This is a genomic window from Mucilaginibacter jinjuensis (assembly GCF_028596025.1).
Taxonomy (GTDB): domain Bacteria; phylum Bacteroidota; class Bacteroidia; order Sphingobacteriales; family Sphingobacteriaceae; genus Mucilaginibacter; species Mucilaginibacter jinjuensis.
The window spans coordinates 6,051,993-6,109,663 of record NZ_CP117167.1 but is presented as its reverse complement, the minus strand read 5'-3'; the positions used below and the strand labels follow the sequence as shown (position 1 = coordinate 6,109,663).

At 42.3% G+C, this 57,671-nt stretch carries 55 protein-coding genes and 1 tRNA gene (2 of these 56 cut by a window edge); 33 read left to right on the top strand and 23 right to left on the bottom strand.

Annotated elements, in window-relative coordinates:
• Window positions 1–1,719, bottom strand: partial view of a biosynthetic peptidoglycan transglycosylase gene (locus PQO05_RS26480; protein WP_273630533.1) — the 5' portion only. Its footprint begins 474 nt before the window's first position; 1,719 of the gene's 2,193 nt are visible here — the first part of the coding sequence; the start codon lies at window positions 1,717–1,719; the stop codon falls past the left edge of the window.
• A 127-nt stretch (window positions 1,720–1,846) separates the two neighbouring features.
• Between PQO05_RS26480 and PQO05_RS26475 the strand changes: the two genes are divergently transcribed.
• The 3 genes from PQO05_RS26475 (at window position 1,847) to PQO05_RS26465 (ending at window position 4,019) form a co-directional block, all read left to right on the top strand.
• Window positions 1,847–2,923, top strand: a complete 1,077-nt coding sequence (locus PQO05_RS26475; protein ID WP_420490385.1) for an Mrp/NBP35 family ATP-binding protein — start codon at window positions 1,847–1,849, stop codon at window positions 2,921–2,923.
• A gap of 30 nt (window positions 2,924–2,953) precedes the next feature.
• Window positions 2,954–3,232 (top strand): NifU family protein, encoded by a 279-nt coding sequence (locus tag PQO05_RS26470; protein WP_273630532.1) that lies wholly within the window; start codon window positions 2,954–2,956, stop codon window positions 3,230–3,232.
• Between the two features lie 115 nt (window positions 3,233–3,347).
• Window positions 3,348–4,019, top strand: a complete 672-nt coding sequence (locus PQO05_RS26465; protein WP_273630531.1) for a peptidase associated/transthyretin-like domain-containing protein — start codon at window positions 3,348–3,350, stop codon at window positions 4,017–4,019.
• Here the strand turns inward: PQO05_RS26465 and def are convergent.
• Window positions 4,016–4,585 (bottom strand): peptide deformylase, encoded by a 570-nt coding sequence (gene def / locus PQO05_RS26460; protein ID WP_273630530.1) that lies wholly within the window; start codon window positions 4,583–4,585, stop codon window positions 4,016–4,018. The genes PQO05_RS26465 and def overlap by 4 nt on opposite strands.
• An 18-nt stretch (window positions 4,586–4,603) precedes the next feature.
• The gene (locus PQO05_RS26455) at window positions 4,604–5,833 is read right to left on the bottom strand and encodes a M16 family metallopeptidase (RefSeq protein ID WP_273630529.1); all 1,230 of its coding nucleotides are present in this window, start codon (window positions 5,831–5,833) and stop codon (window positions 4,604–4,606) included.
• Between the two features lie 66 nt (window positions 5,834–5,899).
• Between PQO05_RS26455 and hpt the strand changes: the two genes are divergently transcribed.
• Window positions 5,900–6,442: a hypoxanthine phosphoribosyltransferase gene (gene hpt, locus PQO05_RS26450; RefSeq protein ID WP_273630528.1), complete on the top strand. Its 543-nt coding sequence runs from the start codon at window positions 5,900–5,902 to the stop codon at window positions 6,440–6,442.
• Between the two features lie 5 nt (window positions 6,443–6,447).
• Window positions 6,448–7,125 (top strand): SGNH/GDSL hydrolase family protein, encoded by a 678-nt coding sequence (locus PQO05_RS26445; RefSeq protein WP_273630526.1) that lies wholly within the window; start codon window positions 6,448–6,450, stop codon window positions 7,123–7,125.
• Between the two features lie 4 nt (window positions 7,126–7,129).
• Here the strand turns inward: PQO05_RS26445 and mfd are convergent, their stop codons facing one another.
• Window positions 7,130–10,480 carry a transcription-repair coupling factor gene (gene mfd / locus PQO05_RS26440; protein ID WP_273630525.1) on the bottom strand — a complete coding sequence of 1,117 codons (3,351 nt, stop codon included), beginning with the start codon at window positions 10,478–10,480 and terminating at the stop codon, window positions 7,130–7,132.
• A gap of 269 nt (window positions 10,481–10,749) precedes the next feature.
• Here mfd and PQO05_RS26435 point away from each other — a divergent pair, with 269 nt between their 5' ends.
• Genes PQO05_RS26435 through PQO05_RS26405 form a run of 7 tightly spaced genes read left to right on the top strand, consistent with a single transcriptional unit; the run spans window position 10,750 to window position 16,664 of the window.
• Window positions 10,750–11,157 carry a DUF4199 domain-containing protein gene (locus PQO05_RS26435; RefSeq protein ID WP_273630524.1) on the top strand — a complete coding sequence of 136 codons (408 nt, stop codon included), beginning with the start codon at window positions 10,750–10,752 and terminating at the stop codon, window positions 11,155–11,157.
• Between the two features lies 1 nt (window position 11,158).
• A complete protein-coding gene (locus tag PQO05_RS26430) occupies window positions 11,159–11,464 on the top strand; it encodes a DUF2752 domain-containing protein (protein WP_273630523.1) in 306 nt (101 codons plus the stop codon).
• On the top strand, window positions 11,454–11,810 hold the full coding sequence (locus tag PQO05_RS26425) for a TM2 domain-containing protein (protein WP_273630521.1): 357 nt from the start codon (window positions 11,454–11,456) through the stop codon (window positions 11,808–11,810). The genes PQO05_RS26430 and PQO05_RS26425 overlap by 11 nt, the downstream gene beginning before the upstream one ends.
• Window positions 11,811–13,274, top strand: a complete 1,464-nt coding sequence (locus PQO05_RS26420) for a S41 family peptidase (RefSeq protein ID WP_273630520.1) — start codon at window positions 11,811–11,813, stop codon at window positions 13,272–13,274.
• Window positions 13,275–13,290: 16 nt separating this feature from the next.
• Window positions 13,291–14,388: a Nif3-like dinuclear metal center hexameric protein gene (locus PQO05_RS26415; protein WP_273630519.1), complete on the top strand. Its 1,098-nt coding sequence runs from the start codon at window positions 13,291–13,293 to the stop codon at window positions 14,386–14,388.
• Window positions 14,388–15,131, top strand: a complete 744-nt coding sequence (locus tag PQO05_RS26410) for a zinc ribbon domain-containing protein (RefSeq protein ID WP_273630516.1) — start codon at window positions 14,388–14,390, stop codon at window positions 15,129–15,131. The genes PQO05_RS26415 and PQO05_RS26410 overlap by 1 nt, the downstream gene beginning before the upstream one ends.
• Window positions 15,132–15,182: 51 nt before the next feature.
• The gene (locus PQO05_RS26405) at window positions 15,183–16,664 is read left to right on the top strand and encodes a tetratricopeptide repeat protein (protein ID WP_273630515.1); all 1,482 of its coding nucleotides are present in this window, start codon (window positions 15,183–15,185) and stop codon (window positions 16,662–16,664) included.
• Between the two features lie 127 nt (window positions 16,665–16,791).
• Here PQO05_RS26405 and PQO05_RS26400 read toward each other — a convergent pair whose 3' ends face one another.
• From PQO05_RS26400 to PQO05_RS26385, 4 genes are all read right to left on the bottom strand, one after another.
• Window positions 16,792–17,862, bottom strand: a complete 1,071-nt coding sequence (locus PQO05_RS26400; protein ID WP_273630514.1) for a PA0069 family radical SAM protein — start codon at window positions 17,860–17,862, stop codon at window positions 16,792–16,794.
• Window positions 17,863–17,892: 30 nt separating this feature from the next.
• Window positions 17,893–18,531, bottom strand: a complete 639-nt coding sequence (locus PQO05_RS26395) for a response regulator transcription factor (RefSeq protein WP_273630513.1) — start codon at window positions 18,529–18,531, stop codon at window positions 17,893–17,895.
• Window positions 18,497–19,321: a sensor histidine kinase gene (locus PQO05_RS26390; protein WP_273630511.1), complete on the bottom strand. Its 825-nt coding sequence runs from the start codon at window positions 19,319–19,321 to the stop codon at window positions 18,497–18,499. Before PQO05_RS26390 ends, PQO05_RS26395 begins: the two co-directional genes overlap by 35 nt.
• Window positions 19,322–20,062: 741 nt before the next feature.
• Window positions 20,063–20,431: a hypothetical protein gene (locus PQO05_RS26385; protein WP_273630510.1), complete on the bottom strand. Its 369-nt coding sequence runs from the start codon at window positions 20,429–20,431 to the stop codon at window positions 20,063–20,065.
• A gap of 299 nt (window positions 20,432–20,730) precedes the next feature.
• Here PQO05_RS26385 and PQO05_RS26380 point away from each other — a divergent pair, with 299 nt between their 5' ends.
• The gene (locus PQO05_RS26380; RefSeq protein ID WP_273630509.1) at window positions 20,731–21,837 is read left to right on the top strand and encodes a metallophosphoesterase; all 1,107 of its coding nucleotides are present in this window, start codon (window positions 20,731–20,733) and stop codon (window positions 21,835–21,837) included.
• Window positions 21,838–21,839: 2 nt separating this feature from the next.
• Here the strand turns inward: PQO05_RS26380 and PQO05_RS26375 are convergent, their stop codons facing one another.
• The 3 genes from PQO05_RS26375 to rsfS all read right to left on the bottom strand — a co-directional run bounded on the left by PQO05_RS26375 (window position 21,840) and on the right by rsfS (window position 25,075).
• Window positions 21,840–22,478 carry a LutC/YkgG family protein gene (locus tag PQO05_RS26375; RefSeq protein WP_273630508.1) on the bottom strand — a complete coding sequence of 213 codons (639 nt, stop codon included), beginning with the start codon at window positions 22,476–22,478 and terminating at the stop codon, window positions 21,840–21,842.
• 61 nt (window positions 22,479–22,539) lie between these two features.
• The gene (gene ftsH, locus PQO05_RS26370; RefSeq protein WP_273630507.1) at window positions 22,540–24,624 is read right to left on the bottom strand and encodes an ATP-dependent zinc metalloprotease FtsH; all 2,085 of its coding nucleotides are present in this window, start codon (window positions 24,622–24,624) and stop codon (window positions 22,540–22,542) included.
• A gap of 76 nt (window positions 24,625–24,700) precedes the next feature.
• Window positions 24,701–25,075, bottom strand: coding sequence for a ribosome silencing factor (gene rsfS, locus PQO05_RS26365; protein WP_273630506.1), 375 nt, complete (start codon window positions 25,073–25,075; stop codon window positions 24,701–24,703).
• A 46-nt stretch (window positions 25,076–25,121) separates the two neighbouring features.
• On the opposite strand from rsfS, the gene PQO05_RS26360 reads away from it, so the two are divergent.
• From PQO05_RS26360 to rplS, 8 genes are all read left to right on the top strand, one after another.
• Complete coding sequence (locus tag PQO05_RS26360) at window positions 25,122–25,892, top strand: biotin--[acetyl-CoA-carboxylase] ligase (RefSeq protein WP_273630505.1); 771 nt, start codon at window positions 25,122–25,124, stop codon at window positions 25,890–25,892.
• A 7-nt stretch (window positions 25,893–25,899) separates the two neighbouring features.
• Window positions 25,900–26,352, top strand: a complete 453-nt coding sequence (locus PQO05_RS26355) for a protein-disulfide reductase DsbD domain-containing protein (protein ID WP_273630504.1) — start codon at window positions 25,900–25,902, stop codon at window positions 26,350–26,352.
• A 26-nt stretch (window positions 26,353–26,378) separates the two neighbouring features.
• Window positions 26,379–28,079 carry a protein-disulfide reductase DsbD family protein gene (locus PQO05_RS26350; RefSeq protein ID WP_273630503.1) on the top strand — a complete coding sequence of 567 codons (1,701 nt, stop codon included), beginning with the start codon at window positions 26,379–26,381 and terminating at the stop codon, window positions 28,077–28,079.
• Window positions 28,066–29,043 carry a 6-phosphofructokinase gene (gene pfkA / locus PQO05_RS26345; RefSeq protein WP_273630502.1) on the top strand — a complete coding sequence of 326 codons (978 nt, stop codon included), beginning with the start codon at window positions 28,066–28,068 and terminating at the stop codon, window positions 29,041–29,043. Before PQO05_RS26350 ends, pfkA begins: the two co-directional genes overlap by 14 nt.
• Before the next feature lie 363 nt (window positions 29,044–29,406).
• Window positions 29,407–29,940: a 30S ribosomal protein S16 gene (locus tag PQO05_RS26340; protein ID WP_273630501.1), complete on the top strand. Its 534-nt coding sequence runs from the start codon at window positions 29,407–29,409 to the stop codon at window positions 29,938–29,940.
• Window positions 29,941–30,015: 75 nt separating this feature from the next.
• Window positions 30,016–30,540 carry a ribosome maturation factor RimM gene (rimM, locus tag PQO05_RS26335; protein WP_273630500.1) on the top strand — a complete coding sequence of 175 codons (525 nt, stop codon included), beginning with the start codon at window positions 30,016–30,018 and terminating at the stop codon, window positions 30,538–30,540.
• A 216-nt stretch (window positions 30,541–30,756) separates the two neighbouring features.
• Window positions 30,757–31,431, top strand: coding sequence for a tRNA (guanosine(37)-N1)-methyltransferase TrmD (trmD, locus tag PQO05_RS26330; protein ID WP_273633558.1), 675 nt, complete (start codon window positions 30,757–30,759; stop codon window positions 31,429–31,431).
• Between the two features lie 269 nt (window positions 31,432–31,700).
• Window positions 31,701–32,048, top strand: coding sequence for a 50S ribosomal protein L19 (gene rplS / locus PQO05_RS26325; RefSeq protein ID WP_074491613.1), 348 nt, complete (start codon window positions 31,701–31,703; stop codon window positions 32,046–32,048).
• Window positions 32,049–33,106: 1,058 nt separating this feature from the next.
• Here rplS and PQO05_RS26320 read toward each other — a convergent pair.
• The 5 genes from PQO05_RS26320 to PQO05_RS26300 are packed head-to-tail and all read right to left on the bottom strand — an operon-like array spanning window position 33,107 to window position 35,967.
• A complete protein-coding gene (locus PQO05_RS26320; protein WP_273630499.1) occupies window positions 33,107–33,298 on the bottom strand; it encodes a hypothetical protein in 192 nt (63 codons plus the stop codon).
• Between the two features lie 36 nt (window positions 33,299–33,334).
• Entirely contained in the window at window positions 33,335–33,997 is a 663-nt protein-coding gene (locus tag PQO05_RS26315) for a phosphatidylserine decarboxylase family protein (RefSeq protein WP_273630498.1), read from the bottom strand.
• A 26-nt stretch (window positions 33,998–34,023) separates the two neighbouring features.
• Entirely contained in the window at window positions 34,024–34,833 is an 810-nt protein-coding gene (locus tag PQO05_RS26310; RefSeq protein WP_273630497.1) for a phosphatidate cytidylyltransferase, read from the bottom strand.
• Window positions 34,830–35,042 carry a putative signal transducing protein gene (locus PQO05_RS26305; protein WP_273630496.1) on the bottom strand — a complete coding sequence of 71 codons (213 nt, stop codon included), beginning with the start codon at window positions 35,040–35,042 and terminating at the stop codon, window positions 34,830–34,832. Before PQO05_RS26305 ends, PQO05_RS26310 begins: the two co-directional genes overlap by 4 nt.
• Entirely contained in the window at window positions 35,023–35,967 is a 945-nt protein-coding gene (locus tag PQO05_RS26300) for a CPBP family intramembrane glutamic endopeptidase (RefSeq protein ID WP_273630494.1), read from the bottom strand. Before PQO05_RS26300 ends, PQO05_RS26305 begins: the two co-directional genes overlap by 20 nt.
• A 46-nt stretch (window positions 35,968–36,013) precedes the next feature.
• Between PQO05_RS26300 and dusB the strand changes: the two genes are divergently transcribed.
• Window positions 36,014–37,006, top strand: coding sequence for a tRNA dihydrouridine synthase DusB (dusB, locus tag PQO05_RS26295; protein ID WP_273630493.1), 993 nt, complete (start codon window positions 36,014–36,016; stop codon window positions 37,004–37,006).
• 46 nt (window positions 37,007–37,052) lie between these two features.
• Window positions 37,053–37,439: a Co2+/Mg2+ efflux protein ApaG gene (gene apaG / locus PQO05_RS26290; RefSeq protein ID WP_273630491.1), complete on the top strand. Its 387-nt coding sequence runs from the start codon at window positions 37,053–37,055 to the stop codon at window positions 37,437–37,439.
• A gap of 69 nt (window positions 37,440–37,508) precedes the next feature.
• Here apaG and PQO05_RS26285 read toward each other — a convergent pair whose 3' ends face one another.
• On the bottom strand, window positions 37,509–39,944 hold the full coding sequence (locus PQO05_RS26285; protein ID WP_273630490.1) for a prolyl oligopeptidase family serine peptidase: 2,436 nt from the start codon (window positions 39,942–39,944) through the stop codon (window positions 37,509–37,511).
• A gap of 72 nt (window positions 39,945–40,016) precedes the next feature.
• On the opposite strand from PQO05_RS26285, the gene PQO05_RS26280 reads away from it, so the two are divergent.
• The 5 genes from PQO05_RS26280 (at window position 40,017) to PQO05_RS26260 (ending at window position 45,409) form a co-directional block, all read left to right on the top strand.
• The gene (locus tag PQO05_RS26280; protein ID WP_273630489.1) at window positions 40,017–40,532 is read left to right on the top strand and encodes a GNAT family N-acetyltransferase; all 516 of its coding nucleotides are present in this window, start codon (window positions 40,017–40,019) and stop codon (window positions 40,530–40,532) included.
• 805 nt (window positions 40,533–41,337) lie between these two features.
• Window positions 41,338–42,321, top strand: a complete 984-nt coding sequence (locus PQO05_RS26275; protein ID WP_273630488.1) for a pyruvate dehydrogenase complex E1 component subunit beta — start codon at window positions 41,338–41,340, stop codon at window positions 42,319–42,321.
• A gap of 735 nt (window positions 42,322–43,056) precedes the next feature.
• Window positions 43,057–44,232 (top strand): acetyltransferase domain-containing protein, encoded by a 1,176-nt coding sequence (locus tag PQO05_RS26270; RefSeq protein ID WP_273630487.1) that lies wholly within the window; start codon window positions 43,057–43,059, stop codon window positions 44,230–44,232.
• Window positions 44,233–44,351: 119 nt separating this feature from the next.
• Complete coding sequence (locus tag PQO05_RS26265; protein WP_273630486.1) at window positions 44,352–44,987, top strand: tlde1 domain-containing protein; 636 nt, start codon at window positions 44,352–44,354, stop codon at window positions 44,985–44,987.
• 8 nt (window positions 44,988–44,995) lie between these two features.
• Entirely contained in the window at window positions 44,996–45,409 is a 414-nt protein-coding gene (locus PQO05_RS26260) for a hypothetical protein (protein WP_273630485.1), read from the top strand.
• Between the two features lie 12 nt (window positions 45,410–45,421).
• Here the strand turns inward: PQO05_RS26260 and PQO05_RS26255 are convergent, their stop codons facing one another.
• Complete coding sequence (locus PQO05_RS26255; protein ID WP_273630484.1) at window positions 45,422–45,643, bottom strand: hypothetical protein; 222 nt, start codon at window positions 45,641–45,643, stop codon at window positions 45,422–45,424.
• Between the two features lie 189 nt (window positions 45,644–45,832).
• Between PQO05_RS26255 and PQO05_RS26250 the strand changes: the two genes are divergently transcribed.
• Window positions 45,833–48,076, top strand: coding sequence for a Tex family protein (locus tag PQO05_RS26250; protein WP_273630481.1), 2,244 nt, complete (start codon window positions 45,833–45,835; stop codon window positions 48,074–48,076).
• Window position 48,077: 1 nt separating this feature from the next.
• Here the strand turns inward: PQO05_RS26250 and PQO05_RS26245 are convergent, their stop codons facing one another.
• Window positions 48,078–48,554, bottom strand: coding sequence for an Lrp/AsnC ligand binding domain-containing protein (locus PQO05_RS26245; protein WP_074491574.1), 477 nt, complete (start codon window positions 48,552–48,554; stop codon window positions 48,078–48,080).
• Window positions 48,555–48,707: 153 nt separating this feature from the next.
• Here PQO05_RS26245 and PQO05_RS26240 point away from each other — a divergent pair.
• Window positions 48,708–48,818: transfer RNA gene (locus tag PQO05_RS26240), tRNA-Asp, on the top strand.
• 19 nt (window positions 48,819–48,837) lie between these two features.
• On the opposite strand, the gene PQO05_RS26235 is transcribed toward PQO05_RS26240, so the two are convergent.
• From PQO05_RS26235 to PQO05_RS26225, 3 genes are all read right to left on the bottom strand, one after another.
• Complete coding sequence (locus PQO05_RS26235; RefSeq protein WP_273630480.1) at window positions 48,838–48,984, bottom strand: hypothetical protein; 147 nt, start codon at window positions 48,982–48,984, stop codon at window positions 48,838–48,840.
• Window positions 48,985–49,358: 374 nt separating this feature from the next.
• Window positions 49,359–49,775 carry a hypothetical protein gene (locus PQO05_RS26230; protein WP_273630479.1) on the bottom strand — a complete coding sequence of 139 codons (417 nt, stop codon included), beginning with the start codon at window positions 49,773–49,775 and terminating at the stop codon, window positions 49,359–49,361.
• Between the two features lie 4 nt (window positions 49,776–49,779).
• The gene (locus tag PQO05_RS26225) at window positions 49,780–51,105 is read right to left on the bottom strand and encodes a D-alanyl-D-alanine carboxypeptidase/D-alanyl-D-alanine-endopeptidase (protein ID WP_273630478.1); all 1,326 of its coding nucleotides are present in this window, start codon (window positions 51,103–51,105) and stop codon (window positions 49,780–49,782) included.
• Between the two features lie 102 nt (window positions 51,106–51,207).
• Between PQO05_RS26225 and PQO05_RS26220 the strand changes: the two genes are divergently transcribed.
• The gene (locus PQO05_RS26220; RefSeq protein ID WP_273630477.1) at window positions 51,208–52,410 is read left to right on the top strand and encodes an aspartyl protease family protein; all 1,203 of its coding nucleotides are present in this window, start codon (window positions 51,208–51,210) and stop codon (window positions 52,408–52,410) included.
• An 87-nt stretch (window positions 52,411–52,497) separates the two neighbouring features.
• A complete protein-coding gene (locus PQO05_RS26215; protein WP_273630476.1) occupies window positions 52,498–55,098 on the top strand; it encodes a zinc-dependent metalloprotease in 2,601 nt (866 codons plus the stop codon).
• Between the two features lie 141 nt (window positions 55,099–55,239).
• On the opposite strand, the gene PQO05_RS26210 is transcribed toward PQO05_RS26215, so the two are convergent.
• On the bottom strand, window positions 55,240–55,512 hold the full coding sequence (locus PQO05_RS26210; RefSeq protein WP_273630475.1) for a hypothetical protein: 273 nt from the start codon (window positions 55,510–55,512) through the stop codon (window positions 55,240–55,242).
• Between the two features lie 398 nt (window positions 55,513–55,910).
• Between PQO05_RS26210 and PQO05_RS26205 the strand changes: the two genes are divergently transcribed.
• Window positions 55,911–57,671, top strand: partial view of an outer membrane beta-barrel protein gene (locus tag PQO05_RS26205; protein WP_273630474.1) — the 5' portion only. It continues 1,203 nt past the right edge of the window; only the first 1,761 of its 2,964 coding nucleotides appear in the window; it begins with the start codon at window positions 55,911–55,913; the stop codon falls past the right edge of the window.

Here is a 57,671-nt window from a genome sequence, read left to right as displayed (position 1 = left end):
AATACTGGCCAGATAAATGCTCTCGCCCAAAGTAAGTGCCGAAGGGCTTTTATTAAAGTAGTAGTGCGATGCTTCACCAATACCATACACATTTTTACCCCACTCGATGATATTGAAGTAAACCTCCAGCATTCGGTTCTTGGTCATGATGCCGGTATTCTCAATGGTCCACACAATTAGCGTTTCTTCTATTTTGCGGGATAGCGTTTTCTGACGACTCAAAAAAGCGTTTTTAACCAGCTGCATAGAGATGGTACTACCACCGCGTTTAAATTTCTTCTCCTTAAAATCGGTAGCGATTGATTTACGGATCGACTCTTCCACAAAACCATGGTTACGGTAAAAAGAAGGATCCTCGGCAGTCATTACTGCATTGCGCAGATCAGGAGAGATATCTTCTAATGGCGTATAATTAGGGTTTGATGGGCCAATTGTGCGCGAGGGCATAGGCTGACCTTTTTCGTACGGTGTATAAACAAACTCGTGGTTTAGTTTATCGAAATCAGTTTTGCCATAGCCCAGTATTTTGAAGTTTTGCTTGTCCAGTCGCGAATCAAAGATCAAATCATCGGGCTTGATGGCATCGAGGTAAAAGTTAAGGTTGTAATTCAGCTTGCCCGAAACCTTCATTCCTTCAAGTGATTCAAACATTCCTTGTGGGAAAGAGTTCCAAATATTTTGGGCATCAATCCAGCCGGTATGCACCTTCAGCTCATAAATTTTATTCGGCCTCAGCGTGTATTTGATGTAAGGGTTAGCCACAATATCTTTAATGCGGATCACAGATGAGCTATCAACCGATACATAGTTTTCGCCCACAAATAAATTAGCATCCATACTGGCTTGTGGTACCACAATATCATTCGATGATAGTGCCGCGTGGTTGATGAGCATATTGCGAACTGAAGAATAAGCGTAGATTTTGGTTTCGCCACTGCTATGTTCAACCTTAATCAGTTTGGTGGTCAGTGTATCAAAATTGAACTTAAGCTTGAATTTTTTTTCAATCAGCGGTAATTCTACTTTCTTGCCATCAGCATAAAGTTTAATATCGATGTTTTTGTCGGATGGGTGCATTTTACCATCAAAGTGCCATACAGATTCGCCGTTGTTAATATTGATGGTTGATTTAAGGTTACCATTTTTAATTACGGCTGTTGGGGTTACTACTTTAACCGTGTTGCTATCATCAGCAAATGTAATGGCGAAGTTTTTAAGATTGAGGTTATCCGGGATTTTGTATAAAACATCGTTCACCAGGTTATTGGCCAGTTCAGACATATCAACCTTTGATTTGGTTGCCGTGGAATCTTTTTTCTTTTTGAATAGAAAATCGAAATTGCGAACGCCGTTTTTGCTGGTGAGGTTTAAATAACCATTCTGTAGGTTTACATCAGAAAGCTTAACATCGCCAAAAATCAACGGCAATAACTTAACACTTACCTCAAATGAATTGATTTTTAACAGGCTATCGCGTTGAAACGGAACCACGGTAATATCTGTAAATGCAACGGTAGCCAATCCGTTAAAATGGGCCGAACCTATTTTTACATCTAAATTATAATCTCTCTGGGCTTTTGCTTTAGCTTTGCTAATCACTTTTTGCAATAATGCCTCACGTTTGGAGTAGGCTACTGCGCCACCAATAAGTAAAATTATTAGCAGTGAAACAAGAACAATAACGGCAATACGGATATATTTTGGATTGAGGCGATGCATTTGTGAAATTTAACCAAACATAAAACTAAATCTTACTCCGTGCAAAACGGTTTTCAGTAAAGTTTATTTCCTAACAAACCCAAGCTCCGCCTGTTTTTATAAATTTGCGTTGATTCGAAAAAAAATAATGATCATAACTTCAGAACAAGTACTTCAAGCCCTCGGCAATGTAGAAGAACCCGATCTTAAAAAAGACCTGGTAACGCTAAACATGATCCAGGATATTAAGATAGATGGCAATAAACTAAGCTTCTCTGTAATATTAACCACACCGGCCTGCCCGCTAAAAGGACTAATTGAGAATGCCTGCCGAAACGCCATCAGCCACTTCATCAGCAAAGATATTGAGGTAAGTATCAATATGACCTCGCAGGTTACCACGCAAAAAAATACCGGTGTCCCGGGTGTGAAAAATATTATTGCCGTTGCCTCTGGCAAAGGTGGCGTTGGTAAATCAACAGTTGCTGCTAACCTGGCATTAGGCCTTGCACAAAAAGGAGCAAAGGTTGGTTTAATCGATGCTGATATTTACGGCCCATCTGTACCTATTATGTTTGGCCTGGAGGGTGCACGCCCAATGGCCAGCCAGGTTAATGGTAAAACACGTATTGAGCCGATTGAAAAATATGGTATTAAACTATTGTCTATAGGTTTCTTTACAGACCCTAATCAGCCAGTGCCATGGCGCGGGCCAATGGTTTCAACCGCAGTTAAGCAATTATTCAATGATGCCGACTGGGGCGAGCTTGATTATTTAGTTGTCGACCTGCCACCAGGTACCGGCGATATCCACATTACAGTTACCCAAAGCTTCCCGGTTACGGGCGCTGTTATTGTAACAACACCGCAAAACGTAGCTTTAGCAGATGCGCGCAAGGGGATAGGTATGTTTATGATGGATGCTATTAATGTACCGGTATTAGGGGTTATCGAAAACATGTCGTACTTTACACCTGCTGAATTGCCTGAGAATAAATATTACATATTCGGGCAAGGCGGCGGACAAAAATTGGCCGAGCAAATTGAAGCGCCGTTTTTGGGCGAAATACCATTGGTACGCAGTATTAGCGAAAGTGGTGATGCCGGACAGCCGGTTGTATTGCAGGATAACAACCCAATGACTGCTGCGTTCTTAAATATAGCAGAGCGGGTAGCACAGCAGGTGGCTATTTGCAATGCAGGCATTTCAAATAAAACAAATTAATTAATACCTTTACTATATAATTAAGTATAAATGAGTTTAGTAGATCAGGTAGAGGCAGCGTTGGATACCATTCGTCCATATTTAGAGGCCGATGGGGGGAATGTTTCTGTGGAAGAGATCACTGCCGATAATGTTGTAAAGTTAAAGTTATTGGGTTCATGCGGCTCTTGCCCAATGAGCATCATGACTTTGAAAGCCGGTATTGAGCAGGCTATTAAAAGAGCTGTGCCCGAAATTACCGCCATAGAAGCCATTAACCTAACGGATATTGACGACCCTAACGCCGTATTGCCAGAAAATTTGCGATAAGTGTTAAGTTATGTTAAAATACAGCTGCATGATATGCAACGCTGTATTTTTGCGTTCTATAAAAACTATTTACCCTATTAATTAGTATTTTAAAACAGGGATTGATTAACAATTAATGAAGCGTTTAGCAGGCATATTATTTTTTTTATTGTTCACCGGCTTTGCCGCCTGGGCTCAGGAACAACAAAAAGAGCAGCCATTGGTGCAGTTTACAGGTGTAATACACAATGCCGATAGCAACAAGGTAATTGTGCCTTATGTAAACATTACTAACCTTTCGTTTCATAACCAACTCAATATGTCTAACTATCAGGGTTATTTCTCTTTTGTAGTACATGAGCTGGATACCCTGAAATTTACCAGCGTTGGTTATTTGCCACAAACCATTGTAATACCGGCTGGCGGTAAAAAAAGCTTTGTTTTAGAAGTACAATTAAAACCGCAGACAATTAATCTGCCGGTTGTGCGTGTGTTTCCGTGGGCTACAACAGATGAGTTCAGGAAAGATTTCATTACCATGAAAATTGCAGATGATGACTTGGAAATTGCCAAAAAGAATCTTTACAAAGCAATATACGGTATCGATTTAAACAGCTTACCGCGCGATGCGCAGGAAATACAAATGGCCAGCTACCAGGATATGCACATGAGGTTAATGAATGAGCACTCGCTTACGCCTAACCCTCTGTTAAACCCAATTGCATGGGGAACGCTGATTAAGCAAATTTCTGACGGAGATTTTTCAAGGGGCCTTAGTCACACAACCACAGCCCCAAGCAACAATTAACGGCCTTTTTTAACCGCCGGGAATTTCATTTTATAATCCACTTTTACCATCCCTTTCGAAATATCGTTCAATCGTTTTTCGATCAGGCGTTTGCGGAGCGGGCTTAGCTTATCAGTAAACAGCTTACCTTCTATATGGTCATATTCGTGTTGGATAACGCGTGCAGCTAAACCTTTAAAGGTTTCTTCGTGCAGTTGCCAGTTCTCGTCATAATAGCTCATGCGAATAGTTCCCTTGCGGTAAACATCCTCACGAATATCAGGGATACTTAAACAGCCTTCGTTAAATGGCCATTCTTCACCCGTTTCTTCTAAAATCTGTGCATTAATAAATACCTTTTTAAAATCAGCCAATTCTGGCTCATCATCGTCAAAAGGTGAAGCATCAATTACAAAAAGGCGTTTTAATATGCCTACTTGTGGGGCGGCCAAACCAACGCCACGGGCTGCATACATGGTTTCAAACATATCATCAACCAGTTTCTTAAGGTCTGCATCGTCTTTCTCGATATCTAAGGCCTTTTTCTTCAAAACCGGGTCACCATACGCTACTATAGGAAGTTTCATAACTACAAAATTACGGATTTAATCTAATGGCTCAAATAACAAGGTTGTCATCTGTTGATTATCCAATATTTCATTAGCTATTTCCAATGCCTGGTCTGCTGTTACTGCATTAATTTTGGCAATCACTTCTTCCAACGAATCTATATAATTAAAATCGAGCAGGCTTTTGGCCATTGAAATAAGCAAACTCATTTTGCCTTCTTCGGCCAGGGCAATTTGTCCGTTAAATTTTTGTTTGGCCTGATGGAGCTGCAGGGTTCCCAATTTATTTTCGCGCAGTTTTTTCAATTCTTTATTTACCAGGCGCATGGCTCGGTCGGCCTTTTCTACATCGGTACCAAAATAAATATTGAAAATACCGGTATCGGTAAAAGGTACATAGCTCGATTCGATAGTATAAGCAATGCCATACTTCTCTCTGATCTCAAGGTTCAGCCTGCTACTCATTCCCATTCCTCCTAAAAGGTTATTAACAAGCAACAATCCACTTTTAAAAGGATGCGATGATGGATAGGCCTGCATACCCATTATACAATGCGTTTGTGAAATAGACTTCTCAGCTTTAACGATTTGTGGAGCATTAACGAGTGGCTTAACACGGTTCTTAATAGCTTTATTTTCAACAATGGCGCCTAAATGTTTTTCACCAAGCTTAACCAGTTTTTTAAAGTCATAATCGCCGGCAACGGCTAATATAATCTGCGAAGTATTGTAGTTGTTGGCGATAAAACCGTTGATGTCATCTTTATTGATCCGGTTCACCGTTTCTGGCGTGCCTAAAATATTACCGCCCAGGGTATGGCCTTTGAAAAGCAACCCTTCGAAATCATCCTGAATTGCTTCTTCGGGCTGATCGAGGTAGGAGGCGATCTCATCCAGGATAACACCGCGCTCTTTCTCCAGTTCAACCTGCGGAAAGGTGGAGTGGAAAACAATATCCTCGAACAAATCAATCGTGCGCTCCAGGTGCTCTTTCAAAAATGAAGCGTGGATGCACGTATATTCTTTAGTGGTGTAAGCGTTTAAGTCGGCTCCAACCAATTCAAGTCGGTTGAGGATCTGTGAGGTATTGCGGCGCTCTGTTTCTTTAAAAAGCAAATGTTCAATAAAGTGCGCAAGGCCTTCCTGTTCGGGCTTTTCATCACGCGAGCCGGCATTTATAAGCAAACAACAATGTGCAATGGCCGATTTTACGGGGTGGTGCAGTATACGTATGCCGTTAGGTAGGGTATAAACCTGATATTCCATAATTAATTTACAAAGATACTGTTATTTAGAGCCATATATTTTATGCTTATTAGGTAGCTTTGTAGCATGAACGTAAAAGTTGTAGATCTTGAGTTTGAACCCCTTATTACACACGAAACCATCCAGAAACGTGTAGCAGTAATTGCAGAAGAAATTAATAAAGAGTACGACGGGAAGTTGCCGGTATTTTTAGGCGTGCTTAACGGTAGCTTTTTATTTATTGCCGACCTGATGAAAGAGGTTACCATCCCCTGTGAAATTACCTTTACCAAACTGGCATCATACTTCGGCGGTACATCGAGCAGCCGCACGGTTAGAAACGATATTGATTTAGGCGTTGATATTAAAGACCGCCATGTTATTATTGTAGAAGATATTATCGATTCGGGCAATACTTTAGCGTACCTGATAGAACGCTTAAAGGTTTTTAAACCTGCGTCATTAAAAGTATGTACGCTGTTGTCTAAAACCAGCGCAATCGAAATTTTTATCCAGGAACTTACTTATGTTGGTTTTGAAATAGAAAATGAGTTTGTAGTAGGATACGGTTTGGATTACAAAGAACAAGGCCGTAACCTGAAAGATATTTACAGACTTGTTAGCGCATAGCCAATATGAGGAACATACTTGCTGTCGCTTTATTGTTATTGGTAATACTGTCTTGTAAAAAGCAAGATGCCGTTATTGATACAACAGCGTCAACACCTTTTGCCAACGTGGTGATATTGGGTAATAGCATTACCTATTCGCCGACAAATTCGTCACTCGGGTGGACGGGCAGCTGGGGAATGGCAGCAAGCACAGCGGATAAAGACTATGTGCATTTGCTAACCACCCGCTTTCAGCAAATAAACAAAAGCTGTGTGGTACAAGCCCATAATATTGCCGTATTTGAGACTAATTACGATACCTACGATTTCGATTCGGACTTAAAGACCTACCGCGACAGCAAACCCGATCTGCTTATTTTGCGCATTGGGGAAAATGTACAAGCTTCATTTGATTCGATAGCTTTTGCTAAAAAATACCAGGGGTTGATTGCTTACATGAAGACGAACAATCCTAATTTAAAAGTATTGGCAGTTGGTTCATTCTGGAGTAACCGCGATTATATTAATGTGATCATGAGCAGGTATACGCCATATATCTCTTTAGCGGTTTTAGGAACCGACCTCAGCAACTATGCCTTCGACAGAACCGATTGGGCATCTGCTGTGCAGCAGCACCCTGGCGATAAAGGAATGCAAGGCATAGCCGATATGATATGGGCGAAGGTGCAATCGATGAAGTAGTTTATTAAACCACTTCACCCGTTAATTCCGTTAACAATTCCACCGCACGCTCAATGGTCGGTACCCCTTCAAAACTGATACGAAGCGTGTTCTTCACCTCTTTCATATTGATCTTTCGCGGATTGTATTGCACATAGTTTAATACCTGCCTGAAAGCCTCTGTCTCGAAATATGGCGATTGCTGATTGCTGATGAAATAGCCACGCAGCACATTCTTTTTCAACGAAATTTTTTCGAAGCCGATCACCTTGCCCTGCCATTGCAAACGCATGGTATTCATCAAATCGTTTACCTGCGGCGGGATAGGGCCGAAGCGGTCGGTCAACTGTTTTTCGAAAGCCATCAATTGTGCTTCGTTTTCCAGTTTAGATAGTTCGGTGTATAGGTTATACCGTTCGCCAATGTTGGTTACATATTCGTCGGGTATCAGGATCTCCAAGTCGGTATCTATCTGGGTGAAAGAAATAAATGGCCGCGGTTTTTCGTCCTGGAAAAGATCTTTAAACTCATCGTCTTTTAATTCCTGTATGGCTTCATCCAATATCTTATGATACATTTCGAAACCGATCTCGGCGATAAAGCCGCTTTGCTCGGCGCCTAACAGGTTTCCACTACCTCGGATATCCAAATCGCGCATGGCTACATTAAAGCCGCTTCCCAGTTCAGAGAATTCTTCAATGGCACTTAAGCGTTTCCGTGCTTCCGGCGTTAAGGTTGATAAAGGCGGACTTAGTAAATAACAAAAGGCCTTTTTATTGCTTCGCCCTACGCGGCCGCGCATCTGGTGCAAGTCGCTCAGGCCAAACATGTGGGCATGGTTAATGATGATGGTGTTGGCGTTAGGGATATCCAAGCCGGCCTCAATAATTGTGGTGGCAACCAATACATCGTATTCGTGGCCCACAAATTTAAGCATTACATCTTCCAGGTCATCGCCTTCCAACTGACCGTGTGCAATACCGATACGTGCTTTAGGTACCAGTTTGCGAATCATGCCGCCCAGCTGCATCAAATCTGCCACCCGGTTATGGATAAAAAATATTTGTCCGCCGCGGTCAATCTCAAACTCTACGGCTTCTTTAATCAGCTTATCATTAAATACGTGCAACTCGGTAACTACTGGCTGGCGGTTTGGCGGTGGGGTAGAGATAATAGAAAGATCCCTTGCACCCATTAATGAGAAGTGCAGCGTACGCGGGATAGGAGTAGCTGTTAAAGTCAGCGTATCCACATTTACCCGCATTTGTTTCAGTTTCTCTTTGGTAGATACGCCGAACTTTTGCTCCTCATCAATAATCATGAGGCCGAGGTCTTTAAACTTCACATCCTTACTTACCAGGCGATGCGTGCCTATAATGATATCAACTTTACCTTCGGCCAACTTGGCCAGAGTATCCTTAATCTGCTTGCTAGTTTTAAAACGATTGATGTAATCAATATTACAAGGAAACCCTTTAAGGCGGTCTGTAAATGTTTTATGATGCTGTGCTGCCAAAATGGTAGTCGGCACCAGTACGGCAACCTGTTTGCTATCGGCTACGGCTTTAAATGCGGCACGGATAGCCACCTCTGTTTTACCGAAACCAACGTCGCCGCAAATAAGGCGGTCCATTGGGTGCGGCGATTCCATATCTTTTTTGAAATCGGCTGTGGCCTTTTCCTGATCGGGGGTATCCTCGTAAATAAAGGAAGCCTCCAATTCAGTCTGTAAATAACTATCGGGATGGAAAGCCGTACCCTGTTGTGCCTTACGTACAGCGTAAAGTTTAATCAGGTCGCGGGCTATGTCTTTAACTTTTTTTTTTGTGGTTTTTTTCAACCGCTCCCAGGTATCGGTACCAAGCTTATTCATCTTAGGCACCATGCCCTCTTTACCGCTAAATTTAGAGATGCGGTTAAGCGAGTTGATGTTTACATACAGTAAATCGTTATCGGCATATATCAGCCGGATCATCTCCTGCATTTTGCCGTTTACCTCCACCTTTTCCAACCCGGCGTATTTGCCAATACCATGATCGATGTGGGTAACGTAATCGCCCGGCTTTAAATCACGCAGTTCTTTTAGGGTAATGGCTTGTGTGCGCTGGTAGCCTTTGCGCAGTTTATATTTATAATAACGGTCGAAGATCTGGTGATCGGTATAGCAGGCAATTTTCTGCTCGCGGTCTATAAAACCTTCGCGTAACGAAATATTGATTGGGGTAAACTGTACCGTTTTATCAATATCCTCAAAAATGGCATACAAACGCTCTACCTGTTTGGCCGAGTCTGTTAATATGTAATTCTCAATTTTATCAACCTCGTTATTTTTGATGTTATGGATCAGTAGGTTGAAATCTTTATTGAAAGAGGGCTGAGGGCGGATCTCGAAGTTGAAAGCATTGGCGCCCTCGTAAAAGAACTGCTTGCCATATTCTACAACTGCAAAATCATATAACTGATCGGCAATTAGCTTATCATCCGTAAAACCGAATTTAGGATCAATCCAATCCGGGTTCTGATTTTTTTCTTCGGCGGATAAAGCTTTCCACAATTGGGTGGCTTTCTTGTAACCATCGCGGATCACATCCAGCGTAAACTGCACATCCTTGATCCAAATCTGGGTACCTCGCTCAGCGTATTCCAGCAGTGAAATATTATTCTCTGTTAAAAACTTCGACTGCACATTAGGCACAATCGTAATGCTTTTCATTTGCTCGATAGAAAGCTGGCTCTCTACCTCAAACGTACGGATGGTTTCAATAAAATCGCCGAAAAATTCTACCCGGTAAGGCAGATCGTGCGAAAAAGAGAAAATATCTACAATGCCGCCCCGTACAGAAAACTGGCCGGGTTCGTATACAAATTCAACGCGTTCAAAATCGTACTCGATTAAAAACTCGTTGATAAATTCAATGCTTAAATTGTTTTGAACAGCAATTTCCAGCGTATTTTTCTCTAGCGAAGCCCGGTCGATCACCTTTTCTGCCAAAGCCTCGGGGTAAGTAACTATCAAACGGCCAACCGATGAAGTGTGGTTCAGATCATTCAATACCTCGGCACGAGCAAGTACATTGCTGCTATCTGGCTGGGTAAATTCAAATGCTTTGCGGTATGATGATGGGAAAAGTAGAACTTCCTGGCCTGTCAGGTTTTCGAGGTCTGCCTGCATATAGCTGGCTTCTTCGCGGTCGGGCAGCACAAATATCATGTGCTGGTGCTGCAAAAACCACAGGGCCACAGCCACCGTTGCATCGCTCGATCCAACAAGGCCACGTAATTGTATGCGGGGATTTTTGGATGCATTGAGTGCTTTCGCAACGTCCTGCAGCCGGTTATCGCCCTTATAACGGTCTAATATGTCGCGGATATTCAAAACAGTACAAATATAAGCAAAATAACCCCTCCTATATCCTTACCGGGGAGAAGGCTTAAAGTTCTATTACAGGCGGTATGTATGTTTGTTTAAAAAATCTTTAAAAAGAGCACTTATAAGTGGTTTAAAAGTCCTCCTCCTTTGGGGATGATATAGACGGGGTTAAAAAATCATCCGTTAAAACAAACAATCTGCTGACAAAAAACCTTTTACATAGGCTGATGCGATCAGCTAATCAATCATAAAACTTTAACCAGACAGATACTATCATGAAAAACGCATTTCAATCAGGATTAATTATAGGGATACTCAGCGGCTTGTGGTTATTCATTATGCGCTGGGCCGGATATACTACCTTTAACGACCAGGTTTCGCCTATCGAATATATTTCGATACTGATACCTATTATCGGCTTATATTTTGGTGTTCGCAGCTACCGCGATAAAGAATTAAAGGGGCAGATGGGTTTTTTGGAAGCACTGGTACAAAGCTTTAAAATACTAATAGTGGGTGGTGTTATCGCCGTATTTGTGGGTATTGTGTACATTAACTATGTAGCAGCCGAAAGTAACTTCCGCGATTTTTCGGGCCGTATATTTGGTGCTTTGCTTATCGGTTTGTTATCTTCATTGGCGGTTTCGTTATTGTTGATGACCAAGCCCGAAAAAGTAGGCTAATGTGCTAAAAAGAAACTTCGAACTGATATTCTGGATAATGGCTATCGTGGCGTTGGGTTTATGTAACCCGGCTTCCGGTAGCCATTTTACTTTATGTCCGCTTAAGCTAATGGGTTTTAACTGGTGCCCCGGCTGTGGTATGGGGCACGCCATCGCTTATGCTTTGCATGGCGACTTCAAAAACTCATTTCATGCACACTGGCTGGGTATCCCGGCGTTGGCTGCAATTTTACACAGGATTTGTAACTTAATATACCTCGAAATGTCTAAATTTAAAACGCACAAACCTTTTGATTATGAGCATTAACCCATTCACCACCCTTCCGGGAGCAACATTCGAAGAGATCAATTTTTTGCAGCACATTACAACCGGGCTTAGCGAAACCCAGATGCAGAATTTTTTAAATATTTATTACAACCGGCGCAAAAGCCCACAAGACATTATGATATTTATTTTGTTGGGTTTTATTGGCGTTGCCGGCGTTCATAAATTTTTAATGGGCCAAATTGTAATGGGTATCCTTTACCTGTTTTCGGCTGGTTTTTGTTTTATCATGACTATTATAGATTTGATTAACTACAAGAACTTAACCAACGAATACAACGAAAAAATGGCTTACGAAAGTGTTGCCATAGCTAAGATGAACCCATAAATGAAATTGATTTTTACAGTTGTGCTTTTTAATATTATTTGCCTAAACCTTAAAGCCCAGCAGGACACAACCTACAACCCCAATCACCTTTATCAACCGCAGGAACTGCGCGCTGACCTGGCGTTTTTGAAAAGCGTATTGGAAGAAGCGCACCCAAGTCTGTATCGCTACACGCCAAAAGGTACGATTGACCTTAAGTTCGAAAATGCGGATAAGCAACTGAACAAGCCGTTAACCGACAAGGAGTTCTGGAAAGTAGCGGCTCCGTGCGTGGCGGCTATCCGGTCGGGGCATACGGCACTCTATCTTTCGTCAGCTTATGTATCCTGGCAAAATAAAAACCCAATAACAGTGTTGCCGTTGAGTGTTTATTTAATGAACGACAAGGTATATGCTGCCGGGTTTCCTTCGAAGACAAAAAATCTATACCGGGGAGCTGAAATTTTAAGCATCGACGGGCACCCGGTTAAAGAGATATTATCAACCATAAAACCAATGGTGGCGCCAGAGGGAAATAGCGATCAGTTTGTGGATTTTATGTTAGAAGCCAGAATGTTTAGCTATTTGTACGGAGATTTTTTTGGCAGCAGGCCCCAATATGCAGTAGCTTATCTTGATAGTACCGGCAAAAAACAAGAGGTGCTTGTTGATGGCGTTAAAAGCGGCGCAATGGTTAGTATTGAGCATAGTAAAGAAATGCTTGAACAAGAGTGGAACGAACTTGATAAGTCTGTTAAAATAGAATATTTTGATAGTTTGCCGGGCACTGTCAGCCTAAAAATAAAAGGGCTTACTTACTATAATTATTACAAAAGTTTTGATGCAGGTTTTTTTGAATTGATGCAGAAGGATAAAATCAAAAACATAATTATTGACTTGCGTGGAAACGGAGGCGGGTACCTGGGTATTGGGACGGATATGATGCGCTACCTGATAAATGGTTCTGTTGAACCGATGCGGGAAGTAACGGCTACTGAGAAAGAAAACAGTTTTGGCAAATACGTTATAAAAGAAGGGAGTGATTTTTCGAAGGCCTTTTTATTAAAATCGGGTAAACGCGAGTACAGCATCTATAATGTTAATCATCCAATATATGCATACCCCGAGTATCACTATGGCAATAACGTTTATGTGCTGATTGATAAAGGTACGTTCTCTGCCGCATCGCTTTTTGTAGCCAATTTAAAATCGCAGCGAAAGATTAAGATACTTGGCGAAGAAACCGGTGGCGGTGAGGCCGGGACAGATGCGTATGGATTTACGATAGTACAACTACCCACAACCCATTTGCTATTACGCCTGCCCAATTTTTGGGGCGCAACAACAACAAAACATAAAAATACCGGCCACGGTGTAATGCCCGATATTGAGATTAAGCCTACCATTACCGACAGGGTGAACAAAAACGATGTGGTAATGAAAGAGACACTCAAATTGATAATGACTAAAAACAATTCGAAATAACGTACTTTGTGATGTTATGAAATTAGCAGAACTAACCAACTACCTCGAAAGCCTTGCACCGCTGGCTTACCAGGAAGACTATGATAATTCGGGCCTGATTGTTGGCCATCCTGAGCAGGAAGTTAACCAGGCTTTAATTTCGCTCGATTGTACCGAGGCTATAGTTGATGAGGCTATTGCTAAAAATTGCCAGGTGATCATTTCACATCACCCCATCGTTTTTAAAGGTCTTAAAAAATTTAACGGCAAAACGTATGTGGAACGTGTGGTTGAGAAAGCCATACGCCACGGAATTGCTTTATACGCCATACATACCAATCTGGATAGTGTGAGCAATGGTGTTAATGCCCGAATCTGTCAGGTACTGGGTTTACAGCACTGTCACATTCTTTCTCCTAAGCCAAACCTGTTAAAAAAACTGGTTACTTATGTACCCCAGGCCCAGGCAGATGAAGTGAGGGATGCGCTGTTTAAAGCAGGGGCCGGCCATATTGGTAATTACAGCGAATGCAGTTTTAACAACGAAGGAACCGGAACATTTAAAGCCGGAGTTGGTACCAACCCTTATGTTGGTGAAATTGGCCAACAACATAAAGAGCAGGAAATACGTATAGAAACTGTTTATCCAGCACAACTGGAGAGTAAAGTTTTGATGGCGCTGTTTCTTTCACATCCCTACGAAGAGGTTGCTTACGATCTTTACCACTTAACCAACCAGTACAAACAGGTAGGGGCAGGCATGGTTGGCGAACTGGTATCACCCATGAGTGAGGATGAATTTTTGCGCCACGTAAAATTTAATATGAAGGCGCAGGTAATAAGGCATACTGAACTGCGTGGAAAAAGCGTTAAAAAGGTAGCCGTTTGCGGAGGCTCGGGAGGCTTTTTATTAAAGCAGGCCATAGCCGCCGGGGCAGATGTTTTTATCACCGCCGACTACAAGTATCATGAGTTTTTTGATGCTGAAAGAAAGATAGTAATTGCGGACATTGGACATTTTGAAAGTGAGCAGTTTACGCAGCATTTATTATATGAAATTATTCAAAAAAAATTCACTAACTTTGCCGTCCGTTTAACAGAAATTAATACAAACCCCATAAAATATTTTATTTGATGGAACAAACCATAGAACAGAAACTGAAAGGTTTATACGAACTGCAAACCATCCATACTAAAATTGACAAAATCCGTCAGGTTAGAGGTGAATTGCCAATGGAAGTTGCAGACCTTGAAGATGATGTAGCCCAGCTTGAAACCCGTATCCAAAAGATCAAAGCAGAGCTTGATGATCTGGAAGATGATATCGTAACCCGCAAAAACCTGATTAAGGATGCGCAAGCTAACATCAAAAAATATGAAGGCCAGCTTAGCGATGTTAAAAACAACCGCGAGTACGATGCAATCTCTAAAGAGATTGAAATTCAAGGTCTGGATATTCAGGTAAGCGAGAAAAAGATCAGGGAGTTTGAGTACGAGATCACTACTAAAACCCAGATCTACGAAAAAGCTGCTGCCGATTTAGATAGCCGTAAAAGCGACCTTGATGCTAAAAAAGCAGAGTTAGGTACTATTACTGCCGAAACCCAGAAAGAAGAAGAAGAACTTACTGCACAAGCAGAAAGAGCAAAAGAAAACATTGAGCCACGTTTGTTAACTGCTTATACCCGTTTACGCGGTAACGCTAAAAATGGTTTAGCGGTAGTTACCATTCAGCGTGATTCATGTTCTGGGTGCTTTAACCAAATCCCGCCTCAGCGCCAATCGGATATCCGTCAGCGTAAAAAAATCATTGTTTGCGAACATTGTGGCCGTATTTTGGTTGATGAGCAAACAGCGCTCGAAACTGAAACTGCATAAGCAGCTATTTAAAATATTACTAAGGCGCCCGTTAAGGCGCCTTTTTTTGTTATGGTAAAAAAATTATTTGTATTAGCTATCTTTTTGCTGGGTTGCAGCCCGGTGTTTGCCAACTTCGATTTCAACAGTAATTGTACACAGGCTTACGAAAGTATTTTAAGCTTAAAGCTTAAGAGGGCGCGTGTATTGATTGATCAGGAAAAATCAGTGCATCCGGATAATGCCATAACCATACTGCTTGATAACTATTACGATTATTTTTACATCCTCACTACAGATAGTAAAGCCGACTACGACCGCCTGAAAGACAACAAAGGCAAACGCATTGACTTGCTCGAGAAGGAGGATGACAAATCACCCTACTATAATTTTGCTATAGCACAGGTTAATTTGCAATGGGCTTTAATTTACAGCCGTTTTGGCGAAAACACCTCGGCCGGCTTTGCCATTAACAAAGCTTTCAAGCTGCTTCAATCCAATGCCAAAAAATTTCCATCTTTTATGCCCGATGATATTCCATTGGGTTTGGTTAATGTGTTGTTAGGTTCATTGCCTGATGGTGCATTGAAAAGCACGCTTGGGTTTTTAGGTATTAAAGGAAATTCGGCTACCGGCTTAAACACGCTGCAACAGCTTTCGGTTAAATTGCCGCACTCGGGTTATGCGATGTATTATGATGAGTTGGTGTTTTATTTAACCTATATCCAGTCGTACGTGATCAATGATAGTAACGCTTATGCAAAAATGCAGCAATACACCGCTGCTATGGATAATGGCAGCCTTAACAAGGCCTATATTAAAGCCTTCGTGGCGTTGCGGACCGGGCACAGCAGCGAGACTATAGATTTACTGCAGCATCGCCCTACGGGGCCGGATTATCAGCCGTACCCATATCTCGATTATTTGTTGGCCACAGCTATGATGAACCGGTTGGATACTGCGGCAGATGATTACTTCAAAAAATTTTTGGCCGAGACCAAAGGGGTAAGCTATGTTAAAGATGCCTATCTGCATCTGGCCTGGGATGCCTTGCTGCATGGCGATGAGCGGAAGTATCAAAGCTATATTCAATTAGTTAAAACCAAGGGGTACACATTTAATGATAAGGACAAGCAGGCACTTACCGAAGCCGGTAACCCAACCCTCAATGCAGATTTGTTAAAAGCACGTTTATTGTTCGATGGCGGCTTTTATGACCGGGCTTTAAAAATATTAACGGATAAAAACCCGGCAACGTTAACACAGGTGTTTGATAAAACAGATTATTATTATCGTTTAGGGCGCATATATGATGCTCAGGAAAAAGATGATGAGGCTTTACGCAACTATCAGCAAGCCATAAATGCGGGCAAAGGCACGCCATATTATTACGCACCAACAGCAGCTGTTAAAATTGGCAATATTTACGAACGCCAAAAAAATAAAACAGAAGCGGCACATTACTATAACATGGCCATTGCCTTTAAAAATCACCAGTACGAGAATAGTATTGAACAGAAGGCGAAAGAGGGATTGAAGAGACTGGGGTATTAATTTGGCAATTTGTTGATTCGATAATTTGTCAATGCCCAGTATCGCGATCACAGAGCATGACAAATTGAGGCTGAAAGCATTCTGTTAATTCCTTAATTCAGTAAATTCTGGTTCAGACAATCTGTTCCTAAAACAAACTCGTTTGCCTTCCGCTCTTGGGCGTAAACTGTGTTAAATCATAAGCAGGCATTTCGCGGCCCGCTAAAAAACGGTTACAGGCAATACGGTATAGCTGATGAATAGATTCGGCAATGTGGCCATCACCAACCATTCGTCGTCCGAAATCGCTATCGTTTATTTTCCCGCCATGGCAGCTGGCAATCATGTTCAGCACCTTTTCGGCTTTATTGGGGAATGCTTTGTAAATCCAATCGGTAAAAATATCTCCGATGCTGCCGTTTAGGCGCACAATGGTAAAACCCGCAGCAACAGCTCCTCTGTTTGCTGCTGCGCGAATAATATCGGGCACTTCATTGCTATTTAAGCCCGGAATTATTGGTGCCGACATAACCCTCACCGGTATACCTGCATTTGAAAGTTTTTCTATCACCGATAAACGGCCGCTGGCAGTAACGGTGCGGGGTTCGAGCTTTTGGCGCAATTGTTCATCGAGTGAGGTGATAGAAACATTAACATGGATAAGGTTAAGCTTAGCCAACTCAATCAATATATCCAAGTCACGCAGTACCAGATTGTTTTTGGTGATAATGCTCACCGGGTTTTTGTATTGCAGAAAAACCTCGAGGAGTTTACGGGTTATTTCAAGCTTGCGTTCGACGGGTTGATAACAATCTGTATTGCCGGATAAGACGATTGGAGTTGGCAGATATCCCCGATTATTGAAATACTTTTCAAGCAATTCCGGGGCATTGTGTTTTACAATGATCTTGCGTTCAAAATCCAGACCTGCACTAAAGCCATAATATTCGTGGCTGTTGCGGGCGTAGCAATATATACAGCCATGCTCACAACCCTGGTAGGGGTTAATGGAAAACATGTGGCTCAGGTCTGGGCTGTTAGATTCGCTTACAATCTTTTTGGCGTTCTCGTGGTAAAACTGTGTAGCCTCATTTTCTAACAAAGCCTCGTCCAGCCCTTCAGGATGCTGAAGCACGTATTTGTTTTTTAGAAACTTGTTGTGGGTGTTTACCTGCGCCCCTCTTCCCTTAAAATATTCAGGATTGTCTTCAAACGGCATACAACAAATTTGCTAATTATTTTAGCAAATTTATAATTGTATTAAATTATTTTTTATGGCGTAAAGTACAAGGCCAACGCGGCTTTTAATTTGCAGTTTTTCAAACAGTTGGTCGCGGTAACCATCAACTGTGCGGGCACTTATACACATCTGGTCGGCAATTTCTTTATAGGTAAGCTCAGTGCCGGCTAACCTTAAAAATTCTATTTCGCGGCTGTTTAGCTTAATATGCTCTTTCTGATTCAGATTTTTAATCAGATGATCTGTGACGAAAGATGGATAATACAGCTCATTATTGGCCACCGTTTTTAGGGCCTGTTCAAACTCGTGCGGTTCAGAATCTTTAAGCAGGTAGCCGTGTACTCCCAACCTCACCATTTTCAGCACCTTCTCGGCATCCTGAAACATGGATAGGATAATAATCTTAACGTCGGGGTTATTTTTCTTGAGCCATTGCGTGGTGCCAAAACCATCCATCTCGGGCATGTTAATATCAAGCAGTATCACATCCGGTTTATTACCGGCGGTAATATGGCTGATCATTTCCTGCCCGTGGGCGGCTTCGAATAAGATGTTATAACCAGAAAACTGACCAATTAACGAGGCAATGCCACTTCTGAAAAGACGGTGGTCATCAACCAGGGCTATTTGAGTAATCTGCGTTGGCATAAGTGTGTTCTAAAAGCGGATCGAGTGTGATCTTAACCGAACAGCCATTGCCTGGTGAGCTTGTAATAGTTGCAGTACCCCCTATAAGGGCTGCTCTATTTTGCAGGTTTTTTAAGCCCGACCCACGATGTTCATCCAATATACTGGTCGGAAATCCAACCCCATCATCCGCGATGGTCAAATTAAATACTTTTGGCGAATATAGCAACTCAATTTTTAGCTGCTGCGCATTGGCATGTTTAAGTGCGTTATTTACCGTCTCCTGGAATATCCGGAACAATACCAACTCGTTCTTCTCGCCCAATGAAAATGGCTCGCCCTCAACATTTAATTCGGCTTTTACCAAGCCGCTTTTGTTGATGCGTTCGAGCTCAAGCGTTATCGTTTTTTCGAGGCCTGCCGCCTTGATGGTATCAAAACTCATGCTCTTGGAAAGGTCGCGCAGGTCATTAATGGCTTGCGAAAGCAGTTCCCGGCTTTCCGTAATTTTGGCTTGTGTTTGCTCTGCATCTTTACCAACCACACCTAAACTAAGCTTTACGAAAGACAGTACCTGGGTAATATTATCGTGTATCTCGCGGCTTACATAAGTAAGCGTTTGATCCTGAACTTCGATCTGGGTTTTTAGAATTTCCTGCTTAAGGTTTTGTTCAATAGCTACAACTTTTTGCTGATGCTCAAATGTTTTACGTTGATAAATAAACAGGATAACAACTATAAACAATACAAACAATAATAAAATGCCGGTAGCTACCGCTAATAAAACCCCAAAATCTAAACCGTCTGACACTATATGGTATTTGCTTGTTTTGAATTAGTAGCACTTTTAATTAACGCCACAAAAATGCATAAATATAAAAGGATATTTGTGAAAAACAATAATGGCTTTACTGCCTCATATTGTTTTGATGCATACATGTGCGTTTTGTATTGAGGGCTTAACATAACTGTTATCGGCACGTGGTGCTGTTCAGAATAATTGAATAAGAATATTTCTAAGAAGTGAAATATGATACTGAAGCTCGAATAAAAAAGCACGGCCGCAGCTACCAAAAGTACAAATACATTTAACTTTTGGTACTTACCTATTTGATCAAATATGTTGATAATATAAGTAACAGCCCAAATTATTAGCAAGAACCCCTTGGCTACTACTACGTAATCTAACAGGATTTTCTCTGGCAGCGGGGGGAGTTTTATAAAGAAGTAAAGGGAGCCAATTATAAAAATTATAAATAGAATTACACTGAGACGGATTAATTTTTTAAAAATTTTATAATCGATGTTGAGATAAAAGAACCAGGCAAAACAAGCATATTCTATTGGGTTGAATACGTAAAATACACTTAGGTTGTTTCTAAATCTTATGGCGAAGTAACGCCCAATAGATTCTTCAAGAACATTGATTAACAATACCAATGCGATTGGGTACATATTGTGCCCCAATCGCTTAGTAAATAATAGGAATAAAGCTAATAATGCATCTATAGCTATATTTGCCCAATAAATTTCTCGCATTAGCTAACTTAAATTAGATTACGCCGCCGCCGTTAGGGTTAGGCTCGCAATCGGGTGGGCATGTGCCTGTTTCATCATAAACTTCAGTATCAGCTTCGCCGCGTACAATGCTTTTGCTTTGAGCATTTGCACCAATAGCCACAAGTGTGTGGCCAACTGGCAAGCCTACTGCCTTAATTGTTGGATCACTTAATGCAACGTGAAGTTTTACATAATGACAATCCGGCTGATCGATGATCTTTCTTAAATGATCTGCGCTGATCTTAAACGAATGAATGTGATTGTTATCATCACATTTCGTTTTGTAATCAGAAATGATTTTGTGAGCGTGGCTCAAATTAATTCTTGCGCCAACAATTGGAGGTGTTTTACCGTCTGACATTTTTGTTTTGTTTTAAGGAGTCAATTGAATATTAAATAGGGTATTACTTTTGTCGAAAATATGGATTTCGAAGTTATTGTTTCAATAGTATTTTAACGGTGGCTTCTTCTATCAGCAAATAAATGTATTGAGAGGAAAAGCAATGCCTGTACAATAATACATTTCCTAAAAAATAAAAAAATACCGTGTTTTAACGGTATTTAATAGCTTTCTACGTCGTAATGAACGACTTTTTTATATGGTGCGCAGAAATTAATATCCGAGTAAAACACAAGGCCAATGTTTGAGGTTAACATGCCATGCGCCAACTGCTTCAAAAGATAATAACCCGGCCAATTATCAGGTTATCAGATAAGTACTCGTCTCGCCCCGATGAAAAAAGAGTGTTTAGTGCCTTGACTGAACTCCATAAAATAATACTCAATAAACCGGGTAAAAGAGGACTGGTTATACCGTTTGACAGCAAAGAGGGAAAATTTGTAATCCTGTCAGACCAGCACAAGGGCGCGCGTGATGATGCGGATGATTTTGCCCTGGCAGAGAAAAACTATCTGGCTGCCCTGGATTATTACAACCAAAACCACTTTACTTATATTAACCTGGGTGATAGCGAAGAGCTTTGGGAAAACCTTTTTTTAACGGTTAAGCATCATAATAAAGCCACTTTCGAAAAAGAGAAATTGTTTCTGGACCGGGGAGCATTTGTAAAAATATTCGGTAACCATGATTTGTATTGGGATAATGATCCACTGGCACCGGTAAGTTTGTATCAGATCTACGGCAAATCAATCAGTATTTACGAAGGCATTATTTTGCAGACAACCATTAACGGTAAACCATTAAACATCTATATGACGCATGGCCACCAGGGCGATTTGCAAAGCGATGGAAATTGGTTTAGCAAGTGGTTTGTATCAAATGTATGGGCACCTGTGCAATCGTATTTAAAGATCAATCCTAATACGCCGGCAAACAATGATGACCTGAAGACAGCCCATAACCAAATGATGTACGAGTGGAGTGCGAAGCAACAAAACACAGTGCTCATTACCGGGCATACCCATCAGCCGGTATTTCAATCATTAACACATATCGAAAGCCTGTATATCCAAAGGGCAAGGGCAAAGAAAGCAAATGACATTGCTGCCATAACTCAGCTGGAGGCAGAAATAACCAAAAGGCATTTAAAGAATGACAGTTCGCTTAACTTTACCGGCTACCGGCCTACTTATTTTAACAGTGGTTGCTGTTGCTTTGATGATGGCGATATTACAGGCATCGAGATAGCCGATGGTTTTATCCGCCTGATAAAATGGGAATATGATAAAGATAAGAATAGCGTACGCGAAGTACTGGAAGAACGCGACCTGGAAGCTTTGCTGAGCGAAATGGAGGCTAAATCCTGAGCCTATCCATCTAATAGAAAAACAAAAAGTTCTTTAGGGCCGTGAGCACCTAACACCAGGGTTTTCTCAATATCAGCCGTACGGCTTGGGCCTGTAACTACCGATAGCATAGAGGGTATTGCTGCACCATATTTTTGTTTGATGATATTGAAACCGTCTTTTAAATCTACAACCAATTGAGAGGTATAAGCCAGCACGATATGTATAGGAGGATAGATACTTAAGCGACGGCCGGCCATATCTGCATTAGAGATCAGGATACTGCCATTGCGGGCAATCAGGGCTTCGCAAAGGGTAAAACCGACTTCAGATTGTTCAAAGTCCTTATCGGTTTCGTAGTATGGATATTCGTAGCGTTCCAGTACAGCTTGTAAGGCAGGTTCCCAGCAGTGTATTTTATGCCAGTTACGTTCTTCGGCCAGCGTAAGCAGGTTTTCTATAAACTGAACTTCATCCTCACAAAACACAAACTGACCTGCTGCTGCGGTAAATTGCTCGGCAAACATTACTTCGGGCAGTTCTTCTGCTACGGGGTAAATAGGCATTTCTTCGAGGTTAGGATAGGGATTGTCCCTTTTCTCTAACAAAGCTTTGCGTATTTTTTTGAGCAGTCGTTCTTTTGGTGTAATGTTTTGGCTCATATTCTATTAAATAAAAAAGGCCATTATGCCCAAGCATAATGGCCTTTCAGTAATTTAAAATTTATTGTTGTTCTGTGCTTTCAATGTTGTTGCTGGCTGGGTTGGTTACCGACTCAGGGATAGCATTATTGTCAACATCAGGGTTTAACGCCGCTTCGCCGTTTACAAACTTGTCGTAAGCAGTACGGTTATCAAACGGGCGTTTACCTAATAATTCTTCCAAGTCAGACTGGAACAATACTTCTTTTTCGAGCAGTTTAGCTGCCAGTAATTCCAAGCCTGCACGTTTTTCGTTCAACAGATCTTTAGTGCGTTGGTATACCGCATCAATTAATCCGCGTACTTCATGGTCAATCAGCTCGGCAGTGGTATCAGAGTAAGGTTTGTTAAACTGATATTCGCCTTGTGGATCGTAGAATGATACGTTACCCACTTTATCATTCATACCATAGATCTTAACCATGGCATAAGCCAGTTTGGTAATGCGCTCTAAGTCGCTCAATGCACCGGTTGAGATTTTACCGAAAACAATGTCTTCGGCAACACGGCCACCCATAGATACTACCATTTCGTCTTTCAACTGCTCGGTAGTATGTAAAAACTGCTCACGCGGTAAATACTGGGCATAACCTAAAGCGGCAACACCACGGGGAACGATAGATACCTTAACCAATGGATCGGCATGCTCCAGGAACCAGCCTGCTATAGCGTGGCCGGCTTCGTGGTAAGCAACAATTCGTTTCTCTTCCGGAGAGATGATCTTGTTTTTCTTTTCTAAACCACCAATTACACGATCGATCGCATCCTGGAAATCCTGCATATCAACGGCTACCTTATCACGACGGGCAGCAATCAATGCGGCCTCGTTACAAACGTTGGCGATCTCAGCACCGGCAAAGCCTGGTGTTTGTGCCGATAATTTTTTAGCATCCACCTCTTCGGCCAGTTTTAATGGGCCTAAGTGAACTTTGAAAATTTGCTCACGACCTACCAAATCCGGTTTATCGATAGAAATTTGTCTGTCGAAACGTCCCGGGCGCAGTAATGCAGAATCCAGCACATCAGGACGGTTGGTAGCAGCAAGGATGATAATACCAGAATCGGTACCGAAACCATCCATCTCAACCAGTAACTGGTTCAGGGTGTTTTCACGCTCATCATTACCACCTACAATATTGTTTTTACCACGGGCGCGGCCAATGGCATCAATCTCATCAATAAAGATGATACAAGGTGCTTTGTCTTTTGCCTGGCGGAACAAATCACGTACACGTGATGCACCCACACCCACAAACATCTCCACAAAATCAGAACCTGACAGCGAGAAGAAAGGCACCTGTGCTTCACCCGCAACAGCTTTAGCCATTAAGGTTTTACCGGTACCCGGCGAACCTACCAATAAAGCCCCTTTAGGTATTTTACCACCCAGGTTGGTATATTTTTTAGGGTTTTTAAGGAAATCTACAATTTCCATTACCTCTTCTTTAGCTTCCTGTAAGCCGGCAACATCGTTAAAGGTTACGTTAACTTGTGCTTCTTTATCAAATAAAGTAGCTTTTGATTTACCGATGCTAAAGATCTGACCGCCCGGGCCACCACCTGCTCCACCGCTCATGCGGCGCATAATGTATAACCAAACCACAGCAAAAAGTACCATGATGATAACGCCTTGCACTAACCAGTTTGATAACAAGCTTTCGTGCTGCTCAAATTGGATTAAAGTTTTTTGCGAATCTGGCAGGTCTTTTTCAACAGCAGCAACGGTTTGCTTTAAACTCTCGAATGATGCATCAGAAAAAGTATACTGCGGGCCGCTTTGCGGGCTTAACGAGCGCTGGTCTTTAATGTCGTTGTATTCCGGTTTGTTGATGCTTTCTTTTTTAAGATAAACATCGGCAATAACCAGGTCGCCATTTTTGTAGGCCACAACATGGTCAACATCGTGGTTTTTCAACATTTCGTTTTGGAAACGCTGCGAGGTAATCGGTTTACCACTATTGCCGTTAATAAGGTATGATACTACAATTAAACCCAGTATCAGAACGGCATACAGCCACACTATGTTAAACTTAGGCGGCTTAGGTGTAATTTTTTTATTTGAAATTTTACGAATAGTCTTAGGCTTTTCGGATTTACTTTCTTTCATGTTTTATATTTCAGCTCAAACAGATGTAATCTATAATTAATTAACAGGGGAAAAATAAACTGGCAGATATTACAGTTTAAGCGCTTTGGTAAAATTTAATTTCGGCATCGCCCCACAAATCCTCTACACCATAAAATTCTCGTTTATCGGTTCTGAAGATATGGACCACTACATCAATATAATCGAGCAGGATCCATTCGCTGTGCACAAGGCCTTCTTTACGCCAGGGTTCTTGTTGCGTGGCTTTAAAAATCTCTTCTTCTACGCTATTGGCAATTGCTTTAACCTGGGTACTTGAATCAGCATGGCAGATTACAAAATAATCTGACACGGAACTGAATATATTACGAAGATCTAATCTGACAATTTCGTTTCCCTTCTTTTCCTGCATGCCATGTATAGCAAGTTCAGAAATGTAAGCGGATTCTTTTATCGCTTTGTTTTTTACCATCAAAAAGAATTAGTTTTGAACGATTTGATTTAATAACGTTTATACTTTGCAAAATAACATATTTTCAGGATTATTTGTTGGACAAAATTTAGTCACCCTGAAAGAAGTAGATTCTACAAATACTTTTCTCAAAAATTTAGTGTCAAATTCCAAGCCATTACCCGAAGGAACGGTCATTATGGCAGAGAATCAGTACGCAGGCCGCGGCCAACAACAGAACCGGTGGTTTACCGAAGCCGGCAAAAACCTCTCTTTCAGCATTTTACTTAAACCCACTTTTTTACTTTTAAATGATCAATTTGCCTTAACCCAGGCTATCAGTTTAGGAGTCGCAAAAGCACTGTCATACGTTGCAGGTGAGGGAATAAAAATTAAATGGCCTAATGATATCTATTATAATAACCGCAAGCTGGGTGGTATATTGATAGAAAATATGGTGCAAGGCGCACAGATCAATAACTCAGTTATCGGCATCGGCCTTAATATAAACCAGGAGCAGTTTCCCGATTATTTACCGCACGCAACATCGCTATGGCAAATCTTACATAGAGATTATGAATTGAAAGCTTTATTATCAGAAATTTGCGGGCATATAGAAGCGGTTTATTTGCGATTAAAAGCAGGTAAGGTTGCTGAAATAAAACAGGAGTACCTGTCGTTCTTGTTCGGGCTAAACGAAACACGAAGATTTCGGTCAAACGAAAAAGAATTTGAAGGCCGCATTACAGGTGTTACAGAGCGAGGCTTACTGAAGATACAGACTGATGAAGCCGAATACGAATACAATTTAAAAGAAGTAGAATTTTTAATTAATTAAGCTATATATGAAAAAAATAATGTCAGCCTTATTTGTGCTGTTTTTGTACACAGGGGTTCATGCACAAATATTAACCCCGGTAAAATGGAGTTATGCAGCTAAAAGAATCAGCGCCACAGAGGCGGTTGTTTTTATGAAAGCCACTATTGATAACGGCTGGCATATTTATTCACAAACTGTAAAAGATGGCGGGCCTATTAAAACCGACTTTAAATTTACACCATCAAAAGCATATACCCTGGTTGGTAAAACTATTGAGCCAACTCCGGTAACCAAATTCGAGAACGCATTTAAAATGAATGTGAGCTATTTTGAGAAAGAGGTTATCTTTCAACAAAAAGTTAAACTTACATCACCAAACGCAACCGTTGTTAAAGGCCAGTTAGAGTACATGACCTGTAACGACCACCAGTGCCTGCCACCAGAGGATGTAGATTTTAGTGTTACTATCATCAAATAATTTAGAGCCGTTACACCAAAATCGTCATGAAAAATACGCTTAAGCGTTTGCTTGGTAAGGGAATAATACCGGCAATTATTTTTGCCCTGGTATTAGCTGTTGGGTTTAATCAGCAAGCACGCGCTGCACAGGCCGATACCAGCGGCGTGGTGTTTACAACCATACCAACCGCTGCCGACAGTATTGCCGCACAAAAGAAACTGCAAAAACCGACTGCGGTAAAGGCAGCAGGAGCAACCATTGCTAAAAACGAAGAAAAGCCAAAAACACTTTGGCAAATATTTATTGAAGGCTTTTTAGGAGGCTTTGCAGCCTTGTTAATGCCTTGTATTTATCCGCTATTGCCGTTAACCGTTAGCTTTTTTACCAAAAAAGCAGGCAGCAGGCAAAAGGCGGTATTTCAGTCTTTAATATATGGTATCTCTATTATTGTGATCTATGTATCGCTGGGCTTTGTAATTACGCTATGTTTTGGGTCTGATGCCTTAAACTCGTTGGCAACCAATGGCATATTTAATATGTTCTTCTTCCTGTTGCTGGTGGCGTTTGGTGCATCTTTCTTAGGTGCATTTGAATTAACTCTGCCAAGCTCGCTGGCTAATAAACTGGACGAAAATTCTGACAAGGGCGGCTTATCAGGTATCTTCTTTATGGCTGCCACATTAGTAGTGGTGTCATTCTCTTGTACCGGCCCAATCATTGGTAGTTTATTGGTAGAAGCCGCAACCAAAGGCGAACGCCTTGGCCCTGCTGTAGGTATGCTGGGTTTCTCGGCTGCTTTGGCTATCCCGTTTACCATATTTGCTTTATTCCCTTCTGCGTTGAAAACCCTGCCAAAATCGGGCGGCTGGTTAAACAGCGTTAAAGTGGTACTGGGCTTTTTAGAACTGGCTTTCGCGTTGAAATTCCTTTCGAACGTAGATCTGGCTTACCACTGGAACTGGTTCGACCGGGAGGTGTTCCTGTCGTTATGGATTGCCATCGGCGTAATGTTGTTCTTATACTTAATAGGTAAGATCAGGTTTTCGCACGATAGCCCGGTAGAGCACCTGTCGGTATTCCGCACTTTCTTATCAATCATTGTATTCTCTTTTGTGATGTTTATGATCCCTGGATTATGGGGCGCACCATTGAAAGTAATCAGTGGGTTTTTACCTCCACCGGCCACACAGGATTTTTACCTGACTAATGGCAGTGGCAGCTCATCTGATGCAGCTCCACAGCAATCGGTATCTATAAAAGATAAAAAATATGAAGATCTGTTCCGCCGTGGTAAACATGCGGGCTTAAATGAGTGGTATGATTACGATCAGGCTTTACAGGTATCAAAAGAATTAAAAAAACCGGTAATTATTGATTTTACCGGTTGGAACTGCGCCAACTGCCGCAAAATGGAGCAGGAAGTATGGTCGAACCCCGAGGTACACAAGCGTTTACAAAATGATTTTGTGTTGCTGGAGCTTTATGTTGACGAAAAACAAGAGTTGCCAAAAGAGCAACAAACAATATCAAGTTTCAGCGGAAAGAAGATAAATACTATAGGGAATAAAAACAGTGATTACGAAGCTTCAAAATTTAATGTAAATTCGCAGCCGTATTACGTTATCATCAATGCCAAAGGTGATGTTTTGGTACCACCACAAGGCGCAAATTATAGCGTAGACAATTATATTAAGTTTTTAGACAGCGGAAAGGCTGCTTTCCAGAATAACAATGGCTCAAATTAAAAACGTAGGTGTTTATACTTCGGGTGGCGATTCGCCCGGCATGAATGCTGCCATCAGGGCAGTTGTACGAACGGCATTATATCATGATTTGCAGGTAACCGGTATCCGCCGGGGTTACGAAGGGATGATTAACGGCGATCTGTTTCCGATGGACCGTAAATCTGTTGCTAACATTATACAACGCGGTGGTACTATTTTAAAAACAGCCCGTAGCGAACAATTTAAAACTCCCGAAGGCCGTCAGCTTGCTTACGATAACCTGAAGAAACATAACATTGATGCTTTAATAGGTATTGGTGGTGATGGTACTTTTACCGGTGCAAAAATTTTCGGTAAAGAGTTTGATATTCCTGTAGTTGGTTTGCCGGGCACCATTGATAACGATTTGGTTGGTACCGATTTTACCATCGGTTACGATACTGCTATTAATACCGTTATTGATGCTGTTGATAAAATCCGTGATACCGCAGAATCGCACGATCGTTTATTTATCGTTGAGGTTATGGGCCGCGACTCTGGCTTAATTGCCTTACGTACCGGTATTGCTGTAGGTGCAGAGGCTATATTGATCCCTGAAACCAAAACAGACTTAAACGCCCTGTACCATAAACTGGAGCAAGGCCGCCGCGATAAATCATCAAAAATTGTAATTGTTGCCGAAGGTGAAGAAGCAGGTGGTGCATTCGAGATCGGCCGTTTAATAAAAGACCGTTTCCCTAATTATGATACCCGCGTATCTGTACTGGGCCACATCCAGCGTGGTGGCCGCCCAAGCTGCCAGGACCGTGTATTGGCAAGCCGTGTAGGTGTTGCCGCAATTGAAGGTTTATTAGTCGGTCACCGTAACGAGATGGTAGGTATCATCAACGGCGAAGTTGCCTTTACACCATTCGAAAATGCGATTAAGCACTTTATCGAGATCAACCCTAACTTTTTGAAGATAGTAGACATCTTGTCTATTTAAATTTGGCAATTTGCTGATTCGGCAATTTGTCAATGATTTAAAAATAATTCCGGCAATTCTTTGATTCTGAGAATTCTGGTTCAAGATAAAGAAAAGGCGTTGAGCGAAAAGCTTAACGCCTTTTTCTATTTCCCCTTGTCATTTCGACCGTAGGGAGAAATCTTATACGCTTAAAAAGCAAACTGTACAGGATTTCTCCCTACGGTCGAAATGACAAGACGGGAGAGCTCGGGATATGAACCATTGTCAACTCCCTAATAACTAAATCATTGGCAATCATTTCCATATTTAAAATATATTATTTACCTTTGCAGCCCCGCAGAATATACTCCGGGGAACATGTTGAATACATAAACACAAACAATGGCAACTAAAATTAGACTGCAAAGACACGGTAAAAAAGGAAAACCTTTTTACTACATCGTAGTAGCAGACGCCCGTGCACCACGTGACGGCCGTTTCATTGAGCGTATCGGTTCTTATAACCCGAACACTAATCCAGCTACTATCGATATCAATTTCGACAAAACTTTAGACTGGGTTAACAGTGGTGCACAACCAACTGATACCTGCCGTGCTATCCTTTCATACAAAGGTGTACTTTACCGCAAGCACTTACAAGGTGGTGTAGCTAAAGGCGCTTTAACTGCTGAGCAAGCTGATGAGAAATTCCAGGCTTGGTTAGATCAGAAAGAAGGAAAAATCACTGGTAAAAAATCAAGCTTAGTATCTGCAAAAGAAGAAGCCCGCAAAGCTGCTTTAGCCGCTGAAGCTAAGAAAAAAGAAGACAAAGCTGCTGCAATTGCTGCTAAAAATGCACCTGTTGCTGAAGAAGTTGAAGCTACTGAAGAAGAAGCTCCTGAAACTGAAGCATCAGCTGAAGATTCTGCAGAATAATTTATACTGCGCCAATAATTTAGATAGCGAAGTTCTTAACAGTTCTTCGCTATTGTTTTTTAAAACGTTTTGATAATGAAAACAGAAGATACCTTCCGTATAGGCAGCCTGCTTAAAACCCGCGGCCTCAAAGGCGAATTTCAATTATATGTTGATTTCGATGGCTTAGAGGATATTAAGTTCGATGCCGTATTTATTGATGTGGCCGGCAAGCTGGTTCCTTTCTTTGTAAAGTCGATCAAATACCCGCTACCTAATACGGCTTACTTGAACCTCGACGGAGTTGATACCATTGAAGCCGCAGCCAAACTGGTAAAGAAAGATGTATTTCTGCCCAATAAGCTTAAGCCCGAAGTAGATGAAGAAGAGTTTACCCTGATGGATCTCGAAGGATTTTTGGCCATCGACGAAAAACATGGTGAACTTGGCGAAATACTGGAGGTGAACGAATATCCCCAGCAAATTATCGCATCGGTACACTACAACAATAAGGAAGTACTTTTCCCGCTTAATGCCGCAACCATTAAAGGTATCGACATAGAAGGCGGAGAAGTATATCTGGACTTGCCTGAGGGCTTGTTGGATGTGTATATGGATTAAGAGGGAAAGTAACAGCTTCGTCCAGCGCGTCATTGCGAGGTACGAAGCAATCGCGAACTATACAGAGCGGCTCTGCAAGTCGGGGATTGCTTCGTACCTCGCAATGACGAGTTAACTTACCCTTGCGCGCGTTTACAACGCGTGCTTAAAACTTCATAGCGTCTGTGACGCCTCTACGCCATCAAAATCCGAAATTAATATCTTTGTAAAATTATGATCCGTTTCGATATCCTTACCGTTTTACCAGGCCTGCTCGAAAGCCCTTTTGCGCATTCAATACTACATCGTGCCCAAAAAAAGGGACTGACGGAAATTCACGTGCATAACCTGCGCGATTATTCGAGCAATAAGCATAAAAGTGTTGACGATTATCCTTACGGCGGCGGCAGTGGCATGGTAATGATGATTGAGCCCTTTGCTGTTTGCATAGAAAAACTAAAGGCAGAGCGCGAATATGACGAGATCATATTTATGACTCCGGATGGCGTTACGCTGAATCAGGGTTTAGCCAACCAGCTATCGAGCGTTAAAAACATCATGATATTATGCGGGCATTACAAGGGGATAGATCAGCGTGTGCGCGATCTGTATGTTACCCGCGAGATGTCGATAGGGGATTATGTACTATCGGGCGGAGAGTTGCCTGCAGCCATTTTGGTGGATGCCATTGTGAGGTTGATACCTGGGGTGTTATCAGATGAAACCTCAGCACTCTCAGACTCGTTCCAGGACGATATGTTGGATGCGCCGGTATATACCCGCCCCGCAGACTGGAAGGGCCACAAGGTGCCTGATATTCTGTTGAGCGGCAACACGCCCGAAATTGAAAAATGGCGCTTCGAACAAGCTATGGAACGTACGAAGGCAAGAAGGCCGGATTTGTTGGAGTGAAGTTGATTGGGTTGAATAAGTTGAATCGTTGATTGGGTTGTAAAAAGAAACTTAATCAAATAATGTTGACTGAGCTGAATAGTTGAATATGTTAAGTAGTTGTAAAGCTCAGTCAACTTAATACCCTCAATCACCAATAACTTAACTATAAATGTTAATTACTTAAATAATGTGGAAAAATTTCGAAACAACTTTTTATTTCGAAAAATTATCCCTATAATTGCAATCCGATTTTTACGGGTTAAAAATCGCTTTAAGAGCTAAGAATCATGGATTTAGTAAAATTTGTTGAAGAGCAGTCAGTAGAAAAAAAGCAGGTTCCTGTGTTTAAAGCAGGTGATACTGTCAGCGTGCACTATAAAATCAGAGAGGGTAACAAAGAGCGTATCCAGGTTTACCAAGGCGTATGTATACAACGTAACAGCGCAGGTACAACTGAAACCTTTACCGTACGTAAAGTATCAAACGGTATTGGTGTAGAACGTATCTTCCCTATTAACTCTCCTAACATCGATAAAATTGATGTTAACAGCCACGGTAAAGTGCGTCGTGCTAAATTGTACTACCTGCGTGCCCTTACCGGTAAAGCAGCTCGTATCAAATCAAAAAGAGTATAAGTTTTATCGCTATATCTTACAAGAGCCTTTCTGTTTTCCAGAAGGGCTTTTTGTTTTGGTTTGTCTCCATCGCGTCATTGCGAGGTATGAAGCAATCCCCGACCGACAGAGGTCGTACTTTAATGAACGCAATGACCCTGATCATCTGTGTGTACTTTAAGTGAAAGTCGGTCCCGCTCAATCGCCGCGGGTAGGCTGTTACTTTTGGCTTGATCCAAAAGTAACCAAAAGATCAAGACGCAAAAAAGCTCCACCGCACAAGTCCACTTCACGGCCACGCTTTTGCGTCTGGGCCACCGCTTCCTTTGATTGTCCTATTTATATAGTCTTGTTTCTCGATTCTTGTTTCTCTTCCAAGTCGGCAAACAGCTTCGGCCAAAAGCGGGCAGAACATCGGTGGCCTTGTGCGTTTGAAAGAGGCATTGGAGATTTTGCAGAAGGGTAAGGCCAAGTGTGAACGAAGTAGGGCAAAAGATCCCGGCCTGTGTTGTTCTGTACGCTGTGCGGCATGGCCCTGTGCGTAAAGAAGCCTTTTGCCGATAAGCCTTTTGGTTACTTTGTGGCTACAAAGTAACAGCCTACCCGCGGCGATTGAGCGGGACTGACATTGATAGTAGCAATCAATTCATCTGTAAATGCAATTGCTTTGATTCAAGCAGAGCCTCTGTTGGTTGAGGAGTGCCACGCTATCACTCACAATTACAAATTATATAATTACCAAAATCTCCACTACCTTAACATAACCTCTCCTCAAGGCAGCATTGGCAATGTTGCGGCAACCACAGGTATTGCCCAACCACTGCAAGTTCATAGCAACAGGGCCCGGCTGCGACTTTTCTTTTGGTTACTTTTCTTTTGAGAGAAAAGAAAAGTAACATCCACTGACTATTCATATTACTCACCTTGCCATTCCTAATGAAAAACGATTCTGCGTTATTGAAGGTACTGCTAATCGGTCTGAGATTGCTTCGCTATCGCTCGCAATGACGAATATTTAAAAAAAACAAAAAAGCCTCCCGATAATCGGAAGGCTTTCTATAAAAATCTTAAACAAACAATTAAGCCGCTTTCTTACTGTCATCAGCTTTTTTAGGAGCCTTATCAGCAGTAGCTTTAGTTGTTTTTTTGCAGCACGATTTTCCGGGCGTGTTGCATTTCATGCCTTTGTCTTTATCTGTTTTGTCGCCAGCAAATGAATTCGCAGCGGCTACAGTAAATGCTAAAGCCATCATTAAAGTAAATTTTCTCATCGGTTTGGGTTTATAATTGGTTAATAAAAGCCCCTTTTACGCAGTTAGTTCGGCAAGTACGGTGCGGCCACCTTTTACTACCTCACCAAGATTCACGTTGATCTTGGTTCCTAAAGGTAAAAAAATATCTACTCTCGATCCAAATTTTATGAAGCCAAATTGATCACCTTGTTCAACTTTATCACCTTCTTTTACATACCATACAATACGGCGAGCCATTGCACCGGCAATTTGGCGGAATAATATCGACGTGCCTTTTTTATTTTCGATCACAACAGTGGTGCGCTCGTTCTCTGTTGATGATTTTGGGTGCCATGCTACCAGGTATTTACCCGGGTGATATTTAAAGTATTTAACCACGCCGCCAATTGGGTTACGGTTAACGTGCACGTTAACCGGCGACATAAATACCGAGATCTGGATGCGTTTGTCTTTAAATACTTCGCCTTCTTCTGTTTCTTCAATCACAACCACTTTACCATCTGCTGGGCAAAGCACAGTTTGCTCATCTTTAGTAATCGCGAAGCTTGGGCTGCGAAAAAACTGGACGATGATAATGAATAACAACGCCGATAAAATGTAGATGAACCATTTTAGGGCAAAAGCCTGTGGGTAGTAAAACTGTATCACTGCATTTAATACAAAAATGAACAGTATGCACAGGGCAAGGGAGGTATATCCTTCTTTATGAAAAGTCATTTAGAAATAATTTTTTTGCGAAATTACTAATTTGTTATGAAGTATAGGTAAGTATAAACAACTGGTGCTGCAAGCAACAAACCGTCGAAGCGATCGAGCAGCCCGCCGTGGCCTGGTAGTATGCCGCCGCTATCTTTAATATTAAGGCTGCGTTTAAACATCGATTCAACTAAGTCACCCAGTGTGCCTACACAGCCAATAATAATGGCTACAGATACCCATTGGCGCCATTGTAGTTCTTTAAAATAAATGCTGATGATAAAGCCTACTGCGGCCGCAATAGCAACGCCTCCAAAAAATCCTTCCCAGGTTTTCTTTGGCGAATGGCGTTCGAACAGTTTGGTGCGGCCCAGCCAGCGGCCGGTTAAATAAGCGCCGGTATCATTAGCCCAAAGCATCAGCAAAAACGCCATCGGTAAATGGCCATTGAAATAACCGTGAACAAATCCTAAAGCATGGAAAAAGCAAAATGGTACTACGGCAAATACTAAACCAAGGTAGGTAAAGCCGATATTGGTAAATGGTGTTGGCGATTCTTTGAAAAGCTCGTTCACTAAAATCAGGCACGAAGTAATCGCGATCAGTAATAATAATTTATGGCTTTGTGTTGGCTGTAGGTAATAAACCGAAGCTACTGCTGCGAAAATATAAGCGCCATTTAATAGGCCGACAGATAAGTTGGGGTTAATACTGCTTTGCTTAAGCACTTTATAAAACTCTTGCAGGCATAAAACAGTAAGCAGCAAGTAAAAGCCGGTAAATACATAAGGCCCCAATAAAACGGAGGCCAGCATAACAATGATGAAGAAAAAGCCGGTAATGGCGCGTGTTTTCATATATTAATTTGATTCAGGATCATAATTTCTACCGCCTGCGAAAAGTCTTCCTTATGGATATAGACTTCTATATTGCCAAAGTTGCGGTGCGACGAATCCTGTTTATTAAGGAGTACGGCGTCGATATGGTTTTCAATGAGCATTTGCTTAACCATTTCCGACTGATAAAAATTAGTGGAAGTAAAAAATTTAATCCAGTTCTGTTCCATCTGCTGTTAAATTGCCGTTGCCGGCAATAGCAATATTGCGGTAATTAATTAACAAAAGTACGGTAATAATTATGCTAAACACATAGCCAAGCAAACTAAATACATGCGTATCATCTGGGTTGGTCTTTATTGTTTTATGCTGATATAAATAAGTGAGAACTACAGCTGTGCCGTTATTAATGAAATGCGCCCAGATCGATGTCCAGATGCTGCCGCTCCAATATACAAAATAACCGAAAAATACACCCAGCATCAGCCTCGGTAAAAACCCAAAAAACTCCATGTGGAAAGCGCTGAACAATGCTGCCGTGATCCATATAGCGGCGTGGTGGTTTTTAGTCCAGCGGATAAAGATGGTTTGTAAGGCCCCGCGAAACATCAGCTCTTCAACAACGGCCGTTAATCCCCCAACGAATAATACAGCTTTGATCATGTCCCAAACGGTATCCATCTTCAGCAAAATGTTGGTTGCTTTTTCTGCTGCCTTTTCATGTTCACGCATCCAGTCTTCGATGTTCTTTAAAAAGGGCGGCAATATTAGTCGCTCATTAATATTACTAAGCTGCTCCATAATGGGCAGCGACATAAACATGATAAAGAAAACGAGAATTAATAATTGCAGCGGAAACCCGGTTTTTACCTTTAAATAGCTTTCAGGTTCTTTAACAACCACGTAAGCAAAAAATACAGGTACGGCTAATATCGGCATGGTAGTGGTTATAAATTGTATGATCCACAAAGCGCGAACATCCTGTGGGCCATCTATTTGCAGCTGCGAAACCTTCATAAATGTGTCAAAATTGTACATCAGCGTAATTACGCCAATCGCAATAAGAACGCCTATAACAAGCATAACCACCATAATGGCAATAAAAACAAGAAATTGAAACCCCGGTCGCATCTGGCTGTAGCCCGTATCTGTCATATTGGTTAATAAAATTTGTATTTTTGTACCGCTTTAAAGATAAGCCATGTCTGTACAAATAGGAAATATTGATTTAGGGGAATTTCCGCTATTGCTGGCGCCGATGGAAGATGTGAGTGATCCGCCTTTCCGTTACGTATGCAAGCAAAACGGAGCTGATATGATGTACACCGAGTTTATCTCTTCAGAGGGGTTGATTCGTGATGCAGCAAAAAGCCGTCAGAAACTGGATATTTTTGAATACGAACGCCCAATAGGCATCCAGATCTTCGGCAGCGATATTAACAGTATGCGCACGGCCACCGAAATTGCCACATTGGCAGGCCCTGATTTGATGGATATTAACTACGGCTGCCCGGTAAAACAGGTAGCATGCCGTGGCGCAGGCGCAAGCTTATTGCAGGATATCGATAAAATGGTAGCCATGACTAAAGCTGTGGTTGAAGCTACCCATTTGCCAGTTACCGTAAAAACCCGCTTAGGCTGGGACGATACTACTAAAAACGTTTACGAGGTAGCCGAAAGGTTACAAGATATAGGAATTAAGGCATTAACCATACATGGCCGTACCCGTGCACAGATGTACAAAGGCGAAGCCGATTGGACGTTAATCCGGGATATTAAGAAGAACCCACGTATCCAAATCCCGATTTTTGGTAACGGGGATATTGATTCGCCGGAAAAAGCAGCTCAATGGCGCATGGAGTACGAAGTTGACGGTATGATGATTGGTCGTGCAGCTATTGGTTACCCATGGATCTTCCGCGAGATTAAACATTATTTTGCTACTGGTGAACATTTGGAAGGACCGACAATTGCCGAACGTATTGACGTTTGCCGTACCCACCTGGAGAAATCTGTTGCCTGGAAAGGCCCTAAAACAGGCATTTTTGAAATGCGCCGCCACTACGCCAGCTACTTTAAAGGCATCGAAAACTTCAAGGAATTTAGGATGAGACTGGTGCAAGCCGGTACCATTGAAGACGTTGAAGAAATATTAGAGCAAATTCATGACAATTATGCAACAGAGATGGCTTGATTATTGATTGAGGATCAATACATTTGAGGCATAACACGTTACGAACATGGTGACTACAATTACAGACGGAGTAAAGGTTTCTGTAGAAACACAATATCAACCCGAATATTCGAACCCGGCAAACGATCATTATATGTTTGCCTATAAAATAAATATAGAGAACGTTGGCGAAAACACAGTGCAGTTATTGCGCCGCCATTGGGAAATCTTTGACTCGAACGGCGAACACCGCGAAGTTGAAGGTGAGGGCGTAGTAGGAGAGCAGCCGGTTATTGAACCCGGTAGTTTCCACGAATACATATCAGGCTGCAACCTTAAAACAGATATGGGCAGCATGAAAGGCGAATACCAAATGGTACGTACATTAGATAATACGCTGTTTGATGTAGAGATTCCTAAATTTGATATGGTAGCGCCTTATCGCATGAACTAAGAGGAATTCTTAATGATATAAAAAAGCCCCCGATAAAAATCGGGGGCTTTTTGTTGGAAGAAGGTTTTATTATTTCTTCAGCGTAGTATCGAATAAATTCAAAATACGTTTGTACTCATCCGTCCAACTGCTGGGTTGTACAAAGCCGTGATCCTCTACCGGGTAAGGGGCAAGCGACCAGTTATCTTTGTGTAATTCAATTAAACGCTGGGTTAAACGAACAATGTCCTGGAAATTCACATTCTCATCAACCATACCATGTGCCATTAATAAGTGACCTTTTAAGCCGTTGGCAAAATAGATAGGCGAACTTGCTTTATAAGCTTTTTCATCATTATACGGCTCATTCAAAATGTTGGCGGTATAACCGTGATTGTAATGTGCCCAATCGGTAACAGAACGTAGTGCGCCACCGGCAGCAAATACATCAGGCTCGGTAAACATAGCCATCAGGGTCATGAAACCACCATAAGAGCCACCATATAAACCTACATGTTTAGGGTTTACGCCATATTTTTCAACCAAAAGTTTTACGCCATCAACCTGGTCGGTTAAATCTTTACCTCCCATGTGGCGGTAAATACCCGTACGCCAGTCGCGGCCGTAGCCAGAACTGCCGGTATAGTCAATGTCCAGCACAGTATAACCTTGTTCGGCCAGTAAATTGTTAAACATGTACTCGCGGAAGTATGAGCTCCAGTAGTAATGCACGTTTTGCAGGTAACCCGCGCCGTGTACAAATACCACCGCCGGTTTAGCCGGGTCGGCATTAGTTGGTACATAAAGGCGTGCATATACATCGCTGCCATAACGGTTTTTGAAGGTAATTACCTGCGGGTCTCTCCACGGATAAGCCTTAAACTCGGCAGTGGTTGATTGTGTTACCTGTACCGCTTTTGCACCGGGCTTATTAGGCTGAATATACAGTTCCCAGGGTTTGTTTGAATAGGAGTAACGGATAGCCAGCCATTTTTCATCCGGAGAAAGATCAACCTCGTTGCCGCCTTTCATGCTGGTTAATTTCACCGGTTCGCCGCCTGTTACCGGGATGCGGTAGTAGTGCGTAATACCCGGATGTTCTATGTTGGCTGTAAAGTAAAAAGTTTTTTTATCGATTGATAGTTCGAGCGTCTGTACTTCCCATTTACCGGTAGTTAATTGTTTCTTGGTGCCGGTAGTAACGTCGGCTACATAAATGTGCGAGTAGCCACTCGCTTCGCTCTGGAAGTAGAAGTGGGTGTTATCCAACCAACCCACGTTACCGCCTGAGTAACCACCGCCGCCAATGCCAGGGCCACCAATCCACGCCTCGTCGCGCTGACGGTCGAGAATGCTTAGTTTGCCGGTTGATGGATCCAATTTCATGATCCAACGGTCTTTGTTATCCTGCGCGGTAACAATTACGATGGCATTTTTAGCATCATCGCTCCAGTAAGGGCCGTGTACGTTTACCTTGCGGTCTTCGTTGCGTTTGGTACGTTCCTCCAATTGTTTAGGGTAATCCTTCACGTAATCGGGCAGATCTTTAATGCCCGGAATATCTGAAGTAACAACCGCATAGGTAGAGTCACGCTGGGTATCGAACACAAAGGTTTGCGAGGTTGCCTGTGGTGCACCTACTTTGGTACGGTTAGCAATATCTTCGGTATAACCAGAAGCGGTTACATAGCTGGGTACATTGGTGATCTTTGTTCCTTCCGGTTGTTTAATTAAGCGGTAGGTAACGTAACGGTTATCCGGGCTTAATTCTACAGATGATACAATCTGATCGCCAACGGCAATATCTTTCAGTTTCTTAGGCTGAAGTTCTTTACGATCAGTAGCATCTTCTTTCGCCAGTTTTTCCTTCTCTTTAATTACATCGAACAGTTCAACCTGCTCGGCTTTTAGCCAGCGGTCTTGCTGTGTGCCTCCGCCTTGTGCGCCGGCTGTAACCGGGGCAGCACTTCCGCCACGACGGCCAGCGCCTGCAGTTGCAGCAGCAGGTGCGCCCGCCGCAGTGCCATGCGTAAAGTTGGTAAGCTGTGTAAGCTCGCCGCTGTTTAATTTAACCGAGTACAGGTTATCGCCTTTAATAAAAAGGATATGGCTTTCATCGCCGCTGAAGGTTGGGTTAGCTTCGCGGTCCGTTGTGTTAGTGAGTTGGATAATCTTGCCAGATTTAATGTCCGACAAATAAATATCGCCATTACGCTCGTATACCTTGGCGGTGTGCTTTTTATTCCAGTCGCCGTTGCCGGGCAGTGATGATCTGCGCTCGTCGATACCTACTTTTTGCGGTTTTAAATCGCTGGTGGTAATGCTGTATAGCGGGTCGCGGTCGGCATTTTCGGGGTTCCAGTTAAAGTATATTTTCTTACCATCGTCGCTCCAGCGGATGTTTGATGGCGATGTGCCCATCCATTTCGGATCGCGCATAATTTTCTCGACGGTCAGCTTTTCGGTCGTTTGGGCAAAAGAAGTGCCGCAAGCTGCTAAGAGCAATAGCGTAAAAAATTTCTTCATAAAATTTATTAATTAGGAATGCAAGTTAAACACTTAGCCAATATCATTACTTTTAACCATTTAATTGTTACAATGCGCATAACAGGATCACAATTTGCTTTACGCACCTGGCTGGAAAGCGATGCAGTTTCGCTGCAAAAACACGCCAACAATGTTAATATCTCGAAATATTTGTTCGACAGGTTCCCGTATCCTTACCAACTAAGTGATGCCGAAAAGTTTATCAGCAGCAAGTTGGACCAAGACCCTGTTGTAAACTTTGCCATAGAAATTGATGGTGAAGTTGCCGGCGGGATAGGGTTAGAGCTTCGTCAGGATGTTTACCGCAAAACCCCCTTACTGGGTTACTGGCTTAGTGAACAACATTGGAGCAAAGGCATTATGCCAGAAGCTGTAAAGCTGGTTACCGATTATGCTTTCGAAAATCTGGATATAATATGCATTGTGGCAAATGCTTTCGGTCATAACCCCAAATCGATGAAAGTGTTGGAGAAAGCCGGTTTTGTAAGGCAGGGGATTATTAAGCAATGTGCTATTAAATACGATGAGGTGTATGATGAGCATGTGTTTGCGTTGCATCGTAAATAAATAATTTTCAGCACGTCATTGCGAGGAACGAAGCAATCTCAGACCTATTAGCACAGACATCAGTATCGCAGAAACTATTAATGAAATGGGTTGTGGTGTTATCATCGTCAGTCTGCTCATTGCCGCAGGGGCTAGGTACTTTTGGCTTGATCCAAAAGTACCCAAAAGATCAAGACAGAAAAATGCTTCGCCGCACGAGGCCTACGCATGGCCCGCGTTTCTGTCGGGCCACCGCTCGCAGGGTTTAGAATCCTTGTACAAGCCAACATCAATACTATTGCCCGTAGAGACACAATATTTTGTGTCTCTCGTACTTTGTGTCTCTTGCACCATTACCGCGTTAGGGATAGCAGTGAAAAGCCCGCAGCAGCGTGGACTTTGTGTGGAGGGCTGGCGAGGACTTGTAACGGATAGCCCGGACCGAAGGCAACGCCATTGATAGAATTAAGAATCGAGAGGCAAGAATCAAGACAATGTCCACCCCCGCTCGTCATTGAGATACGAAGACACCCGACCAGAGGGAGTTCTTTAATACCTATGGAAATAAATACAACATTAATAATTCCTGGCTTGCTGTTCTGACTTACAACGCGATTCTGCGCTACTACGAGATTGCCATCCCGATTATCATCGGGGCAGGCTGTCGTTCCTCCTCGCAATGACAAAATGGGCTATAATTAAGTTGATTGAATTCGAAATGACCTTGAAATGAAACAAAGCCATTACAATATCCATTGGAGTAATTGTTTTTCCGACACCATTGCATATATTTGCGCTGCTTAAAATATCATTTTTTTAGATCATAATGAGAGAACTACAGTTCAGAGAAGCGCTTCGTGAAGCAATGAACGAAGAAATGCGCAAGGATGATAAAATATACCTGATGGGTGAAGAAGTTGCCGAATATAACGGTGCTTATAAAGTTAGTCAGGGAATGTTGGACGAGTTTGGTGCTAAACGAATAATCGATACGCCAATCTCTGAGTTGGGCTTTGCCGGTATCGGTATTGGCTCGGCTATGAACGGCCTTCGCCCGATCATCGAATTCATGACGTTTAACTTTTCGCTGGTAGCTATCGACCAGGTGATCAACGCTGCGGCTAAGATCCACTCGATGAGCGGTGGCCAGTTCTCGGTGCCAATCGTATTTCGTGGCCCAACTGGTAACGCAGGTATGCTAAGCTCACAGCACAGCCAGTGCTTTGAGAACTGGTATGCTAACTGCCCGGGCTTAAAGGTGGTTGTACCATCGAACCCTGCAGATGCTAAAGGTTTATTAAAATCAGCTATCCTTGATCCGGATCCGGTTATTTTCATGGAGTCGGAATTAATGTATGGCGATAAAGGTATGGTGCCGGATGGCGAATACTATATTGAGATTGGTAAAGCCGATGTAACCAAACAAGGTACTGATGTAACTCTGGTAGGTTTCGGTAAAATTATGAAAGTAGTTAACGCTGCTGCTGCCGAGCTTGAAAAAGAAGGCATCAATGCAGAGGTGATCGACTTACGTACCGTACGCCCTATCGATTACGCAACTGTTATCAACTCTGTTAAAAAAACTAATCGTTTGGTAATTGTTGAAGAAAGCTGGCCTTTAGGTTCTATCGCAACTGAGGTAGCCTTTAAAGTACAAAAAGATGCATTCGATTATTTAGATGCACCTATCCTGCGTATTATGGGTGGCGACGTGCCATTGCCTTACGCACCAACTTTAATTCAGGAGTACCTGCCAAATGCAGAACGCGTAATTAAAGCGGTTAAAGAAGTAATGTACGTTACTAAGTAATTAGTTATTGTAAATATTAAAAGCCCTGTTATGAAAATAGCAGGGCTTTTTTGTTATAAATCAGAAGTTGTTTATCCTTCACTTGCACGTCATTGCGAGGAGGTATGACAGCCTGTCCCGACTCATTTCGGGAAAGCAATCCCCGAACTACAGAGATTGTGCTTGATTAATGCAACTGCTATTGATTATAAGTCAGTGTTTTATTTACGTCAGTCTGCTCATTGCCGCAGAGGCTACCTACTTTTGGCTTGATCCAAAAGTAGGCAAAAGATCAGACAGAAAAATGCTTCTCCGCACAAGGCCTGCGCATGGCCCGCGTTTCTGTCAGGCCACCGCTCGCAAATTTTTAGAATATACCGACTTTAGAATATACCGACGCAACCACCTGCCGAACATAACCTCTTCTCTGGCAGCATTGGCAATGTTGCGGTAACCACAGGTAGTGCTAAAGCACTGAAACCGCGTAGCAACAGGGCCCGGCTGTGACTTTTTTCTTTGGTACTTTCTTTTTTGAGAGAAAAAAGAAAGTACATCCATAGGCTAAACATGCACCAGGCACCCTTCCTAATGAAAAACGGATTATTAGGTAGCGTGTAGTCAACTTGATAAATGATTGCCTGCTCAATTAACTTACAACATGTGGTATACCAACAACCCATATCTCCATAAATAAATCATTTATACCTATCTTTCATTTTATATAATATCCTTATATTCAGCTACCTAAATTGAATTATGGAAGAAGCTATAAAGCAACCCCGTCAACGTATTGGTTCTATTGATACCCTGCGTGGTATTATCATGATTATTATGGCGCTTGATCATGTGCGCGATTATTTTACCAATGTGCCCTTCGATCCGCTTGATCTGAGTAAAACTACACCATTGCTTTTCCTCACCCGCTGGATCACGCATTTTTGCGCGCCCACGTTTATATTTCTGTCGGGCACCAGCGCATTTTTGTCGCTTGCAAAGCGGACTACTAAAAATGAGGCTGCTGGTTTTTTATTGAAGCGGGGCTTGTGGCTGTTGTTGTTAGAATTTACCCTGATCGAATTCGGCTGGCAACTGGATATTGGTTTCCACATGATGTTTGCGCAGGTGATCTGGGCAATAGGTTGCAGTATGCTTTTCCTGTCATTTTTAATCTGGCTCAACCTAAAGCCGGGAACCATTGCCATTGTGGGGTTGGTATTGATATTCGGACATAACTCGCTCGATGGGATTAAGGCCAATTCATTCGGTCATTTTCAATTGTTGTGGCTGATATTGCACCAGCAAGGTTTTTACCAGATTAATAGCTACGAATCTATATTTCTGCTTTATCCTATAGTGCCCTGGATTGGCGTAATGGCGGCAGGATATGGTTTCGGCACCTTCTTTAAGCTGGAGCCTAAAGTACGGCAAGCTTTGTTTATAAAAATTGGGTTAGGCTGCCTCGCCTTGTTCTTAATCCTACGAGTGTTTAATATTTACGGCGATCCTTTCCCATGGGAACAACAGCATGTATGGTGGAAAAACATACTGGCGGTTATTAAATGCCAGAAATATCCACCGTCGTTATTATACCTGTTGATGACCTTAGGAATCTCTATCCTTGCACTTGCAGGTTTAGAGCATGTTAACAACTGGCTTACCCGCATATTTACCGTTTATGGTCGCGTGCCTTTCTTTTATTATGTGCCGCATATTTACTTGGTGCATATTTCGCAGATTATCGTTGCCCTATCAATGGGTTTCACCATAAAGCAATTGCAGGATGCGGGCATGAGCATCCCTAAAGGTTGGGGCTTCGATTTGCCAGTGATTTACTTGATATGGATCATCATTGTAGCAATCCTCTATTTCCCTTGCCGCTGGTTTATGAAAGTAAAGCAAAGAAGGAAAGATTGGTGGCTGAGTTATTTGTAAAGAGGGAGTTTCTAAGCTTTGATATAGACAATGGGATATTGATTTCACTTCGGCGTATTTCTTTTGGGTAAAACATTTGGCTTTGTTTTTCGTTAAGGTTAAACAATCTGAACCTCAATATGGAAAACCTAACCGAATCGGAAACCAGAACCTTAGCAGCAATTTTAAAAACTAACGCCCATTCTTATGGTCTTGACGATCATTTTCAGGATAATGCCTCCATTTGGTTAGAATATGATGGTGCATTTGTTTATTGCTACAGAGGGTCGTACGGACAGAAGGGAATGGTTGTAGCTAAATATAAAGCATCTTCGGGCGCACCGGGGTATCAGCGAGCGCGTTATGAAAGCACTAAAGATTATGGCCCGCTTCCCGAAGGTAAATACTGGGTTTTGCTGATGCCCAACCCGGCACGGGTTGCAAAGCACGATAGCCGCACCGGCGAATTGCTGGCCAACCCCGAAGGCGGAATTGAAAAAATACCAGGCTCTGTTGTGGTTGGCGGCCACACCCTGATTTATCCGGGTTGGGGAAATACGCGGGCCCGGTTGTTTGCCGACAGAGGCACACAAACCTTTGGCCGCAGCAATTTCTATTTACACGACTCGCACAAAGGCTATTCGCACGGTTGCATTGAAACAAGCCCGCATATATTTGATTTGCTGATGAAAGCCCGCCAATCATTTACAAAAGTTGCACTAATGGTAGATTATGCCAATGTTGATACCAGCACTTACGGCGAAAGCGATAAATAAAAAATCAGATGAAACTAAAACTGCTTATTATTTCGGCACTGTTAAGTCTTTGCATATCCTGTAAGGCACAGCCGGGCGCAACTGTTATTAAGGTGCTTAACGGCACTGCGTTTAAAAAAAATGAAACTGTAAAATACCAATTATTAAGCCCACAGGTAGTTTATTATTACGTAGGGCTCGAGCAGCTTTTGGATAATAAATGGCGGGAAGTGGTTTTGGATATCTCTTCAGATGTTCCGGACAGGGCGGCTGCTGTTAAAAAAGCAAACGCTTCAAAGCCGGTTTTGGGAACATACGTGCTGGCAAAAATTCCTTTGATGTTTCTGAAGAACGGCAAGGTTTTCCGTTTAAAAATGAATTATGGCGCTGCTGCTACAGCAACAGAAAAGGTTGTTGTTTCCAGCGAATTTAGGGTTAATTAATACATCCTAAGATCAACTAAAGGCCTGCCTAAACGCCACCATAATGGCCAGGTAAGTATCGCGGTCAAAATCAAAATCTTTGGGTTTATCGGGGCGGATGGCTTTACCGTCTTTAAATTCAACCGGAAATAAAGCGAGAAAATCGGGCAGAGAAATCTCATCCGGGATCCAACTCGAGCCCCTGTAAATTTCTTCCAGCTTCATTTCATACATCCGTTGCGCGTACTGATCCATAGGGTACAAAGATAATTGTTGTCGGTTGTCTGTTATCAGTTGTGGGTAAAAAACTCTGTTAGTCGTAGATGTTTCTGCGTTCTCCCGACAACAGACAACTGATAACCGACAACCGAAAGTTAACTGAAAAATAATTTTGACTTCTGTACTTATAGCTTCAACTTTGCACTCTTTAAAATTGAACATCGAATGCCAGATCATTACATCAAGATAGCGCAGGAACTTTCTATTTCCTCTAAACAAGTTAGCACCACTGTCGACTTATTAGATGAGGGCGCTACTGTGCCGTTTATCTCCCGTTACCGCAAAGAGCTTACAGGCTCTTTGGATGAGGTACAGGTGGCCGCCATCCGCGACCGCGTGCAGCAACTGCGCGAACTGGATAAACGCCGTGAAGCTATCTTGAAATCACTTACCGAGCTTGGCAAAATAACGCCGGAGTTGGAAAAGCAGGTAAATGATGCCGAAACGATGGTGGCGCTGGAAGATATCTATCTGCCATATCGCCCTAAACGTAAAACCCGCGCCAGCATGGCCCGCGAAAAAGGTTTGCAGCCCCTGGCCGATCTGTTACTGGCCCAGGGTAAAGGCGATCCTGAACTGGATGCCACAACTTATATTGATGCTGAAAAAGGTGTAAACAATACTGCCGAAGCTTTGGCCGGTGCAAGAGATATCATCGCCGAGGTAATCAGCGAAAATGCAGAAGTGCGTGCTAAAATGCGCGATCTGTTTTTAAACAAGGGCACGTTTCAATCTAAGGTGATTCCGGGTAAAGAAGAGGTGGGGATTAAGTACAAAGATTATTTCGACTGGACAGAACCACTTACTTCTGCACCCTCGCACCGGGTACTGGCTATGCGCCGTGCCGAGAAAGAAGAAATCTTATACCTTGATATCCAACCACAGGAAGAAGAGGCGATTGATTTGCTGGACAGAACTTTTGTAACCGCCAACAACCCGGCTGCTGCACAGGTTAAACTGGCGGCAAGCGATAGCTATAAACGACTGCTGAAACCATCGATGGAAACAGAGGTACGTTTGCTAACTAAAAAGAAAGCTGATGAAGAAGCGATCCGTGTGTTTGCAGAGAATGCCCGTCAGCTTTTACTGGCGGCGCCGCTTGGTCAGAAACGTTTAATTGCGATTGATCCAGGTTTCCGCACTGGTTGTAAAGTGGTGGCATTGGATGAGCAGGGGAAACTGTTAGAGTACACTGCAATATTCCCGCATACAGGTGCTGGTCAGCAGAAAGAGGCTGAGAAAACACTGAAGCATATAGTTGAGAAATATCAGACCGAAGCCATTGCCATTGGTAACGGTACTGCCGGCCGTGAAACGGAACTATTCGTCAAAAACCTGAACCTGACAGGTGTAACCATGGTAATGGTGAATGAAAGCGGTGCATCTATCTACTCGGCATCAGAGGCTGCGCGCGAAGAATTCCCTGAGCAAGATATTACGGTGCGTGGTGCAGTATCAATCGGCCGCAGGTTGATGGACCCATTAGCTGAATTAGTAAAGATTGACCCGAAATCAATAGGGGTAGGTCAGTATCAGCACGATGTAGACCAAAATAAATTACAGACCTCATTGGATGATACCGTAATGAGTTGCGTTAACGCAGTAGGCGTGGAGCTGAATACGGCATCAAAACAAATTCTTGCCTACGTATCTGGCCTGGGTCCGCAACTGGCACAGAACATCGTTGACTACCGTAACCAGAACGGAGCTTTCAAAAAACGCGAGCAATTGAAAAAGGTAGCCCGCCTGGGCGATAAAGCATACGAGCAGGCGGCAGGTTTCCTGCGCATCCGCCATGCCGAAAACCCGCTTGATGCCAGCGCCGTTCACCCAGAGCGTTATGCCCTGGTTGAGCAGATGGCAAAAGACATGAAATGCTCGGTAAGCGACCTGATGAGCGATAGTAAACTTCGCGCCAGCATCCCGCTTAAACATTATATTACAGAAACAGTTGGTTTACCTACCCTTAACGATATTATGGCCGAGCTGGCAAAACCAGGCCTCGATCCGCGCGAAAAGTTTGAAGCTTTTAGCTTTACCGAAGGTGTAAATACAATAAATGACTTAAAAACCGGCATGAAACTGCCGGGTATAGTAACCAATATCACCAACTTTGGAGCGTTTGTAGATATAGGTGTACATCAGGACGGTTTGGTACACCTGAGCCAGATAACCAATCGCTTTATTAAAGACCCTAACGAGGTACTAAAAGTACATCAGCAGGTAATGGTTACTGTTACAGAGGTTGATGCAAACCGCAAAAGGATCTCATTATCCATGAAATCTGACGAACCAGAGAACAGAATTAAAAGAACAGCACAACCACAGGCTAAACCTCAACAAAGGAGAGAAGAGCCCGAGATGGATATGCAGAGTAAACTGGCTGCACTAAAAAACAAGTTCAGGTAGGTTAGTCTAAACTAATCTGCCTTTTTACGCTTTCTTCTAACGAGATAAAGGTTTCGGTACGCTGTATGCCGGGTACGCTTTGTATGCGTTCGTTTAACACTTCGCGCAGGTGGGTGGTATCATGGCAAACAATTTTGGCAAAGATACTCCAGCTGCCTGTAGTGTAATACAGTTCAACAATTTCCTTTACTTCTTTAAGGCGTTTTACGGCTTCGTTGTATTGCGAGCCTTTCTCCAGGTAAATACCTAAAAAGGCCGTAATATCAAAACCTAACTTCTGAGGATCTACTTCGAGGCTGGCACCTTTTATAACACCCATCTCCTCCAGCTTTTTCATCCTCACGTGGATTGTGCCGCCCGATACAATTAACTCTTTTGCAATTTCAGTGTAAGGTGTAGTTGCATTGTTCATCAATATTGACAAAATCTGGATATCGAGATTGTCAATTTCTAAATTTTGAGCTTTTTTGTGAGGCATAAATTTTCAATTCATTATTTAATCACAAGTCTAATTAAAATTTGAATAAAAATAAAATTATTTCATTGAAATATTTGCAAGGAATGCTTGTCAACGTTAGATTTGTAATAAGCAAGTCGGAAATGACGGGCGCGTTCTTAAATAAAAAAACAATGTTGGGTGGTGAAATTTTTGGCAGACACACCTCCTTGTCCCGGTGGCGGAGAATATGGGAAACCCGTAAGGGCTAACTACTCTGTGGAGGTTCGAATCCTTCCCCAACAGCTCTTCTCATAATTTAGGTTTATAATTGGTTAGTAAAAGTCCCCTGCCCATCAGGGGCTTTGCTGTATATAGGGGTTTTTGTTTGTCTTGAACCTGAATTTATAATCTGAACCTGAATTTGCTGAATTAAAGAATTTCCGGAATTTTTCACTTCACTTTTTGTCATTCTGAATGTAATGAAGAGCCGACGATAGGAGCCCATTAATACCCGCAAAACAAACACCGCATTAAGAATCTTCTGTGAGATGCATTTTGCATTCTGTTAATTCTTTAATTCAGTAAATTCTGGTTCAAACAACTTGACGAAGAAGATCCTTCGCTATAGCTGGATGACAAAACAAGAGTGAATTTCTTTTGAGAGAAAAGAAAAAGAACATCCACTGACGATCATAATTCACTCGCCCTTCCTAATGGAAAACGGATTTGCATGTGTATTTTCCCTCCGCACATGTTTCGAGTGCCTCAACATGACAGCCTACGCGCTTTAGCATGATACGCTCTCTATTCACACCCTCACAACTCACTAATTCAAAACTAAATTCACTGATCCAAATCAACCTCATCCGGCCCACTCAATTTACTTACATGGCAGGCACAGGGGCCACCAGAAATTTTATAATCAACTTTAACCACCCGGTCATCTTTACGGGTTATTAGCAATTGAAGGTCTTCGCCTTTTTCGGGAAAGTTTTTGCGATGGCCATCGTCGGCTACAATGATCGTATTGGGGCTGTTTTTGCCTGCAAAGCCGTTGTTCTTAACTTCTTTGCCTGTGGCTACATCAATTACTTTATACGTTTTAAACTCTATCTGGCTGCTCTTGGTGGCAATTACATTAACGGGGATCATTACAAATTCATTGGTGCAAATAACGCTGCCGCATTTGGTGCGGTTTTCTTTTTGCGATTTGCAGCCGGCCAATGCCAGCACTATTAGAAGCAGGGCGATAGGTTTCATTACGTTAAAAGTTATCGTGAATATAAGTAATTACCCGGGCCATTTCATCGCGAACGGAGCGGGTGCTGTCAACATAATTATTATTCATAAAGCAATAAGCGAGCCTGTGGCCTTTGCGGGTTATTAAATAACCACTCTGGTTGTAATTGTTTGATAACGACCCTGTTTTTCCCCATACAAAAGGTTGGCCGTTATCTGTTTTATAAGCATTGCGTAGTGTGCCGCTTACCCCTCCGGCAGAAAGCATGCTGTGTAATAAATCGTCATTATTCACTTGCCCGCGTATCTTGTTCAATAATACTATAATACTTCTTGGGGTAAAAAGGTTTAACCTCGATAGGCCAGAGCCATCTGCCCATTGTGGTTTATCAGGCAAATCATTTAAATAATTGCGGATGGCATATTGCCTTACCGAATCTGTATTGAGGTAACTAAATTTTACGGATGAACAGCTTAATAAAAGTTGCTCTGCCATAAAGTTATCGCTGGCTTGTAACATGTGGCGGTAAACGGTGTCAGTGTTTATATTGTAGATCACTTTGGCATTCGGTGGTAGATTAATGTTTAATATGCCAACAGTTTTTTTCAGCGTATCCTGCAAAAGTTGGGCAATAAGTTCGTTACTTGTCTTCCAGGGAATTTCCTGCTTAAAATGGGTTGGGGCAGGCGTAGATGGAGAGATGATCTCATTGCTTAAAAAGTTTCGATTAAGCCTGTAGTTTGTAGGGCGGTAGCTGCTATCTGTAGTTAAAAAACGGCTAAAGTAGGCGGGGATTGTTTGTAATTGTTTATTTGTATCTGCATATATGGTTACCAGGTTATCGTAAACAGGCAGTTCGTTTATTTCGGCGTTGTAATAGTCGTTATAATCGTCCCATGCCCAGCCTGTTCCGTATATGTTGTTTTGATATTGGCCGAGGCAAAAGAATAGTTTTTTATCACTTTGCTTCAAAAAATTATAAGCGTTTGTGCCTTTAAGTTCGGTATGTAAAAAAGAAGGGTCGCCGGTTCCCCAAAACAAGAGGGAATCATTACGGATACTATACTTTAGTGCAGGTACCGAATCTGACAGCATCTTTAAGCAGGTATAAAACGTAAACAGTTTAGTGTTTGATGCCGGAGTGAAATAATGATCGGCATTAAGCTCATAAACAGTTTGTTGTTTATCAATATCGTATAAAGCAAAGCCGGTAAAATGCGTATTAAATATAACGGAGTGTTTAAATAGCTTTTTTATCTTGCGCGTACGTATTTTACCAGCTTGGCAAACGTTTAGCGCCAGGCAAATAAATAGGGCAACGGCCAGCCATTTAAGCAGGTATCGGGGCATATATTATTTGTTATTGATGTATATGTTTATGTAATTTTAACATCCAATTATAACCATAAATTGTTGCTTAAAGCGTCTGATATATTGCGGCTTCGATGCTATGTGCTTGTTTTACTTTTTGCTTTTAGCATAACAGGGGCAAAGGCGCAGTTTTTTGACCTGCCGCCGGGTAAAAAAAAGATGAGTGTGCCATTTAAAATGGTACGCAACATGGTTATTGTAAAAACAAAAATTGATGGCAAAGGCCCCTTTAATTTTATTATTGATAGCGGCGTTGGCATTATCATTATTACAGACCCTTCCCTTGCCGATTCTATAGGCCGTCAAAGCCATCGCACCATAAAATTATCTGGCCTGGGCGAAGGGGAGGATTTTGATGCTATGGTAAGCTCTAACCTGAAATTTGATATTGATGGGATCCGCGGCAATAACTTATCCGCAGCGATATTAAAAAAAGATCATTTCGGGCTTTCTAACTATGCCGGTATGCAGATACACGGGCTTATTGGCTACGATTTTTTTAACAGCCTTGCCGTTAAGTTTAACTTCTTCGACAGCACTATGACGGTTGCCCGCTCTGGTGAACTAAAAGAATTAAAAAAAGGTTTCCGTATCCCGATCACGATAGAGCAAGGTAAGCCTTATATGCAAGCCCGGGTAAAGTTGATGGACCAAACTGAGATAAACGCCAAATTGGTAATTGATTTGGGTGCAGGCCACCCGTTGATGCTCGATAACCAGATTAAAAACAACTCGCTGCCACAAAAATTTATTGTAGGCAACTTGGGCGTAGGTTTAACAGGGCCGGTTAGCGGCTTAATAAGCCGCGTAAGCGAAGTGGATATAGGCAAATATGCGTTCAAAAACGTGATCACTTCCTTTACACTTACAGATACGGCATCTACCAATGCAAGATCTGTAGCACGCGACGGCAACCTGGGCCTGGGTATACTAAAAAGATTCACACTTATTATTGATTACCAGAACAATGCCATGTTTTTGAAACCGGGAAAGGATTTTAAAAACACGTTTGAGCATGATATGAGCGGGCTGGAGTACTATGCCGATGGCAACGATTTGCATGCCGTTATTATTAACCGGGTTGAGCCCGGATCGGCAGGGGATTTAACCGGCCTGCAAAAAGATGATATTATTTTGAATATTAACTTTAAGCCGGTTGCCGATATGAGCATACAGGAAATTGATGACCTGTTTAAATCGGGGCCCGACCGCAGTTTGCTACTTGATATTTATCGCGATAAAAAGCGCTACCGCTATATACTTACCCTGAAGCGCCGATTGTAAACACCTTGTTACGATTGTGGATTATGATAAATAACCCCGGATAATATATTTTTACCTCCTTTTCCAACATTAATTTAAACAACCCCAATGAATAAAAAACTCAACCAGGGATTGTATGCATCCATGATTGCTTCTGCCGTTTTTGCGGCATCGTGCGCATCTAAAAAGCATGCATCTCAGCAAGTAACCCTAAAAACAACATCTACACCGGGCGGCGGGTCTTCTGCAACAGCCATGCTTGGCGGGCCAGCGAAAAAAGAAGGCATCAAGAAATTCAGCGATATTATTACACCTAAAACCAAGGTTGATAAAGGCTTATTTAATACTTACAAAGTTGATGGTAAGTATTACTACGAAATTCCGGATTCATTACTTAACCGCGAAATGCTGGTGGTAACCCGTTTTGTAAAAACGCCAGCCAATCTAAAAACCTTCGGCTCACAATATGGTGGCGAAGAAGTTAACGACCAGGTTTGGAAATGGGAACGCCATGATAAGCAGATCATGATCCGCGTACCAAGCTATAGGTTGAAAGCCGACAGCACAACAGATATGTACGAGGCTGTAAAAAACTCTAACATTGATGCCGTATTAGCTTCTTTCGATGTTAAGGCTTACAATAAAGACACTACCGGCGTTTTAATTGATGTAACCGATTTCTACAATGGCGATGTAACAGCTACGGGTATCCCTGACGAGATTAAAAAGGCTTATAAAATTAGTGCGGTTGATGCTAACAGATCATACATCGATACTATTAAAAGCTTCCCGATCAACACAGAAGTTAGTACGCTGAAAACTTACCGTGCGATGGAATCACCTACGGATAACTCAAATGCAGCGATAACCTTCGAATTAAACACTTCGATGCTGTTATTGCCAAAAACACCGATGAAGGCGCGTTTGATGGATAGCCGCGTAGGTTTCTTCGGCCAGCGCCAGACAGATTATGGTACAGATGCACAAAAATCGGAAGTGACGGCATATATCCACCGTTGGAGGCTGGAGCCGAAAGACCCGGCTGCTTATGCCCGCGGCGAACTGGTTGAACCTAAGAAACAAATTGTATACTACATCGATCCGGCAACGCCTAAAAAATGGGTGCCTTACCTGGTAATGGGTATTAACGACTGGAACAAAGCTTTCGAAGCTGCCGGTTTTAAAAATGCCATTGTTGGTAAACCAGCCCCAACCGCTAAAGAAGACCCTGAATTTAGCACCGAAGATGCACGCTACAGTGTAGTGCGTTACTTTGCATCTGATGTGCAAAACGCTTATGGTCCGCATATCTCTGACCCACGCACCGGCGAAATTCTGGAAAGCCACGTAGGCTGGTATCATAACGTGATGAGTTTAGTGCACGATTGGTTTATGGTGCAAACAGCTGCCGTTAACCCTAATGCCCGCGCGCCTAAATTTACTGATGAGCAAATGGGCCAGCTGATCCGTTTTGTGTCATCGCACGAGATCGGCCACACATTGGGCTTGCCGCATAACTTCGGTTCGAGCTATGCTTACCCTGTTGATTCATTACGCTCTAAACACTTTACAGACACACACGGTACCGCGCCATCAATTATGGACTATGCCCGTTTTAATTATATTGCCCAACCAGGCGATGGTGTAACCCACTTGTACCCGCAAATTGGCGAGTATGATGATTGGGCTATTAAATGGGGTTATACCTGGTTCCCGGGTAATAAAACTGTGGAGCAGGAAAAAGAAGCATTAAACGTTTGGACAAAAGAACGTGCCGGTAATCCGCTGTACTACTACGGTCGCCAGGGTACCAGTATCGACCCTCGTTTACAAAATGAAGATTTGGGTGATAACGCCATGAAAGCAAGCACCTACGGTATTGCCAACCTGAAACGTATTTTACCTAACCTGGAGAAATGGACCTTCCAGAAAGGAGAGGACTTTGATGACCTGCAGGAAATGTATGGCCAGATTGTAACCCAGTTTAACCGCTACATGGGGCACGTTACTATGAACATCGGCGGTATGAGTGAAAACTTTAAAACTTACGATCAAAAGGGAGCTGTTTATACCTTTATCGCTAAAGATCGCCAGCACGAGGCTTCGGACTTTTTAAACAAGCAATTGTTTACTACACCAACCTGGTTGATCAATAACGAAGAATTAAGCAAGTTTGATAACGGTGTAATGCTTAACCGAATTAAAGCGGTGCAGGTTAGTACGCTCAGTTCGGTATTATCATCAAGCCGTTTAGCGCGTATGTATGATAACGAAAGCAAGAACGGCGCGGCTGCTTATACCGTTGCCGATTTATTTAATGACCTGCGTGCCGGTATTTTTAACGCAGGTAAACCAGATGCATTTAAACGTAACCTGCAACGCGGTTATATTGAGCAATTAAAAGGTTTATTGAATGAAGATGTTAGCCGTGGTTTTCCGGGCGCTACATCGGCGCAATTAGCCAATATGGGCTTTACGCCAATTAATACAGCATTGTCTGATATTAAACCAATGGTTCGTGCCGAACTTAAACGTATTGATGCAGGCTTACCTAAAGGTGGCGATGCATTAACAGCAGCACATTACGAAGATTTACACCTGCGTATTAAAGAAACGCTAAACCCAACCCGCCCGGTAATTAATATACCGGTACCGGGGATGCCGGGTCGTGCTGTTGAAGATGAGCAGTCAAAAGATGTTGATTTTTAAAGATCAGATCAACCGACATTATAAAAAAGAAAGCCTCCTGATAACATCAGGGGGCTTTCTTTTTAGTACTATTAGTATATAAGGGTTGCCCGTCGCTATTTTAAGCAAATTGGGGTTGGGTAAAGGTTGTTGGGGCCAATATTATTTCAACTGGCTGATGTTCTCAAAAAAAGCAGATTGCAGATCGAGCAGCGAGCGCACTTTCATGGTTTCGCCGTACGTATCAAAGCATAAAAATTTTGATTTTTCTGGTGCATCATTATTCGATTTTTCAATAAAATTGAAAGTCTCGAAAAAATAATGACGCGTGGTAATGTTGCTTTTTTTGTTGGTATCTGAAGTATTGAGACGGAATCCTACCGAGTCAATCCAGTTGTGCACTCTGGAGTGCAAAGAAGCGCGTGCCTTTGTCATAAGTCAATGCTTTGATAGTATAACGAAAAGAAAATCAATGTGTTTCAATTTTATCGATTGATTTTACTCCCCATTTGTTTAAAAGTAAACATTACATCATCAGGCGCGTTCTTTCGTATTCTAACGTTAAAAACTCTCCCAATGGTATATGATATGACGTAAATAGTTACACACGTGTTACATTCATAAAAAAATATAAGCAATGGTAATATGTTTTTTACAATCATATTTAATGTAATAAGCAAAAAATGGGCTATTAGGTTAAAAAAACGGTCATTTCACTCATTATATGTAACAATCCTATATAAATCAGCTATATATAATAAACTAATTGAACCTTTGTAGTCAAACTATTGTATTAACATAACCCCAAACAATTTTATTCACTTGCGTATAGTATGAAACGAATACCCTTATTACTTCTTATCATCTTTTTAACCATTACAGGAGCTTATGCCCAGGCAACCCACCAGGTAAGCGGTACTGTAATTGATACCACTAAGCAAACCCTGCCCGGCAGTGTGGTTACGCTTACTTCTGAGCAGGGCGACAGCGTTAACGTTGCTGCCAATGTTGACGGTAAGTTTGTTTTCCCTGCTGTAAAAGGATTAAAAATAACCATAACAGTTGCTTCAATAGGTTACGAATCATTAAGAAAACACTATGCTTTAACGGCCGACCCTAAGCCTGTTGACGTTGGTAACATTATGCTTCGTACCTCTAATACTACTCTTAACGAGGTGAAAATTGTTGGCGTAAATGCAGTAGCCGTTAAAGAAGATACAGTAGAATATAAGGTAAGCGCCCTAAACGTACGGCCGAATGCCACACTCGAAGACGCCTTGAAAAAAGCGCCCGGTGTTGATGTTGACCCATCTACAGGTGCGGTTACTGCACAGGGGCAGTCAGTTACCAAAGTGCGTATCAACGGTAAAGATTATATGGGCGGCGACGTAACATCGCTTACCAAAAATATACCTGCCGACCTGCTTGAAAACATCCAGATTGTGGATGACTATGGCGACCAGGCCAACCTAACCGGCATTAAAACCGGCGACCCAACCAAAGTATTGAACGTAACCATCCGCAAGGATAAAAACTATGGCTACTCATTTTCGGGCACTGCAGGTGATGGCCGCGATGCCTTGCCTAAACCGGCAGAAAATGATAACCGCTATTTAGGATCAATTAACTTATTTGATTTTAAAGGCGACAGGCAGATCTCTGTTTTAGGATCAATCAATAATACCAACGTAAATACATTCTCTTTCGGTAGTACCGGAGGCGGAGGCTTTGGTGGCGGCGGCGCAGGCGGTAACTTCGGCGGCGGCGGCGGCGGTGGCCGTGGTAATGCTTCAAGGGCATCATCCGGGCTTACCACTAACCAAAATGGTATAACAGACGCGCACTCTATCGGCGCCAACTTTCGCGATCAGTGGGGTAAACACCTTGCCGTATATGGCAGCTATAGCTTTGCCGATAACAGTACGTTTACTAATACTACCTCTAACCAACAAAATACGGGTTCTAACCCAAGCACAACATCCCAGAATAGTTTAGAGAACGATAATAACATTAATCACCGCTTTACCTGGAACATGGAGTACAAGCCGGATACGATTAATTATTTAAAAGTTACACCAACGTTTTCTTACGCTAAAACGCTTACCAACGCCAATGATGCGGTAGTAAACACACAGCTTAATACTAATTATACATCTACCACTTACGCCAATTCGTCATCGCCAACGCTGGGTTTAACAGCATTGTATAACCACAGGTTTAATGGGCACGGCCGTAACCTTAGCATTAATGTTAATTTAAGTACAGCTAAGAACGACCAGTCACAAAACCCGATCTACAACTTTATACCGCCAAGTAAGGCAGTGGCACCGGTTAACCAACAGATTGATATTAATGGTACTACTAAATCGGTAGGTGCAACTTTCTCATATATCGAACCTTTAAGCAAGGTATCATTCCTGGAGTTAAATTATGCTTATAACCATTCTTACACTTCGAGCGATAAGGAAACCGATACGCTTACAACCGCAAATAACTACGTACCATACCAGTTGTTAAGCAATAATTACAACTTTACCTTCACCACAAACCGCGTTGGTTTAAACTACCGCGTGGTTCAAAAGAAATATAATTAT

What these genes read in the sequence shown, in the direction of transcription:
- PQO05_RS26475 (WP_420490385.1), top strand. Translation starts at nt 1,847, where the DNA reads ATGATCATAACTTCAGAACAAGTACTTCAAGCCCTCGGCAATGTAGAA.
- PQO05_RS26470 (WP_273630532.1), top strand. Translation starts at nt 2,954, where the DNA reads ATGAGTTTAGTAGATCAGGTAGAGGCAGCGTTGGATACCATTCGTCCA.
- PQO05_RS26465 (WP_273630531.1), top strand. Translation starts at nt 3,348, where the DNA reads ATGAAGCGTTTAGCAGGCATATTATTTTTTTTATTGTTCACCGGCTTT.
- def (WP_273630530.1), bottom strand. Translation starts at nt 4,585, where the DNA reads ATGAAACTTCCTATAGTAGCGTATGGTGACCCGGTTTTGAAGAAAAAG.
- PQO05_RS26455 (WP_273630529.1), bottom strand. Translation starts at nt 5,833, where the DNA reads ATGGAATATCAGGTTTATACCCTACCTAACGGCATACGTATACTGCAC.
- hpt (WP_273630528.1), top strand. Translation starts at nt 5,900, where the DNA reads ATGAACGTAAAAGTTGTAGATCTTGAGTTTGAACCCCTTATTACACAC.
- PQO05_RS26445 (WP_273630526.1), top strand. Translation starts at nt 6,448, where the DNA reads ATGAGGAACATACTTGCTGTCGCTTTATTGTTATTGGTAATACTGTCT.
- PQO05_RS26435 (WP_273630524.1), top strand. Translation starts at nt 10,750, where the DNA reads ATGAAAAACGCATTTCAATCAGGATTAATTATAGGGATACTCAGCGGC.
- PQO05_RS26425 (WP_273630521.1), top strand. Translation starts at nt 11,454, where the DNA reads ATGAGCATTAACCCATTCACCACCCTTCCGGGAGCAACATTCGAAGAG.
- PQO05_RS26420 (WP_273630520.1), top strand. Translation starts at nt 11,811, where the DNA reads ATGAAATTGATTTTTACAGTTGTGCTTTTTAATATTATTTGCCTAAAC.
- PQO05_RS26415 (WP_273630519.1), top strand. Translation starts at nt 13,291, where the DNA reads ATGAAATTAGCAGAACTAACCAACTACCTCGAAAGCCTTGCACCGCTG.
- PQO05_RS26410 (WP_273630516.1), top strand. Translation starts at nt 14,388, where the DNA reads ATGGAACAAACCATAGAACAGAAACTGAAAGGTTTATACGAACTGCAA.
- PQO05_RS26405 (WP_273630515.1), top strand. Translation starts at nt 15,183, where the DNA reads ATGGTAAAAAAATTATTTGTATTAGCTATCTTTTTGCTGGGTTGCAGC.
- PQO05_RS26400 (WP_273630514.1), bottom strand. Translation starts at nt 17,862, where the DNA reads ATGCCGTTTGAAGACAATCCTGAATATTTTAAGGGAAGAGGGGCGCAG.
- PQO05_RS26395 (WP_273630513.1), bottom strand. Translation starts at nt 18,531, where the DNA reads ATGCCAACGCAGATTACTCAAATAGCCCTGGTTGATGACCACCGTCTT.
- PQO05_RS26385 (WP_273630510.1), bottom strand. Translation starts at nt 20,431, where the DNA reads ATGTCAGACGGTAAAACACCTCCAATTGTTGGCGCAAGAATTAATTTG.
- PQO05_RS26380 (WP_273630509.1), top strand. Translation starts at nt 20,731, where the DNA reads ATGCGCCAACTGCTTCAAAAGATAATAACCCGGCCAATTATCAGGTTA.
- PQO05_RS26375 (WP_273630508.1), bottom strand. Translation starts at nt 22,478, where the DNA reads ATGAGCCAAAACATTACACCAAAAGAACGACTGCTCAAAAAAATACGC.
- ftsH (WP_273630507.1), bottom strand. Translation starts at nt 24,624, where the DNA reads ATGAAAGAAAGTAAATCCGAAAAGCCTAAGACTATTCGTAAAATTTCA.
- rsfS (WP_273630506.1), bottom strand. Translation starts at nt 25,075, where the DNA reads ATGGTAAAAAACAAAGCGATAAAAGAATCCGCTTACATTTCTGAACTT.
- PQO05_RS26355 (WP_273630504.1), top strand. Translation starts at nt 25,900, where the DNA reads ATGAAAAAAATAATGTCAGCCTTATTTGTGCTGTTTTTGTACACAGGG.
- PQO05_RS26350 (WP_273630503.1), top strand. Translation starts at nt 26,379, where the DNA reads ATGAAAAATACGCTTAAGCGTTTGCTTGGTAAGGGAATAATACCGGCA.
- pfkA (WP_273630502.1), top strand. Translation starts at nt 28,066, where the DNA reads ATGGCTCAAATTAAAAACGTAGGTGTTTATACTTCGGGTGGCGATTCG.
- PQO05_RS26340 (WP_273630501.1), top strand. Translation starts at nt 29,407, where the DNA reads ATGGCAACTAAAATTAGACTGCAAAGACACGGTAAAAAAGGAAAACCT.
- rimM (WP_273630500.1), top strand. Translation starts at nt 30,016, where the DNA reads ATGAAAACAGAAGATACCTTCCGTATAGGCAGCCTGCTTAAAACCCGC.
- rplS (WP_074491613.1), top strand. Translation starts at nt 31,701, where the DNA reads ATGGATTTAGTAAAATTTGTTGAAGAGCAGTCAGTAGAAAAAAAGCAG.
- PQO05_RS26320 (WP_273630499.1), bottom strand. Translation starts at nt 33,298, where the DNA reads ATGAGAAAATTTACTTTAATGATGGCTTTAGCATTTACTGTAGCCGCT.
- PQO05_RS26315 (WP_273630498.1), bottom strand. Translation starts at nt 33,997, where the DNA reads ATGACTTTTCATAAAGAAGGATATACCTCCCTTGCCCTGTGCATACTG.
- PQO05_RS26310 (WP_273630497.1), bottom strand. Translation starts at nt 34,833, where the DNA reads ATGAAAACACGCGCCATTACCGGCTTTTTCTTCATCATTGTTATGCTG.
- PQO05_RS26305 (WP_273630496.1), bottom strand. Translation starts at nt 35,042, where the DNA reads ATGGAACAGAACTGGATTAAATTTTTTACTTCCACTAATTTTTATCAG.
- PQO05_RS26300 (WP_273630494.1), bottom strand. Translation starts at nt 35,967, where the DNA reads ATGACAGATACGGGCTACAGCCAGATGCGACCGGGGTTTCAATTTCTT.
- dusB (WP_273630493.1), top strand. Translation starts at nt 36,014, where the DNA reads ATGTCTGTACAAATAGGAAATATTGATTTAGGGGAATTTCCGCTATTG.
- apaG (WP_273630491.1), top strand. Translation starts at nt 37,053, where the DNA reads ATGGTGACTACAATTACAGACGGAGTAAAGGTTTCTGTAGAAACACAA.
- PQO05_RS26285 (WP_273630490.1), bottom strand. Translation starts at nt 39,944, where the DNA reads ATGAAGAAATTTTTTACGCTATTGCTCTTAGCAGCTTGCGGCACTTCT.
- PQO05_RS26280 (WP_273630489.1), top strand. Translation starts at nt 40,017, where the DNA reads ATGCGCATAACAGGATCACAATTTGCTTTACGCACCTGGCTGGAAAGC.
- PQO05_RS26275 (WP_273630488.1), top strand. Translation starts at nt 41,338, where the DNA reads ATGAGAGAACTACAGTTCAGAGAAGCGCTTCGTGAAGCAATGAACGAA.
- PQO05_RS26270 (WP_273630487.1), top strand. Translation starts at nt 43,057, where the DNA reads ATGGAAGAAGCTATAAAGCAACCCCGTCAACGTATTGGTTCTATTGAT.
- PQO05_RS26265 (WP_273630486.1), top strand. Translation starts at nt 44,352, where the DNA reads ATGGAAAACCTAACCGAATCGGAAACCAGAACCTTAGCAGCAATTTTA.
- PQO05_RS26260 (WP_273630485.1), top strand. Translation starts at nt 44,996, where the DNA reads ATGAAACTAAAACTGCTTATTATTTCGGCACTGTTAAGTCTTTGCATA.
- PQO05_RS26255 (WP_273630484.1), bottom strand. Translation starts at nt 45,643, where the DNA reads ATGGATCAGTACGCGCAACGGATGTATGAAATGAAGCTGGAAGAAATT.
- PQO05_RS26250 (WP_273630481.1), top strand. Translation starts at nt 45,833, where the DNA reads ATGCCAGATCATTACATCAAGATAGCGCAGGAACTTTCTATTTCCTCT.
- PQO05_RS26245 (WP_074491574.1), bottom strand. Translation starts at nt 48,554, where the DNA reads ATGCCTCACAAAAAAGCTCAAAATTTAGAAATTGACAATCTCGATATC.
- PQO05_RS26235 (WP_273630480.1), bottom strand. Translation starts at nt 48,984, where the DNA reads ATGACAAAAAGTGAAGTGAAAAATTCCGGAAATTCTTTAATTCAGCAA.
- PQO05_RS26230 (WP_273630479.1), bottom strand. Translation starts at nt 49,775, where the DNA reads ATGAAACCTATCGCCCTGCTTCTAATAGTGCTGGCATTGGCCGGCTGC.
- PQO05_RS26225 (WP_273630478.1), bottom strand. Translation starts at nt 51,105, where the DNA reads ATGCCCCGATACCTGCTTAAATGGCTGGCCGTTGCCCTATTTATTTGC.
- PQO05_RS26215 (WP_273630476.1), top strand. Translation starts at nt 52,498, where the DNA reads ATGAATAAAAAACTCAACCAGGGATTGTATGCATCCATGATTGCTTCT.
- PQO05_RS26210 (WP_273630475.1), bottom strand. Translation starts at nt 55,512, where the DNA reads ATGACAAAGGCACGCGCTTCTTTGCACTCCAGAGTGCACAACTGGATT.